Genomic DNA, 56,567 nt, shown 5'->3' with positions numbered 1-56,567 from the left:
ATCTCGAAGAAGGCCTGGCACTGCTGAATCGTCAACTGGTGCAACGGAAACCAACGATCGGGCGCGACGGTGGAGGCTGACATCGTCGTTGACATCCACAACCCCGACGACATCGTCGCCGCCCGCAAGGCGGGCCATCAGCTCGCTGTGGACCTCGGGTTCTCGCTGACCGACGTGACAATGGTCGCCACGGCGATCTCCGAGATCGCCCGCAACATCACGAGCTACGCGGGCCGCGGCGCCGTCCACATCGCCGTCGCCGACCGCGAGGGCCGCAAGGCGTTGGTGGTCCGCGCGGAGGATCAGGGCCCCGGAATCGCCGACATCGACCGCGCGATGGAGGACGGGTACACCACCGGTCGCGGCCTGGGGCTCGGCCTGCCGGGGGCGCGCCGCCTGATGGACCGGCTGCTGGTGGAATCGGCGCTCGGCCGGGGCACGGTGGTCGAGATGTGGAAATGGGTGCCTTCCGGTGCGTGAGAACGGCCGCATCGGACCGATCGAGTGGGCACGGGCGGGGCGGCCCCTGCCCAGCGAGTTCACCTCCGGCGACCGGGGCCTGGCGGTCGACATCGACGGCCGGGCCGCGCTGTTCGGTGTCGTGGACGGTCTCGGCCACGGACCCGAGGCCGCGGCCGCCGCAATGCGTGCGGTCGACACTGTCGTGCGCGCCGGCAGCGAGCGGCTCGAAGTCCTGATCCAGCTCTGCCATCGGGTGTTGGGCGGCACCAGGGGAGTCGCCATGACGCTGGCGCGGGTCGACTTCGCGGCCGGCACCCTCGCGTGGACCGGGGTCGGGAACGTGACAGCCGACCTGGTGGCCAAGGCCCCGTCCGGGATCCGCGTCCGATCCAGCGCGCGTCTGACCGCCGGCATCGTCGGCTACCGGATCCCGGAAATCATGCCCGCGCAAGTGGTTCCGATCCGCACCGGCGACCTGATCGTGATGAGCACCGACGGCATCACCGAGGAGTGCTTCGAGCACATCGACTTCGCGGCTTCGGCCGTGGCGATCGCCGAGGAGATCCTCGCCAAGACCGCCAAGCAGACCGACGATGCCATGGTGCTGACGGCTCGCCATCGGGGGACGACGACATGAGCGACAACGACCGGTTCAAGACCGCTTACGCCGCGGCGCTGCATGCCTATCTGGCCGCCCGGGACGAAAACAGCCTGTCCGTCGGCCATGAGCTCGGGCGGCGGGCCCTGCAGGAGCGGGTCAGCATGCTCGACATCGTCGAGCATCATTTCAACCTGGTCTACCGCCCGCGGGCGGACCTCCCGGTCGACCGCCCGACGGCACTGGGATTCCTGCTGCAAACCCTCGCGCCGCTCGACGTCGCGACGCGCGGATTCCTCGAGGGAAACGAGCGCTACGCGGAGCAGCGAGCGCGCGCGGAAGGCCTGGCCCACCGCGACAAATTCCGCACCGCACTGGTGAATTCGTTGCAGGAGGGGTTTTTCGTCGCCGATCAGAACGGCGCCGTGATCGAGATGAACAACGCCCTGGTCCAGATCGTCGGCTACCCCGCAGACGGCGTGCCCTACGAGTGGCCGCACCCGTGGCTGGTCGACAAAAGCACGGCGCGCGAACAGGTTGCGGTGGTGCGACGGTTCGGCAGCGCCGGGTACGAGACCCCGATCCGGCACCGCGACGGTCACCTCGCCTGGGTGACCGTGAGCATCAACGCGGTGCGCGAGGACGGCAGCGCCAAAGATGCCTACGTGGGGACGATCCGCGACATCACCGCCGAGCGCGCCTTCGCCGCCCGCGAGAGCGCGGTCCTGCGGCTGGCGACGGCGGTGGCCGTGGCCAAGACCGTGGACGAGTTGCTGGCGATCACGCTCGACGAGTGCCGTTCGGCGCTGGACATCCAGCGCGTGATCGCGGTGTCGTGGCCGAGCGGCGACGGCCGCCCCGAGGTGCAAACGGCGGGCGACCCCGCCGCGCAGACGTGGCACGCGCTTGATCCGTGGTTGCGCCAAACCCTTCGGGATGCTCGCATGCAGTTGCCGCTCACGGCCAAAGTCGTTGAGCGAGAAGACGATCCGGGCAAGGCGCACGGACTGGTCGCGGTCCTCTCCGGTGCGGCCGACCTGACGTTGTGGCTGGAGCTGCGCTGTCCCCGCTGGGTCAACGCCGAGGACCGCCTCCTGGCCACGGTGCTCGTCGGCCACCTCAGCCTGGCCATGCAGCATGTCCGGCAGTTCGAGAGCGCCCGGGAGACCTCGCTGACGTTGCAGCGCACGATGCTGCCACCGCTGCAGCCGCCGCCCGGCTTCGCCGTGCGATACGAGCCGGCGGTCCCGCCGCTGGAGATCGGCGGGGACTGGTACGACGTGCTGCCCCTGGGCGACCATCGCATCGGCATCGTCGTCGGCGACTGCGTGGGACGGGGGCTGCCTGCGGCCGCAGTCATGGGTCAGTTGCGCAGTTCCGCGCGGGCCCTGCTGATCAACGGCGCAGCGCCCGCGCTGCTCCTCGAACAACTCGACTCCGCGGCGTCTTTGATACCGAACGCGTACTGCACCACGGTCTTTCTGGCCATCCTGGACACCGAGTCCGGAGTCCTGGAGTACAGCAACGCCGGGCACATGCCGGCCGTGCTGGCCGGGCCCGGGTCGGCGACGACGACGATGTTGCCCGACGCCGCGTCGGTGCCGCTCGCCGTACGCCGCGACAAGCCGCGGCCGCAGGCCACCCGCGTCCTGCCGCCGGGCTGCACGCTGATGCTGTTCACCGACGGCCTGGTGGAACGCCGGCGGGAGTCGATCGACGACGGAATAGCCCGCGCCGCCGAGGTTTTGGCCCAGACCGACGAATTGCCGCTGTCCTCCGTCGCCGATGCGGTGCTGCGCGAACTCGCCCCCGAGGGCGGGTACGACGACGACGTGGCGATGGTGATCTACCGACACAAGCAGAAGCCGCTTCGGATCGAAAGCCCAGCGGGCGCAGGGCAATTGGCCGGCATTCGGCACCGACTGGCCGACTGGCTGCGGGCCGCCGACGTCCCGGACCCGCTGCTCGGCGACATCGTGCTGGTCGTGAGCGAGGCGTGCACCAACTGCGTGGAGCACGCCTACCGGGGGCGCGTCGGCGGAACGCTGCAACTCGACGTCGATATCAGCGACGGCGCGGTGCAGGCCCGGGTCGCCGACTCCGGTTCGTGGAAGACGCCGGCGGCCCGGCCGGTCAACGGCGGCCGGGGCCTGATCCTGATGAAGGCGATCAGCGACGCCGTGGTGCTGGACAACCGGGCGAACGGCACCACGGTCGACCTCACGTTCCGGCTCCCGACCGGTTGAGCGGACCCCTGCGCCGTTTGCCCCCACCGGTTCGCGGGTAGTCATCGGCGTGACTCGCGCATCGATTCTGACCGAACCGGCGTTGCCGTCGGCGTTCGGACCGCTGTCGACCGCGGTCCGTCGCGCGCTGAACGGGCCGCCGCAGAACGACAACCTGGCCGGCACCGGCGCGTCGTACCGCGACGCCGACCCCTACGGCCTGGACCTGCACCTGGCGCTGGGCATGTGTTACGAGCTGCACTACCGCGGGTTCGCCGGCGTGGACCCGGGCTGGGAGTGGAACCCGGCGCTGCTGCGGCTGCGCGCGGAGCTGGAACGCGTGTTCCTGGCGGGCGTGCGCCGAGACGTGGGGCCCATCGAGCCCGACCGCACCGCCGAAGCCGAGATGGACGCCCTCGCCGCCGACCCGGGCGAAGAGTCGGGTCCGTCCTATTTTCTGCGCGACGAGGGCACCTGGGAGCAGATGCGCGAATATTTCGTGCACCGGTCGCTGTATCACCTCAAGGAGGGCGATCCGCATGCCTGGGCGATCCCGCGCCTGATGGGTCGCGCGAAGGCCGGGTTCGTCGCCGTGGAGTACGACGAGTACGGCGCCGGACAGGGGCCCCGGTTGCACCAGCAGCTGTTCGCCGACCTGCTGGTCGCGGCCGGGCTGGATGCCAGCTACCTGGGTTACATCGACGCCGTGCCCGCCGAGTCCCTGGCCGCGGTGAACCTGATGTCGCTGTTCGGGCTGCACCGCTCGCTGCGCGGCGCCGCCGTCGGGCACTTCGCCTCCACCGAGATCACCTCGCCCCCGGGGTCGCGGCGGATGGTCCATGCGCTGCAGCGCATGGGAGCCCCCTCGCCCTGCGTCGCGTTCTACAGCGAGCACGTCGAGGCCGACGCGGTGCACGAGCACGTGGTGCGCGTCGACGTGGTCGGTGACCTCGTGGCCCGCGAACCGCACCTGGACGGCGACGTCGTGTTCGGGATACGGGCGCACGCCGCGGTCGAAGAGCGGCTGGCCGAGCGGCTTATGGGGTCGTGGCGGCAGGGGCGGTCGTCGCTGCGGGCTCCCCTGGCTTGACGTTTTCGGGAAGGTCTTTGAGGTTGCGGCATCGCCGGTGGCTGGTGTCGCACAGGGGATAGTCGTCGCTGCGCCGGCACGTGCAGATGGCCACCATGAACCGGTCGGACTCGACCACGTCACCGCCGGGCAGCTCGATTTCCACCGGACCGGACACCAGCAGCGGGCCACCCGCCACCACCCGAACCCGGGTGGCCGTCATCGCTTGTCCGCCCGGATCACGACCAGCTCCTCCTCGCGCCGGCCCCGGGGAATCCGGCCGGTGTCCTCCAGCCAGCCGGCGCGTGCCGAGAGCACCGGTCCGAACGGGATCCATTTGGAGGCAACGACTTCGGCGCGCATGCCGGCCATCGTCAGATCTTCCAGCGAACGTCGGACGTCGGCGAGCGCCGAGTGTACGAGCAGCGCGGATCCGCCGTCGCACAACAGCTTCGGCAGGAATTCGCACAGCGGGTCCAAGACCAGCCGGCCGTCGGTTCCGGCGTTCCAGGCCCACGACGGGCCGGCGCTCGAGCCGATCACCTCGGTGTCGCCCTCGGGCGGCGTCGGCACGTACGGCGGATTGGCCACGACGAGGTCGAACGGCGCGCGGTCCAGCGCCCCGAGCCACGATCCCTCCCGCACGTCGACCTGCACCCCGGCAATCGCGGCGTTGCCCCGCGAGCAACGCACGGCATGCGGGCAGATGTCGAACGCGGTGACGCTGGCACAACCCATTTCGGCCGCCGCGATCGCGACGAATCCGCTGCCGGTGCACAGGTCGAGGATCCGCCGCCCCGGAACGAGCCCGCTCTGGTGCATCGCGTCCACGAGCAGTCGGGAGTCGTCCTGCGGCTGGTACACCTGGTAATCAGCGGACACTGCGGGTGCTGGGTAGGTAGTTGTCAAAGTAGGCCTTTCACGAGTCCTCGGAGTCCTCCGCTCCTTGGGGGGCCCTCCGGGATCGCCACGGCGATGGGGGCCTGGCCTGGATAGTGCCCGCAAACCGAGGGGTTCAAACGGAGCAACTTTCCAGCGCGGGGCGGCTAGCCCTGGCCGAACTGCTCGACGATCGTCGCGCAGAACGCCGGGAGGTCCTTGGGCGAGCGACTGGAGATCAGGTTGCCGTCGACGACCACCTCTTCGTCGACCACGTTGGCGCCCGCGTTACGCAGGTCCGTGCGGATGGACGGATACGAGGTGAGCGTGCGGCCCTTCGCGACACCGGCTTCCAGCAGCGTCCAGGGCCCGTGACAGATTGCGGCGACGGGCTTTCCGGAGTCGACGAAGTCGCGCACGAAGGAGACGGCGTCGTCGTCCATGCGCAGCTTGTCCGGGTTCACGGTGCCGCCGGGAAGCACCAGGCCGTCGAAGTCGCCGACCGATGCGTCGGCGACCGCGCGGTCGACGGGGAAGGTGCCGGCGGGCTCGAGATCGTGATTGCGGGCCTGGATTTCGCCGGTCTTTAGCGACAGCAGCTCGACCGTGGCGCCGGCGTCTCTGAGCGCCGCGCGCGGCTGTTCGAGTTCCACCTTTTCCACACCGTCGGCCGCCAGAATCGCAATCGTCTTGCCGTTCAGATCGTTTGACATGTTCGACCTCCTGTTACGGGTTGAGAATCACCTTTGTGCAGTGGTCTTCTTTGTGCTTGAAGATCTCGTAGCCGTGCGCCGCCTCGTCGAGGGACAGGTGGTGGCTGACGATGACGGTCGGGTCGATCTCGCCCTTGCGGATCCGGTCCAGCAGCGGCCGCATGTACCGCTGCACGTGGCATTGACCCGTCTTGATGGTCAGCGACCGGTTCATGATCGCGCCGATCGGGAACTTGTCCATCAGCCCCCCGTACACCCCGACGATCGAGATGGTGCCGCCGTTGCGGCAACTCATCGCGGCCTCCCGAAGTGCGTGCGGCCGTTCGGTCTCCAATCGCATCGCCTGCTTGGTGCGGTCATAGGCGTCCACCAGGGTGGCGCCGTTGCGGGCTTCCATACCCGCGGCGTCGATGCAGTGGTCAGGCCCGCGCCCGGCGGTGATGTCTTGCAGCCGCTCGAGCACCGCGGTCTCCTCGAAGTTCACCGGAGTCGCGCCGAGTTTCTGCGCCAGCTCGAGCCGGTAGGGCACCCTGTCGACAGCAACGACTTTCGCCGCGCCCAGCAAATACGCGCTCATGATCGCGAAGAGGCCGACCGGTCCCGCGCCCCAGACGGCGACGATGTCGCCCGGCGCGATGTCGCACATCTCCGCGGCCATGTAGCCGGTCGGCAGGATGTCCGACAGGAACAGCACCTGCTCGTCGGTCAGGTCGTCCTCAATCTTCAGCGGGCCGACGTCGGCGAACGGCACCCGCGCGTATTCGGCTTGGCCGCCGGCGAACCCGCCCAGCATGTGCGAGTACCCGAACAGCCCGGCCGGGGAGTGGCCCATGAACTTCTCGGCGATGCCGGCGTTCGGGTTGGAGTTCTCGCACAGCGAGAACAGGTCCCGCTCACAGGCCGAGCACGCCCCGCACGCGATCGGGAACGGGACGACCACGCGGTCGCCCACGGCGAGGTCGCGCACCGCCTTGCCGACCTCGACGACCTCGCCCATGAACTCGTGGCCCAGGACGTCGCCGCGCTTCACCGTCGGGATGTAGCCGTCGTAGAGGTGCAGGTCCGAACCGCAGATGGCGGTCGAGGTGATCTTGACGATCGCGTCACGGTCGTTGAGGATCTCGGGGTCCGGAATCGACTGGACCTCAACGCTGTTGCGGCCGGCCCAGATCGTCGCCTTCATGATCGCGCTCCCTGCGTCGGTTGGCCGGGTTGCTGGTGCAGTTGGCGGCCCGAGGAGGTGCCCTCCGGGGACCCGTCGGAACGCAGCACCTGGCCCGTCTCGATGATTTGCTTGAAGCGCCGAAGGTCGTCGTTGACCTCCTGGTCGGGCGATTCACCGAACAGCGTCGCCGCGGCCTTGCCGAGCGCACCGCCGGGCAGGTGGTAGCCGATGGTGACGCGCACCTCGGTGCTGTCGCCGTCCGGCGTGGGCGCGAATTCGACGCTGCCGCCGTTCTCCACCACCGACCCGGGCAGCGATTGCCACGCGATCCGCCGGCCGGGCTGGTCCTCGGTGATCTGGGCGTCCCATTCCACCGACCGCCCGCCCGGGGCGTTGGCCACCCAGTGGGTGCGGCCGTCGCCGTTGGCCGTGACCGACTTCAGGTGATACATGAACGACGGCAGATTCTCGACGTCGCGCCAGAAGTCGTACACCTCCTGCGGCGACCGGCGGATCGTCACCGCCGCGCGCAGCAGGCGATGTCCCCCGCCGCCGGCCCGCATTCGCGCGCGCCGAGCGCCCGGATGATCCGGCTCGACCGGGGCGTCTCGTCGACCCCGGCGATCGCGGCGACCCTGCCGGGTGCCACGAGTTCGCCGATGCCCAAACCGAAGCTCGTCGCCGCGAGGACCTTCACCAGGGTGCCGGTGGCATTTCTCGATGGATCGGTCATCGTCGACTCCCTCGCGCTTCGCGTATTTACCTGTGCGCTCTAATCCGCCGGGCCACAACACCTTTGCGGATCACGCCGGTCATTGCTCGCGCCGTCACATCGCACGCTCGCAATCGGATACCCTGGCCGGCACCGCCCAAACCCACCCTCAGCGCGACGCGTCCCGCAGCGCCTCCAGCAACGGCTCGGCCGCCTCCTTGAGAAACCTTTCCTGCGTTTCGCCGCCGATCTGGACCAGCGCGATGTCGGTGAACCCGGCCTCCCAATAGGGCCGGACCGCCTCGACGATCGCGTCCAGGTCGGGGCCGCACGGGATGGAGTCGGCGACGTCCTCGGGGCGCACGAACTGGGTCGCCCCGGCGAACCCGGCCGGCGTCGGGAGGTCGGCGTTGACCTTCCAGCCGCCGGCGAACCAGCGGAACTGGTCGTGCGCGCGGTGGACGGCGGCGTCGCGGTCGGGATCCCAGGAGATCGGTATCTGACCGACGACCCGCCCGGCCTGGGCGCCGTTGGCGGCCTGCCGGGCGGCGTGCCACGCGTCGACCAACTCCTTGTCGGGCTCGACGGCGACGAAGTGGTCGGCGAGCTTGACGAACTTGTCGATCGCCCGCTTGCCGCCGATGGCCACCGCGATGCCGACCGGCACGTCGGGGACGTCCCACAGCCGCGCCGAGTCCACCTGGAAGTACTCGCCGCGCCAGTCGACCAGGTCGCCGCCGAACAGCTCGCGGATGATCTTGATCGCCTCGCGCAGCATGTCCTGGCGGCGTTCCACGGTCGGCCAGCCCTTGCCGACCACGTGTTCGTTGAGGTTCTCCCCGCTGCCCAGGCCTAGGGTGAACCGGCCATCAGACAGGATCTGCACGGTGGCGGCCTGCTGCGCGACGACGGCCGGGTGGTAGCGCATCGTCGGGCAGGTGACGTAGGTGTAGAGGTCCACGCGCTCGGTGGCGTGCGCCACCGCGCCCAGCACCGCCCAGGCGTTGGGCGCATGGCCCTGCGACATCAGCCACGGGGTGAAGTGGTCGCTGCACACTTCGAAGTCGAAACCGCGATCTTCGGCCGAAATGGCGTAGTGGACAAGGTCTTTGGGTCCACTCTGCTCGGTCATGAGAGTGTAGCCGAAATTGGTCATGCCAGGCGGATTACCCGCTTCACCGCGGGTGTAACGCCACGGCGAGAATTCCGGCATGGGACCGCCGTGGCGTTACGCCCGGCGGCCTCGTGCCTGGGCCACCCGGCGGATGATGTCGGCGGGGCGATCTTCAGCGATGACTCGAACGACGATCCACCCGTGACGCTCGAGCATGTCGAGCCGGCGGATGTCCCGCACGTATTGGGAGCGGCTGGATCGGTGGTGGTCGCCGTCGTACTCGACGGCGACCCGGATGTCCTCCCAGCCCATGTCCAGGTAGGCCTCGACAACGCCCCATTCGTTGCATACCGGGATCTGGGTCTGCGGTCGCGGAAAGCCGGCACTGATCAACAGCAGGCGTAGCCAGGTCTCTCTCGGGGACTGCGCCCCGCTGTCGACCAGTTCGATCGCCGCCTTCGCGGCGTTGATACCGGGGCGGCCGCGGTTGCGGTCGACGGCGAGCTCGAGGTCGGCCATCTTCAACTCGGTCGCCCGCGCCAGCGCGTCGATCGCGGCGACCGCTTCGGACAGCCGGCATCGCCTGCCCAGGTCGAGGGCCGTCCGAGCAGCAGTGGTGACCCGCATGCCGTTGATGACGGTGATCTCGTCGGGCTCGACGCGTTCTTCCCAGACCCGCACTCCGGATGCTTTGCGGCGGTTGGTGTCGATGATTTCTGCCGGCCGCGACGGGTCGATCCATCGCGCGCCGTGCAGGGCGGAAGCGGAGAAGCCGGCGAGAATGCCTCGGCGGCGAGACCGCAGCCAGCATGCCTTTGCGCGCAGCACCGCCGTCATGTGGGCGTCGAGCGGCACGTACACATCCTGGTGAAGGGCCCTGTAGCGGGTTCGCAATTGATGCCGGGTCAGGCGGCGCGCGGCCAGGGCCTCGCTGCCCAGAAAGGGGTCCGTCATGGCCGAAAGTGTGCTGAGCGATACCGACACCCTGCCCGGGCGTAACGCCAGGGCGGGAAACCGAGCCGAAAGTCGCCCTGGCGTTACGGGCCGGGACGACGCGGACAGGCGCGTGGCTAGCCCGCGGTGGTGATCGAATCCCCGGCGGTTCCGGCGGCCCGGCGCGCGGCCAGCCTGCGTTTCTGCGGCTCGATCGTGTAACGCGGATCGCGGGTGGACTCCACCCCGGCCTCGAAGAAGCCGAACCTCAGCATCGCCGACGCCGTCAGCAACGTCAGGCCGGACAGGGCGGCGATCCCGCGGTGCCGCCCGCCGAGCAGCGCGCCCAGCCCGCCGGCGGCGGCGAGCCGCTCGCTCCACGCCAACAGCCGGCCGGGCCTGCCCCGGTGCAGGGGTTCCCTGGTCACCGGGTCCATCCGGTATTCGGTGAACCGCGCCGAGACCAGATCGGCGATCGCACCGATGACCGCCAGCCTGCGGGCCGGCCCGGCCTCGGCGACCGGCGTGGTGATCATCGCCAGGCCCGATGCGGCCAGGCTCGCCGAACTGGCGAACACGAACGGCAGGTCCCTATAGGCCGCGTTCCAGGTCGGGGTCGCGGTGTCGGTGAGCAGCACCGCGGTGTAGACGGCCAGCGGCGGCGCGAAGGCCGCCGCCTCCAATCCGGCCGGCCCCTCGACGGCGCGCAGCACGGACCTCAACGGCCCCAACGGGATTCGCTCGCCCGTCATCCGGTCGACCTCGGCGACCGCGGCGACCCCGATGCCGGCGCTGAAGAGGCTGAGAATCCACGAGCCGATGCTCATCGGCGAGGTCAGCTTGACCGTCCGCAGCATGTTGACGAAACGCTCGGGCCGGCCCAGATCCTTGACCAGCGCGGCCGCGCCCAGCATCACCGCGATCAGCGCGGACAGCCGCGCGTTGCGGCGCAACGTGTTTCGCCCGGTCAGCTGGGCGCCGGCGGCCAGCAGGCCGGACCCGCCGGCGACACCGCCGAGGAACAGGTAGGCCGGCACTTCGTGGCCCCACGGCGCGGGCTTGACCACCGGACGCCCGTAATAGGAGGTGAAGTCGGCTTCGGGCACCATCGGCATCTCGCGTGAACCGTCCGCACCGCCCCGACGGCCCTGCCTCTTGCCTTTGCGGCGCCGGCCGCCCTCGGGTTCGGGCGGGCGCAAGCTGTCGAATTCCGAAGTGCTCAAGGGATATTCACCGACCCTTCCGGAAGGCCAAGACAGCTGCGCCGACCATGCCGGCCGCGGCCATGACCGCGCTGGCGAACATCCGGGGGAGGTCGGCCGTGCACACCCGCGGGTCGGGCGGCAGGCCGTACACCTCGGGTTCGTCGAGCAGCAGGAAGATCGACCCGATGCCGCCCACGCCGTCGCGCTCGTTGGCACCGTACAGCCGGGCCTCGGTGCGCCCCTCGGCGTGCAGCGCCGCGACCCGTTGCCGGGCGGTCGCGACCAGGTCGTCGTGGTCACCGAACTTGATCGAGGTGGTCGGGCAGGTCTGGGCGCACGCCGGGGTCTGGTCCTCGATGAGGCGGTCGTAGCACAGGGTGCACTTCTGGGCGACCCCGGTGACGAATTTCTCGGCGGGACGGTCGGGCCGCCCGGGCCTTTGCGCGGGGGTGGCGTACGTGCCGTCGCTGCGGCGTTCGACCACGCCGAACGGGCACCCCGCGACGCAGGTGCCGCAGCCGTTGCAGACGTCGTCCTGCACGACGACCGTGCCGAACTCGGTGCGGAACAACGCACCCGTCGGGCAGACGTCCAGGCAACCGGCGTGCGTGCAGTGCTTGCACACGTCCGACGACATCAGCCACCGGAACTCCGGGGTGTCGGGGGGTGTCGTGTCAACGGCGGCGGGAAGCGCGGGCATGCCCAAATCGATGAGGGCGCGGCCGGATTCGCGCGCCTCCTCGATGCGGTCGCGGCCCTGCTCGATGAACGCCACGTGCCGCCACGTGCTGGCCCCCAGCGCGCCGGTGTTGTCGTAGGAGGAGCCCAGCAGCTCCAGGTCGCCGTCGCGCGGGTTGCGGTTCCATTCCTTGCAGGCCACCTCGCAGGCCTTGCATCCGATGCAGATCGAGGTGTCGGTGAAGAATCCCTTGCGCGGCTTGGGTTGCGCCCAGCCGGCGTCAGTCGTCGGGTCGGTCGGCCCGCTGAGCTGACCCATCGGCTCCCCCTTCCCATACGCCGTCGCTGATCGCTGCGTTGCCGGTCTCGGTGGTCGCCCCGGAACGGGATTGATACTCGGCGATGAGGCGCAGCAGTTCCTCGCCCTGCGGCCGGCGTCCCGGCCGGATGTCGCACGCCCCGGCCTTCGACTCCTGGATCTGCACGTTGGGATCCAGTGTCACACCGAGCAGGTCGTTGGCGGCGTCGCCGCTGACCACCGCGTCGCTGCCGACGCCCCAGTGGTAGGGCAAGCCGATCTGGTGCACCGTGTGGCCGGCCACCACCAGCGGCGTCATGCGCGCGGTCACCAGCACCCGGGCCTCGATCGCCGCCCGGGGCGAGACGATCGTCGCCCATCCGTAGGGCTGCAGGCCGCGTTCGGCGGCCAGCTCCGGGGACACCTCACAGAACATCTCCGGCTGCAGCTCCGACAGGTAGGGCAGCCACCGGCTCATGCCGCCGGCGGTGTGATGCTCGGTGAGCCGATAGGTCGTGAACACGTAGGGGTAGACGTCGGCCCCCGGTTCCCCGGCGCTGGGTGCGCTCAGATTGTCCTTGCGCGGGAAGGTGATTCGCGCGGGGTTGCGCTGCTGGGGGTACAGCGGGTTGGCGACTGGTGACTCCTGCGGCTCGTAATGCGTGGGCAGCGGCCCGTCGACCACACCCTTGGGGGCGAACAGCCAGCCCTTGCCGTCGGCCTGCATGACGAACGGGTCGTCACCGGCCAGGGCGTCGGGGCCGCCGACGTCGGGATCGGGCCGGCTGCCCGGCGCCCGGTCTTCCACGAAGTCTGGCACGTCGTATCCGACCCATCGGTGCTGACCGGCGTCCCACCAGACGTAGCGCTTGCGCTCGCTCCACGGCCTGCCCTCGGGGTCGGCGGACGCGCGGTTGTAGAGGATCCGCCGGTCGGCGGGCCACGCCCAGCCCCACTCGTGCTGGCTCGGCGAGTCGCCGCCGCGCGGCACCCGACGGGCGGCCTGGTTGACCGCGTTGGCGTACACGCCCGTGTAGATCCAGCAGCCGCCGGCCGTCGAGCCGTCGGCGCGCATCTCGGTGTACGACGACAGCGGCGTGCGGTCGGCGGCGTGGTAGCCGTTGATCTCCGCCAGCACGGCCTCGCCGTCGGGTTCGCCGCTCTCGTCGGTGGGGTAGTCCCAGGTCAGGTCGAGCAGCGGCCGGTCGCGTTCGTCGGTCGATCCGGCCAGCCGCTGCCTGATCCGCTTGCCGAGTTCGAAGAAGAACTCCAGCTCGCTCTGGCACTGCCCCGGCGGGTCGACGGCCTTGTGCCGCCACTGCACCAGCCGCTGGGTCTGGGTGAACGATCCCGCCTTCTCCACGTGCGAGGCCGCCGGCAGGAAGAACACCTCGGTCTCGATGTCCTCGGTGCGCAGTTCGCCCGACGCGATCTCCGGCCCGTCCTTCCACCAGGTGGCCGACTCGATGAGGTTCAGGTCGCGCACCACCAGCCACTTGAGGTGCGACATGCCGAGGCGCTGCATCCGGCCGTGCGCCGATCCGACCGCGGGGTTCTGGCCGAGCAGGAAGTAGCCCTCCACCTCGTCGGCCAGCATCGCCGTCACGGTCTGGTAGGTGCCGTGCGGGCCGGACAGCCGCGGCAGGTAGCCGTAGGCCCAGTCGTTGTCCTCGGTCGCCGCGTCACCCCACCACGCCTTGAGCAGGCTGACCATGTAGGCGTCGGCGTTGGCCCAGAAGCCCTTCTGCTTCTTGGACGCGACGGCGTCCAGATAGTCGGCCAGCGTGTCGTGCATTCCGGCCTTGGGCATCGCCAGGTATCCCGGCAGCAGGTTGAACAGCGTCGGAATGTCGGTGGAACCCTGGATGGTGGCGTGGCCGCGCAGCGCCATGATGCCGCTGCCCGGCCGCCCCACGTTGCCCAGCAGCAGCTGCAAAATCGTTGCGGTGCGGATGAATTGGGCGCCCAGGGTGTGCTGTGTCCATCCGACGGCGTAGGCGAAGCAGGTGGTGCGCTCGCGCCCGGAGTTCTCCACGATCGAGCGGGCGAGGTAGTCGAAGTCCTCGCGGCCGATGCCGCAGACTTCCTTGACCATCTCCGGTGTGTAGCGGGCGTAGTGCCGCTTGAGGATCTGGAAGACGGTCCGCGGATGCTGCAGGGTTTCGTCCCGCTGCACCCGGGCGTGCGCGAGCGGCGGACCGCCGCTGCCGTGCTCGTGCCCCGCGCCGCTGTGCGCGGCGCTGGCGCCGTGGGTGTGGCCGCCGTCGGGAGACTCGACCTGGCCGTTCTCCCGCTCCTCGTAGGCCCACGTCGACGTGTCGTACTGCCCAGTCTCGGGATCGAAGCCGGAGAACAAGCCGTTCAAATCCTCGGTGTCCCTGAACTTTTCGTTGATGAGGGTCGCGGCGTTGGTGTAGGCGACGACGTACTCTTTGAACCACAGCTCATTGCGCAGGACGTGGTTGATCAGCGCCCCGAGCAACACCACGTCCGAGCCGGCCCGGATCGGGATGTGCCTGTCCGCCACCGCCGACGTGCGGGTGAAGCGGGGGTCGACGTGGATGACCCGCGCGCCGCGGGCGCGCGCCTCCTCGACCCACTGGAACCCGACGGGATGGCACTCGGCCATGTTCGAGCCCTGGATGACGATGCAATCGGCGTTCGCCATGTCCTGCAGTGTTTGGGTGGCGCCGCCGCGCCCGAAGGAGGCCCCCAGACCGGGAACCGTGGCGGAGTGTCAAATGCGAGCTTGGTTCTCGATCTGGATGGCGCCCGCGGCCGTGAAGAGCTTCTTGATGAGGTAGTTCTCTTCGTTGTCCAGCGTCGCGCCGCCCAGCGCCGCGATCCCCAGGGTGCGGCGCAGCGGGTGGGCCTTCTTGTCGATGTCCTGCCAGGTGTGGCGGCGGGATTCGACGAAGCGGTCGGCGATCATGTCGATCGCGGTGTCCAGTTCGAGGGGCCGCCATTCGGTCGCCCGTGGGGCGCGGTAGAGCACCTGCACCTGCCGGCCCGGCGAGTTCACCAGCTGTTCGCTCGCGGCGCCCTTGGGGCACAGGCGGCCCCGCGAGATCGGTGAATCCGGGTCACCCTCGATCTGGACCACGCGCTCGTCCTTGACGTACACCTTCTGACCGCAACCGACCGCGCAGTACGGGCAGATGCTCTGCACCACGCGGTCCGCGGTCGTCGTGCGCGGCGTCACCGCGCGGGTCTGCTTCGAGGTCACGGCCGACCCGCGGCCGAGCTTGTCCGGTGAGCGCAGCTGACGCACGACGGGCCATTCCAGGAAAAAGTTCCGCATACCCATGGCCTCTACCCTAGTGCGGGCGACCGAAACCCCGCGCCCTCAGCGCACCACGATGGTGTACTCCCCGCGCGCCACCAGCTCCCCGATCACGGGGGCGCCCGGGATCTCACCGGCGATCAGGAGCCCGCCCGAGGTCTGCGCGTCGGCGAGCAGCAGCGCTTCCTGTTCGTCGATCGCGGCGAGGTCGGCGTGCGGACTCACCCACTCGAGGTTGCGTCGCGTGCCCCCGCTGACGTAGCCGGCCGCCAGCGCCTCGCGCGCCCCCTCCAGATAGGGCACCGCGGCCGCGTCGACGATCGCCGTCACGCCGCTGGCCCGCGCCAGCTTGTACAGGTGGCCGAGCAGGCCGAAACCCGTTACGTCCGTGGCACATTCGGCGCCAACGGCCAGCGCGGCGTCGGCCGCGTCGGCGTTCAACGTGGTCATCGCCTCGATCGCCTGCTCGAAGCGCTCGCCGGTGGCCTTGTGCCTGCTGTTGAGCACGCCGACGCCGAGCGGCTTGCTCAGCGACAGGGGCGTTCCGGGTTTGCCAGAATCGTTGCGCAGCAACCGGTTTGGGTCCGCGATCCCGGTGACGGCCAGCCCGTACTTGGGTTCGGGGTCGTCGATGCTGTGCCCGCCGGCGAGGTGGCAGCCGGCCAGGTCGCAGACGTCCCGCCCGCCGCGCAGCGTCTCGGCGGCCAGCTCGAACGGCAGCACGTCGCGCGGCCAGCCCAGCAGGTTCACCGCCACCACCGGACGCCCGCCCATCGCGTAGACGTCGGACAGCGCGTTGGCGGCCGCGATGCGGCCCCAGTCGTAGGCGTCGTCGACCACCGGGGTGAAGAAGTCCGTCGTCGCGATCAGCGCCGTGCCCCCGTCGATGCGCACCACGGCGGCGTCGTCGCCGCTGTCGAGGCCCACCAGCAACTCGCCCACCGGGTCGCGGGGTGCGCTCGCCCCGAGCCCGCGGACGACGTCCTCGAGCTCCCCGGGCGGGATCTTGCAGGCGCAGCCGCCGCCGTGGGCGTATTGGGTCAGTCGATAGGTCACGCATACATAATGTCGCTATGGTCCGAGGAGGCGTGTCCGGTCTGGTGACCGGCGCGGTCTTCAAAACCGTCGAACGGCAGACGCTGCCGCTGGCGGGTTCGATTCCCGTCCGCCTCCGCCATACTTCCTCCGGCCCGACATGAGCGACCCGCGCCGGAGGGTGCCGAGCACCGACACGCTGCTGGCCGATCCGCGCCTGGCCGAAGCCCAGCGGGTGCTGGGCCGCACGCTGGTGAAGTCCGTGATCGCCGAAGCGCAGCAGCGGGCGCGCGCCGGGGAGATCGAGCCCGAGCGGGTCGCCGAGCACGCCGTGGCCGCGCTTCCCGGCACCGCGTCGAGCCTGCGGCCCGTCATCAACGCCACCACGCGGCGGGTCGCGGTGCCGCTGCTCGAGCAACTGGACGCCCGGCGGGTCACGCGGCGCGCCGGCGACGGCACGCGCACGGTCGTCGTCTCGCCGAGTTAGCTACAGGCGCTCCTTGACCGCCGCGGACAGCCGGGCGCCGTCGGCCTTGCCGGCCGCGATGGCCGTGGCCGCCTTCATCACCATCCCCATCTGCTTCACGCCGGGGCGCTCGCCGATTTCCTCGGCGACCTGGGCGATGGCGGTGTCGGCGACGTCGGCGAGCTCGGCCTCGGTGAGGGGGGTCGGCAGGTACTCGTCGATGACCCGCGCCTCGGCGTGCTCGTTCGCGGCCAGCTCGCCGCGGCCGTTCTGCGTGTAGATCTCGGCCGCCTCGCCGCGCTTGCGTGATTCGCGGGCCAGCACCTTGATGACGTCGTCGTCGGTGAGCTCCCTGGCCTGCTTGCCGGAGACTTCCTCGGTCTGGATCGCGGCCAGCAGCATGCGCAGGGTGGCCGTTCGCAGCTTGTCCTGGGACTTCATCGCCTGGGTCAGATCCGCCCGGAGCCGGGCTTTGAGTTCCGCCATGACCGAGACGCTACCGCGCCGGGGGGACGGCCAAGATTGAGAAATGCCCCGACCGCCGACAGGATGGACCCCATGACCAACCTCGGGGCGGCCCGCACGGCCCGCTCGAAGGGCTCCGGAGCGCGGTGAGCGCGCCTCCGTCGGGGTATCCGGTGGGCCCGCCGCCCGGATACGGCCCGCCACCGGGCTATGGCCCGCCCCCGGGGTACGGCCCGCCCCCGGGCTATGGCCCGCCGCCCCCGGCCTACGGCCCACCCCCGGGGTACGGCCCGCCCCCGGGCTACGGCCCGCCCCCGGCCTACGGCCCCTGGCCCGGGTATGGCGCACCGCCGGGATACGGGCCCCCACCGGGCCCGCCCTACGGTCAGGCGGCCAAACCCGGAATCATCCCGCTGCGCCCGCTGACCCTGAGTGAAATCTTCAATGGCGCGGTGGGTTACGTGCGCGCCAACCCGCGGGCGACGCTGGGGCTGACCGCGATCGTGGTCATCGTCATGCAAATCATCACGCTGGTCGCGACCCTCAGTCCCGTGGCCGCCTACGGCCGGTTCGGCGCGGAGCGCGCCGACGAACTGTCCGCCGGGGTGGCGGGCACGGCTGTGGCCGCGATGGGGGGCGGCCTGCTGGTCACCTGGCTGGGCGGCATGCTGCTGTCCGGCATGCTCACCGTCATCGTCGGCCGCGCGGTGTTCGGGTCGACGATCACGATGGCCGAGACGTGGGCCAAGATCCGCGGCCGGCTGCTGCCGTTGCTCGGCCTGGCGCTGCTGGAGGCCGCGGCCGTGGCGGTGCTCGCGGGGCTTGTCGTGGTGATCGTCGCGGTGCTGGCGGCCGTCGGTAACGGGGCCGCGGCGGTCCTGCTGGGCTTTCCGCTTGGTCTCGCGGTCCTCGCGCTGCTGGTGTACCTCTACACGGTTGTGTTATTCGCGCCCGTGCTCATCGTGCTCGAACGGCTGCCCGTCGTGGAGGCCCTCACGCGGTCGTTCGCCCTGGTCCGCAACGGCTTCTGGCGGGTCCTGGGCATCCGGTTGCTGACCCTGCTGGTCGCGACCGTGGTCGGCGGCGCCGTCGGGGCGCCGTTCAACATCGTCGGCGAGATCATCCTCGCCGGAAACACCTCCGTCGGGATCCTGCTGATCGGCACCGCGGTGACGTCGATCGGCGCGGCGATCGGGCAGATCATCACCGCGCCCTTCACCGCGGGGGTGACCGTGCTGCTCTACACCGACCGCCGAATGCGTGCCGAGGCTTTCGACCTGGTGCTGCAGACCGGCGCGGCCGGCGGACCCTACGCGGTCGAATCCACCGACAACCTCTGGCTCACCCGGCCCGCTTGAGGACCCGCTGACCGTGCCTTCCATCGACATCGATCGAGATGCCGCCCACCAGGCCGCGCAGAACGAGCTCAACAAACCGATCTACGGCAAGGCTTCCGCCGGCGAACAACTGACCGACTGGGTCAACGACATCATCTACCGGCTCCTGCAGAAGGCCGCCGCGGTGCCGGGCGGCTGGTTGACCAGCATGGTGCTCTTCGTCCTGCTGGCGGCCGCCGTGGCCGCCGCCGTCATCGTCGCGCGGCGCACCATGCGCACCCGCCGCGGCGGCGACCACCAGCTGTTCGGCACGGCCCTGCTCACCGCCGAACGGCATCGCGCGACGGCGGAAAGCTATGCCGCGGAGGGAGATTGGGCGGCGGCGATCCGCCATCGGCTGCGTGCGGTCGCCCGGCAGCTCGAGGAGACCGGCGTGCTGGAACCGGCGCCCGGGCGCACCGCCAACGAGCTCGCCCGCGACGCGGGCGCCGCACTGCCGCACCTGAGCGACGAATTGAACCAAGCGGCAACGGCTTTCAATGACGTCACGTACGGTGAGCGGCCCGGGACGCCGGAGGCCTACCGAATGGTCGCCGACCTCGACGACCACCTGCGGTATCGATCCCACGGAGCGCCGGGGACCCCCGGGCCGACCGCGGCCCGCGAGGCCTGGGCGCAGGTCCGCTGATGGACACCCTCGAGAGCGCTGCCGGCATTGCCGCCCCCGGCGAGCGACGCCGCCGGTCATGGCGCTGGCCCGTCGCGCTGCTCATCGTCCTCGCGCTGATCGCCGGGTTCGACGCCTACCTCACCGCGCCGCGCCCGGGCGCCCGGATGGACCCGGCCTCGGGCCGGACGCGCCGGCGCCCGCGGTCGTGGCCACCGTGGCCCAGCGCGGCGGCGCCGACGCGGGATACGTGTCCTACCAGCTGTTCGGGCCGCCCCCGGCCACCGACGACGACCTGCTCCACCTTGCCCGTGCGCTCGACGACATCGAAAGGCAGGTCACACACACGTGACACAACCAACGCAGATCCCTCCTGAGGCCCCCGCTGCGGCCACAGCCCAGACCCCGGCCGCCGAGTCGGCGCGCGATGCGCTGCTGGCGCTGCGCGCCGAGCTCGCCAAGGCCGTTGTCGGCCAGGAGGGGGTGGTCAGCGGCCTGGTGATCGCCCTGCTGTGCCGCGGCCACGTGCTGCTGGAAGGCGTTCCGGGAGTGGCGAAGACGCTGCTGGTCCGGGCGCTGGCCGCGGCGCTGAACCTGGAGTTCAAGCGGGTGCAGTTCACCCCGGACCTGATGCCCGGCGACGTCACCGGTTCGCTGGTGTACGACGCGCGAACCGCCGAGTTCGTCTTCCGGCCAGGACCGGTGTTCACCAACCTGCTGCTGGCCGACGAGATCAACCGCACCCCGCCCAAGACCCAGGCCGCCCTGCTCGAGGCGATGGAGGAGCGTCAGGTCAGCGTGGACGGCGAAGCCAAGCCGCTGCCCGACCCGTTCATCGTGGCCGCGACCCAGAACCCGATCGAATACGAGGGCACCTACCAGCTGCCCGAGGCGCAACTCGACCGCTTTCTGCTCAAGCTGAACGTGACGCTGCCGCCGCGTGACTCCGAAATCGCCATCCTCGCCCGGCATGCGCACGGCTTCGATCCCCGCGACCTGTCCGCCATCGAGCCGGTGGCCGGGCCCGCCGAACTTGCGGCGGGCCGCGAAGCCGTGCGGCGCGTCCTGGTCGCCGACGAGGTGCTGGGATACATCGTCGACATCGTCGGCGCCACCCGCACCTCGCCCGCCCTCCAGCTGGGGGTCTCGCCCCGCGGGGCGACCGCCCTGCTCGCGACGGCGCGTTCGTGGTCGTGGCTGTCGGGCCGCAACTACGTCACGCCCGACGACGTCAAGGCCATGGCCCGCCCGACGCTGCGGCACCGCGTCATGCTGCGGCCGGAGGCCGAACTCGAGGGAGCCACCAGCGACGGCGTGCTCGACGGAATCCTGGCGTCGGTCCCGGTGCCCCGCTAGTGGTCCTGACCGGACGCACCGGGCTGATCGCGCTGCTCTGCGTCCTTCCCATCGCGGTATCACCGGCGCCGGCAACGACTTTCGCCGCGCTGCTGGTGCTACTGCTGGTCGCGGTGGGCATCGACATCGCTTTGGCCGCCAGCCCACGCAGCCTGCGCTGCGTCCGTTCGCCGGACCGCTCGGCCCGGCTCGCCGAACTACTCGACGTCGGGCTGGTGATCCACAACGACGGCCGGCGGCGGTTTCGTGGACAGATCCGCGACGCCTGGCCGCCCAGCACGCGCGCGGAGCCACGCATCCATCGGGTGAACATCGTTGCCGGCCAACGCCAGTACGTCCAGACGCGGCTGCGTCCGGTTCGCCGCGGCGACCAGCGGGCGGCCGTGGTCACCGCCCGATCGGTCGGGCCGCTGGGCCTGGCCGGACGCCAGGGTTCCCAGTCCGTGCCGGGCCAGGTTCGGGTGCTGCCGCCGTTTCTGTCCCGCAAACACCTACCGTCGCGGCTGGCGAAGCTGCGCGAGATCGACGGGCTCCTGCCGACCCTGATCCGTGGCCAGGGAACGGAATTCGACTCGCTGCGCGAGTACGTCGTCGGTGACGACGTGCGCTCCATCGACTGGCGCGCGACCGCGCGGCGCGCCGACGTCGTCGTCCGCACCTGGCGGCCCGAACGCGACCGGCGCGTGGTGATCGTGCTGGACACCGGACGCACGGCGGCCGGCCGTGTGGGCGTCGACCCGATGGCCACCGACCCGGCGGGATGGCCGCGGCTGGACTGGGCGATGGACGCCGCCCTGCTGCTGGCCGCGCTCGCCACGCGGGCCGGCGACCACGTCGACTTCCTGGCCCACGACCGGGTCACCCGGGCGGCCGTCTTCGGCGCCTCACGCACCGAACTGCTGGCGCAGCTGGTGGACGCGATGGCCCCGCTGCAGCCCGCCCTACTCGAATCCAATTGGCGCACAACGGTTGCCACCATCTTGCGGCGCACCCGGCGGCGGTCGCTGGTGGTGTTGCTGACCGACCTCAATGCGACGGCGCTCGACGAGGGATTGCTGCCCGTGCTGCCGCAGTTGGCCGCCCGCCATCACCTGCTCGTCGCCGCGGTCGGCGATCCGCGCGTCGACCAGATGGCGGCCGGGCGTTCGGACGCGGCCGCGGTCTACGACGCGGCGGCCGCGGAGAAGTCGCGCAACGATCGGCGCGCGCTGGCCGCCCGTCTGCGCCACGGGGGCGTGGAGGTCGTCGACGCCGCGCCCGCGGAAATCGCGCCCGCCCTGGCGGACCGGTACCTGGCGATGAAGGCGACCGGGCGGCTCTGACTGGGGGCCCTAACGCCGGCCGAGTGCGAAAATCCCGACGCTGCAACGGCGTGTCGCGTCGTGATATGCACGGTCGTCGAGCAGCGGTCAGGCGGCCGGCACCACGTCGGGCGCGTCCTCGATGTCACCGGTCTCCCCCGCCTTGGCGGCCCGCCGGCCGAAAAACCAGACGTAGAAAAGGAACGCCGCCTCGGCGAGAACCCCGATGCCGACCCGAGCCGCCGTCGGCAGCGGCGAGGGCGTCACCAGCGCTTCGATCAGACCGGACACCAGCAACACCGCGACCAGACCGACGGCGACCGCCACCACGGCCCTGCCCTGCTCGGCCAGCACCTGGCCGCGCGGCCGGTCGCCCGGTGAGATCACCGACCATCCCAGCCGCATACCCGTTGCGCCGGCGAGGAATACGGCGGTCAATTCCAGCAGCCCATGCGGAGCGAGCAGGCCCAGCAGCTGCCCGCCCTTGCCCGCGGGGAACATCAAACCGGCGATCACGCCCACGTTGGCGGCGTTCTGGAACAACACGACCGGGATCGGCAGTCCCAGCACGATCGACAGCGCGATGCACTGGGCCGCCACCCACGAGTTGTTCACCCAGATCTGCAGGGCGAAGGCGCCGGCGGGGTGGTCGCTGTAATACGACGCGACGTCATGGTTCACCAATTGCTCGATGTCGCTTGGTGTTCCGATGGCCGACTGCACCTCCGGATTGCCGGCCACCCAGACGGCGATCACCGCCACCACGGCGAGGAAGGCCGCCGCGGTGGCGGCCCACCAGCGCCACGTGCGGTACGCCACCACCGGGAACGAGACCGTCCAGAACCGGGTGAACGTGCGGCTCAGCGGGGCGTGGGCGCCGGTCACCACCGAGCGGGCCCGGGCGACCAGGCTGGACAGCCGGCCGATCAGCACGGAATCCGGCGTCGCCGTCCCGGCCGATCGCAGTATCGACAGGTGGGTGGACACCCGTTGGTAGAGCTCGACGAGCTCGTCGACCTCGGCCCCGGTCAGCGACCGGCGCCTGCCGACCAACGTCTCGAGCCGATCCCACGTCGGGCGATGGGTCAGCACGAAGGCGTCGACGTCCACGCTGTGCAGGGTACCGTTCGGTGTTATGTCGGAGGTGGTGACGGGCGACGCCGTGGTGCTCGACGTGCAGATCGCCCAGTTGCCGGTGCGGGCCGTCAGCGCGCTGATCGACATCGCCGTGATCGTCGTCTGCTACCTGCTTGGCCTGATGTTGTGGGCGGTCAGCATCACCGCGTTCGACTCCGCGCTCAGCACCGCGGTCCTGCTCATCTTCACGGTGCTGGTGATCGTCGGGTATCCGGTGATCCTCGAAACCGCAACGCGGGGGCGCTCGGTGGGCAAGATGGCCATGGGCCTGCGGGTGGTATCCGACGACGGCGGCCCGGAACGGTTCCGCCAGGCGCTGTTTCGGGCGCTGGCGTCGGTGGTCGAGATCTGGATGCTCTTCGGCAGCCCGGCCGTCATCTGCAGCCTGCTGTCGTCGAAGGCCAAACGGATCGGCGACATCTTCGCCGGCACCGTCGTGGTCAGCGAGCGCGGGCCCCGGTTGGCGGCGGCCGCGGTCGGCGCGGTGACGTCCGCGCGGCCATCCTGGCCCTGCTGGCCGAGCGACCTATGCACGGCTACGAGATGATCCAGCAGATCGCCGAGCGCAGCAACGAACTGTGGCGGCCCAGCCCCGGGTCGGTGTACCCGACGTTGCAGTTGCTCGACGACGAGGGCCTGATCAGCGCGAGCGAATCCGAGGGCAGCAAGAAGCTTTTCGAGCTGACCGAGGAGGGCCGCGCGGAGGCCGGGAAAATCTCGACCCCGCCCTGGGAGGAGATCGCCGAAGGCGCCGACCCGGGCCACATCAACCTGCGGGCGGCCGTGGGCCAGTTGTTCGGAGCGGTCGCCCAGTCGGCGCACACCGCCACCGCGGACCAACAACAGCGCGTCGTCGAGATCCTCAACACCGCGCGGCGCGAGATCTACGGCATCCTCGGCGAGGACTGACCGGCCGGCGGACCCTGGACCGGGCTAGTTCACATCCACCCAGTCCAGGGTCCGCTGCACGGCCTTGTGCCACCCGGCATAGCCCGCGGCGCGCTGGTCGTCGTCCCACATCGGCGTCCAGCGCCTGTCCTCCCGCCAATTGGCCCGCAACTCGCCGGCATCGGCCCAGAAACCCACGGCCAGTCCCGCCGCGTAGGCCGCACCCAGCGCCGTGGTCTCGGCGACCACCGGCCGGACCACATCCACCCCCAGCACGTCGGCCTGGATCTGCATGCACAGGTCGTTACCGGTGACACCGCCGTCGACCTTCAGGACCTCAAGGCGCACACCGGAATCCGCGGCCATCGCGTCCACCACGTCGCGGCTCTGGTAACAGATCGCCTCCAGGGTCGCGCGGGCGAGGTGCGCGTTGGTGTTGAACCGGGACAGGCCCACGATCGCGCCCCGTGCATCGGACCGCCAGTACGGCGCGAACAGCCCGGAGAAGGCCGGCACAAAATCCCCCCCGCCGTTGTCGCTGACCTGACGCGCGAGCGACTCGCTTTGCGCCGCACCGCTGATGATGCCCAGCTGATCGCGCAGCCACTGCACCGCCGCGCCGGTGACGGCGATCGAACCCTCAAGCGCGTAAACGGGTTTGGCGTCCCCGAACTGGTAGCAGACGGTCGTCAGCAGCCCATTGCCCGACCGCACGATCGTCTCGCCGGTGTTGAGCAGCAGGAAGTTGCCGGTGCCGTAGGTGTTCTTGGCCTCCCCGGCGGACAGGCAGACCTGGCCGACCATCGCCGCGTGCTGGTCGCCCAGGACGCCGGCGATCGGCACCTCCCCGCCGACTGGCCCGGTGGCCGACGTCACGCCGTAGGGCTCGCGCGGAGCCGACGACGCGATCGCCGGCAGCATCGCACGGGGGATGGAGAAGAACGACAACAACTCGTCGTCCCAGTCCAGCGCCTGGAGGTCCATGAGCATGGTCCGGCTGGCGTTCGTCACGTCGGTGACGTGCGCGCCGCCCCGCGGGCCGCCGGTCAGGTTCCACAGCACCCAGGTGTCAGCGGTGCCGAACAGGGCGTCGCCGCGCTCGGCGGCCTCCCGAACGCCGTCGACGTTCTCCAGGATCCACTGCAGCTTCCCGCCGGAGAAATAGGTCGCCGGCGGCAGGCCCGCCTTGCGGCGGATGACCTCGCCGCGCCCGTCGCGCTCCAGGGCCGACGCGATCCTGTCGGTGCGGGTGTCCTGCCAGACGATCGCGTTGTAGTAAGGGCGCCCGGTGCGCCGATTCCACACCAGCGTTGTCTCGCGCTGATTCGTGATCCCCAGGGCCGCAACATCTTCCGCGGCCAGATTGGATCGGTTCAACACCGACGTCAGCACCGAGGAGGTGCGCTCCCAGATTTCGACCGGGTCGTGCTCGACCCACCCGGCGCGGGGCATGATCTGTTGGTGCTCGAGCTGGTGGCGCGCCACCTCCGAGCCGTCGTGGTCGAAGATCATGCAGCGGGTGCTGGTGGTGCCCTGGTCGATGGCGGCTACGAATTCGGCCAAGCTTCTCTCCTCCGCCGGCTCGTGAGGTGTCCCAAGAGGCTTCCATGATCGCAGGTCAGCCGTTGCGCCTTGCGTTACCGCCGGTGAACATGTTGCATCGGCGGTGTGGGCGACGAGGTCAAGCGCACCACGTATGACCGCGAAGAACGGCGGGAATACCGGCGCAAGCTGCAGGTGTGTCTCGACGTCTTCGAGACGATGCTCGCCCAATCGCACTTCGATTCCGATCACCCCCTGACCGGGATGGAGATCGAGTGCAACCTCGTCGACGCCGGCTATCAGCCCGCCATGTCCAACCGGCGCGTGCTGGACGCCATCGGCGACCCGGCTTACCAGAGCGAATTGGGCGCCTACAACATCGAATTCAACGTACCGCCCAGACCGCTGCCCGGGCACACCGGGCTGGACCTGGAGGCCGAGGTGCGGGCCAGCCTCAACGACGCGGAAGTCAAGGCCAGCGCCGGCGGGGCGCACATCGTGATGATCGGCATCCTGCCCACCCTGATGCCCGAGCACCTGGACCACGACTGGATGAGCGAATCCAACCGATACGCCGCCCTCAACGATTCGATCTTCAGCGCGCGCGGTGACGACATCCCGATCAACATCTCCGGGCCCGAGCCGCTGAGTTGGCAGGCCGTGTCGATCGCTCCCGAATCCGCCTGCACCAGCACGCAACTGCATCTGCAGGTGGCGCCGGAGGACTTCGCCGCCAACTGGAACGCCGCCCAGGTGCTCGCGGGCCCACAGCTGGCGCTGGCGGCGAACTCGCCGTATTTCTTCGGGCACCAGCTGTGGGCGGAGACCCGCATCGAGCTCTTCGCCCAGTCCACCGACACCCGCCCCGACGAGCTCAAGACTCAGGGGGTGCGCCCGCGCGTGTGGTTCGGCGAACGATGGATCGACTCCGTCGTCGACCTCTACGAGGAGAACATCCGGTACTTCCCGTCGCTGCTGCCCGAGGTGTCCGAGGAGGATCCCGTCGCCGAGCTGGCCGCCGGACGCGCCCCCCAGCTGTCCGAACTGCGTCTGCACAACGGGACCGTGTACCGATGGAACCGGCCGGTCTATGACGTCGTGCACGGCCGCGCGCACCTTCGGCTGGAGAATCGGGTGCTGCCCGCGGGCCCGACGGTCGTCGACATGCTGGCCAATTCCGCCTTCTTCTACGGCATGTTGCGCAGCCTGTCCGAAGACGAGACCCCGCTGTGGACGAGGATGGATTTCGTTGCGGCACAGGACAATTTCTTGACCGCGGCACGCCACGGGATGGCCGCCCGGCTGTACTGGCCGGGCCTGGGTGAGGTGTCGGCGCGCGAACTTGTGCTCACCACGTTGCTGCCGATCGCCCACGACGGGCTGCGCCGGTGGGGTGTCGACCGCGCGGTGCGCGAGCGGTTCCTCGGTGTCATCGAGGGCCGCGCCAAAACCGGCCGAAACGGGGCCGGTTGGCAGGTCTCCACCGTGCGTACGCTGGAGGACGGCGGGATGAGCCGGCCGGCCGCACTCGCCGAGATGCTGCGACGCTATTGCGAGCACATGCACGCCAACGAACCGGTGCACACCTGGGATCAAGAGGAGGGCCATGTCGTCTGACGTGATGGACTGGGACGGCGCGTACCGCGAGCAGGGCGAGTTCCAGGGGCCGCCGCCGTGGAACATCGGTGAGCCGCAACCGGAGCTGGCCGCGCTGGTGGCCGCCGGCAAGTTCCGCAGCGACGTGCTCGACGCCGGGTGCGGGTTCGCCGAGCTGTCGCTGGCCTTGGCCGCCCAGGGCTACACCGTGGTCGGCATCGATCTGACGCCCACCGCCGTGGCGGCGGCCACCAGGGCGGCCGCCGACCGCAACCTGGCCACGGCCAGTTTCTTCCAGGCCGACATCACCGACTTCGCGGGCTATCCGCAGGGATCGGCCGGCCGGTTCAACACGGTGGTCGACTCGACCCTGTTTCACTCGCTGCCCGTCGATGGCCGCGACGGTTACCTGAGTTCGGTGCACCGCGCGGCCGCCCCGGGAGCACGGTATTTCGTGCTGGTCTTCGCCAAGGGCGCCTTCCCCGCCGAGATGGAGACCAAGCCCAACGAGGTCGACGAGGACGAGTTGCGTGCGGCGGTGAGCAAGTACTGGGAGATCGACGAGATCCGGCCCGCCTACATCCACGCGAACATGCCCGACGCCGCCGACGCGCCCTTCCGCATGCCGCCGCACGACCGCGACGAGAAGGGCCGGATGAAGCTGCCGGCCTACCTGCTGACCGCGCACAAGGGCTAGCGCCGCGCGGGCGGGTCAGGACTGCAGGAAGTGGCACCGTGTTCCCGCGGAGCGGCCGCTACCGTTCCCGCTCGGCGGCTAGGTGCCGGTGGCCGCCGTGGCGGCGATCAAGGCTTCGGCGAAGGTCGCCAGGTCGTCGGCCGTGGTGTCGAGGTGCGGCGAGATACGGAGCACCGGCGCGGCGAGTTCGTTCGGCGCCCGCCCCACGCCCGCGTAGGTCGTCAGAATGCACCGCTCGGCGAGCAACCACGCCCGCACCGCCTCGGGGTCGGCGCCGCCGGCCGGCGCCAGGGTCGTGATGGCGCTGGGCTCCTCGGCCTCCTCGACCACCACCCAGCCGTCGACGTCGGCGAGCAGGGCGCGAGCGATCCTCCCGAGCTCGGCCAGCCGGGCACGGATGGTTTCCGGTCCATGCGAGAGATACTCGCCGATGGCGACCGAAAAGCCCACGCGGGCTGCGACATTGGCTTCCCCGAAGCCGAGCTGCTGCGCGACCGACAGTTCCGGTCCCCACGGCGGTGCCGGCAGCCGTGGCGTCAGCCGGTCCAGCAGCGCCGGCCGTAGGGCGAGGACCCCGACCCCGCGTGGGCCGGCGATCCACTTGCGCGACGACGAATACATGGCGTCCGCGCCGGCGGCGCAGTCGATGTGGCCCAACGCCTGTGCGGCATCCACGACCAGCGGCAGGCCGAGCTGGCGGCACAGTTCGGCGACCATGCCCAGCGGCTGCACCACACCGCGGTGGCTCGCCAGCGGCGTGAAATGCACGAAATCCGGCGGGTCGTCGTCGAGTTGCAGCGCCGCGTCGTCCAGCGCGAGCCTTCCGTCCTCCAGGGTCGGCAGGGTGCGCACCTCGAACCCGTACGCCGACATCACGGCAAGGTTGGGGCCGTACTCGCCGGGCAGGCAGGCCAGGGTGCGCCGGTCGGCCGGCCAGCCGCCCAGCAGCACGTCCAGCGCATGCAGCGCGCCGGTGGTGAACACCACCTCGGCGCCGGGCATGCCGCACAGCGCCGCGACAGCGGTGCGTCCGGCGTCGAGCACCGGGGCGGCGGCCTCGGCCGCGACGTAGCACCCGACCTCGGCCTCGTGCAGCGCATGCCGGGCGGCGGCGTCCAGCGCCGCGAAGCTCTGGCGCGAACAGGCCGCGTTGTCCAGGTGCAGCCCGGCCGCCGCCGGGCGCGCGGCCCGCCACCGATCGGCCAGCGGGTCGTCAGTCGTCACTTCACGGCCAGCGAGAGCGCGAAGTCACCGGCGCCGTCGGTCCACCACCGCGTGCGGCGCAGCCCCGCGCCGGCCAGCTCCGCGCTCACCCCGTCCGGGCGAAACTTGCACGACACCTCGGTGAGCATCTCCTCCCCGGCCGCGAAGTCGACGGTCAGGTCCAGCGCGCCGACGCGCACGCGCTGAGCGCCGTTGGCGCGCAGCCACATCTCGATGCGCTCCTCGTCCGCGTTCCAGCGGGCGACGTGGGAGTAGGCGTCGACGTCGAAGTCGGCGTCGAGCTGGCGGTTGATCACCGCGAGCACGTTGCGATTGAACGCCGCCGTCACGCCGGCGGCGTCGTCGTAGGCGCGCACCAGCCGGCCGGTGTCCTTGACCAGGTCGGTGCCCAGCAGCAGGCTGTCCCCCCGCCGCATCTGCCCGGACAGGGTCGCGAGGAATTCCGCGCGCGGCCCGGGGGTGAGGTTGCCGATCGTCGACCCCAGGAACACGAACAGGCGCCGGCCGCCGCCCGGGATCTGCGTCAGATGTTCCTCGAAATCGCCGCAGACGGCCTGGATTTCGATGCCGGGGTACTCCCGCTGGATCGCGGTCGCGGCCGTCGACAGGATGGTGGCGTCGACGTCGAAGGGCACGAACCTGCGCAGCGATCCGCGGTCACGGAGCGCGTCGAGCAGCATCCGGGTCTTTTCCGATGTGCCGCTGCCCAATTCGACCAGGGTGTCGGCCTGACTGACCGACGCGACGTCGACGGCCCGCGAACGCAGGATCTCCGCCTCTGCGCGGGTCGGGTAGTACTCGGGCAGCCGGGTGATCTGGTCGAACAGGTCGCTGCCCACCGAGTCGTAAAACCACTTGGGAGGCAACGATTTCGGTGATTGCCGCAGACCATCGAACACATCGCGACGCAAGGCCTGGTGCGCCGAGTCGGCGCCGAGGTGGTTGGACAACGACAGCGTCATCAAGGTCCTTTCGGGGGATCCAGTGGGGTCATCCGGACACCGGCGGCCGTGACTTCGACCAGGTGGTGGTCCGGCACGTCCTCCCAGTCGGAATCGTCGTCGTAGGGCTCGCTGGCCAGCACCACGCCGTCGTCGCGGCGCAAGACGCACAGCGTGTCGCCCCACGCCGTGCCCAGCAGGCGAACACCATTGGCGGCCAAGACATTCAGCCGGGCATTGGGGTCGGCGTTGGCGATCTCGACGATGGTGTCGCCGAGCTGATCGAGGCCGCGGGCGAAGATGGCGGCGGCGAGTAGCGCGCTGTCGCAGATGGATTCGGCGCCGGGCGCGCGGGGCAGCACGGCGCGGTCGACGACGCCGTTGTGCGACAACAACCATCGGCCGTCGGTGAACGGTGCCGTCGCGCTCGCTTCGATCGGCATGCCGGCCGTGGCCGAGCGCACCGCGGCCACCACGCAGTGGCTGCGCAGCGCCGGGGCCACCGAGTGGAACGACACCTCGCCCCACAGCGGCGCGGGGCTGCGCCAGCGCCGGGGCACGGGCGCCGGGCCGGACGCGTCGAAGAACCCGACGCCCCAGCCGTCGGCGTTCATCAGGCCGTGCTTCTGCCGCCGCGGGGAATACGACTGCACCAGCAGGCCGTTCGGCGGGTCCAGCACCAGCGAGGAGACCGGCACGTCGGCGCCCAGCCAGCCCAGGTGACGGCACATCAGGCGCGGCCCCCGACGTCCTCGACGGACCATGCCAGCCGGACGCCGGAAAAGATCTGGCGACGGTACGGGTGGTCCCAGTTACGGAAGCTGGGCCGCAGAATTCCGGCCGCCACGGCCCACGAACCGCCGCGCAGCACGCGGTAGTCGCCGCCGAAAAACGGCTGCGAGTAGCGCTCGTAGATCATCGGGGCGAACCCGGGCCAGGGACGCAGCGGCGAGGAGGTCCACTCCCAGACGTCGCCCAGCATTTGTTCTGCCTCGTAGGCCGAGGCGCCGGCGGGATAAGCGCCGACGGGCGCGGGGCGCAGCGCCGCGCCGCCCAGGTTCGCCAGGCTTTCCGACGGCGGTTGCTGCCCCCAGGGGTACCGGCGGCGGCTGTCGGTGGACGGATCCCACGCGCAGGCCTTCTCCCACTCCTGTTCGGTGGGCAGCCGGGCGCCCGCCCAGGCGGCGTACGCCTCGGCCTCGAAGTAGGAGACGTGCTGCACCGGCTCGTCGGCGGGAATCGTCTCGACGTGGCCGAACCGGGTCCGCGTCACGCCGTCGGGGTTCCAGAACTGCGGGGCGGTCAGCCCGGCGGCCCGGCGATGCTCCCAGCCGCGCACCGACCACCACCGGTGGTCGTCGTAGCCGCCGTCGTCGACGAAATGCCGCCATTCACCGTTGGTCACCGGAACGCGCCCGATCCGGAACGCGGGCAGGTCGACCACGTGGGCTGGGCGCTCGTTGTCCAGGGAGTGCGGTTCGGTGGCCGCGTCCACGCCTAGCACGAACGGCCCGGCGGGGACCAGCACCGACGTCCCGCCCACCCCGGGACGGCCGGCCGGTAGGGCCGGCCCCTCCGGCAGCAGGGGCGCGCCGATGCGCAGGTTCAGCGCCTGCAGCATGGTTTCGTCGTGCTGGTTTTCGTGGCTGGCCACCATCGCGAACGTGAAACCGGCATCGTCGTCGCGCAGCGAGTCGAGGGCATCCAGGACGGCCGACCGGACCGTCTGGCAATACGACCGCGCCTGCTTCGGGGTCAGCAGCGGGAGGTCGACGCGGCTGGCGCGGGAATGCACGAAGGCGTCGTAGAGCCCCTCGACCGATGGCGGCAGCATTCCCGGCCGGCCGGAATCGCCCCCGCGCAGCAACCACAGCTCTTCCTGCTGACCGATATGGGCGAGGTCCCACACCAGCGGGCTCATCAACGGGTCGTACTGCCGGCAGAGTTCGGCGTCGTCGAAGTCGCACAGCCGCAGCGTCCGCTCCCGCGCCCACGCCAGGTCGTCGGCCAACGCACGCGTTGGCCGCGGCGTAGAGCCGGCGGTCGCGCAGGCCGATCCGGGCCGCGACATCCCAGGCCGTGCTCACGGGTTCGACGGCCGCGGCCGCGATGTCGGCGGCGACCGGGTCGTCGAGCAGGGTGGTCAGCGTGAAGACGACCGCCGGCCATAACTCGTCGGGAACGCTGTCGAGGTAGCGGATTTCCAGCCACTGCCTGGGCCGCACCGGCGGGAACAGCGTGGTCAGGTGGTATTCGAGGTCGTCGACCGTCGGGCGCCGCTCGCCGAGCAGCACCCGGCCGTCGGCCCAGTCGACGAACGGCACCCAGTGGGTGACGGCCAGGGCGTTCGCGGTCTCGGAGGGATCGCGCACCATCATCACGGGCGCCTTGAGGGCGTAGCGCGCCCAGTCGGTGGCCGGGTCGTCGCCGCTGGCACCCAGGACCGGCCCGCACCGCGCGGAGTCCATCCGGCCCCACACCCGCTGCCGGGTCGAGACCCAACCGGTGAACTCGCCCGCCAGCATCGGTGAGTTCGCCGTCATCGCGATCATCGTCGGCCCGAGGGCATGCGCCAGCCGGACCCGCGCCGCCCACCCTTCCCGGGGGCCCGCATCCAGGTTGACCTGTACCGACGCGGTGGACGTCATCATCTCCGCGCCCGCCTCCCCCGAGCGGTCGGCGGTGAAGAACTGCTCCATGGCGACATAACGGGCGCCCGGATTGATCCGCTTGGGCGGCCGCAGAGGGTCCGCGCCGAGCAGGACCAGCCCCAACCCGGCGTCGGCGAAGGCCGTCCGGACCTCGGCCTGGTCGGCCTTCATGGCGTCGACGGCGGCAAGGACACCGTCGAGCGGCGGGCCCGAGAGTTCGATGGCGCCGCCGGGTTCCACCGTGAGCCGGCTGCCGCCCGGCAAGGGGGCCAGTGACCCGATAACCTCGGTGATCTCCTCCCAGCGCGGGCGGCGGGACGGCACGGTCATGTCGTGGCAATGGGCCTCGACCTCCAGCCCGACGCGGCCGAGGGGACCGTCGACCAGGCAGGCGTCGGCGACGTAACGCGCGGCGGCCGCGGAATCGGGCAGTTCGGAATCCAGCCGCGGGCCGGTGACAGCGGCGAACCTCATATCACGATCCCTTCGGGCCCGCGCATGCCCGGGCATGCCCGTGGACCACCTCTTGCGGCCGGTGTTGTGCGGCCTGCGGAACGAAAGACGGGACTACTCCTATTCGTGGTTCATCTTCCGCGGGCCCCCGACATATTCCCGATCTAGATCCTTGTTTTCTCCCGCACTGAATAGGATGCAGGCCCACCGGTCACTGACCCAGCGCGTTCTGCATGGCCCCGGCCAGCACGTTGACCGCCGGGCCGGCGTTGCCAGACTGGCAGACCTTTGCCTGCAGCAACACGTTTTCCCGCAGCCTGGTTTGATTGAAGCAGCGCCGATCCGTGCCCACTTCCTGCTTGGTCCAGTTCTCGTCGGCGGCGCCGGCGGGACCGCCGTCGAACGACCAGTCCTGCGCGATGCCGTTGTCGAGATGCACCGCTGTCGTCTGCCCCGAGCACCCCACCGTCCGGTCCACGACGCGGTGGAAGGCCCGCCCCGCGGCGTCGTTGGTGGCGAACACACCGACCGCCTGTTTGACGAACCCGGCACGCAGGGTCCGCTCGGCATCGCCGGTGCGGTAGTGGACCACGCCGTCGGGATTGATGGCGTATACGCTTGTGCCCGTGGTGGCCGCCGTGGCCGTGGTGCCCGAGCGCCATTCCGGTGAAGAAGATCACCGAGACGATGAACACGATTCCGGCGACGATCGCGACCCATGCCGCGGCGATGAAGACCCGAGGGGTCCGGTAAGGCGCTGTCTCCGCTGGCGCGGGCGCCGGTGCAGTTGCGGTTGAAGTCCGCACAGTGGGGGTTTCAGATGTTTCACTCATGAGACTCATGATGCGGGTGTTAGCAATAGTGGCACCTAAGCATTGGTTATGTAGCAGCTGTGAGCCGAAACCACCGTTCACCTGCGGCGTAACCACGGGGCCGCGCTAGTCGGGCTGGAACGGGTCGACCGCGAACTGGATCACCCGGTACGGGGCGCTCACCCGGGCGCGGGTGTCCCACTGGCTGACGAATATGCGCAGCTCATCGAGGGTCGAGCCGGGCGAGATATAGCCCCCGTAGGGCTGGGCGAGCCGGTTGTCGAACGGCGGCGGCAGGCTGTCCGCCGGATCCGGCCACTCGTCGTGCTGCACCACCGTGGTGACCGGCGCGTCACCCAGTTGTGTCGGGTCGTTGGCCACCCGGACCTCCATGTTGCCGGTGCTGGCGTTGAAGTAGGACAGCACCGCCTTGCCGTCGATCTGCCGAAAGCACATCTCCCCGACCATGTCCGGCCACAGCGGCGTCGGCGGCCGGTTCCAGCCGCCGCCGGGTCCGGACGCCCAGCCCTGCCACCGGGACCGGTCGGTGAAGGCTTGCGGCGTGGCCCGATAGAGGAGCACCGGGTGGCTGCGGGTGAAGCTGTTGGCCACGATGTACACCCACCCGCTCGGGGAGTCGGGGGTCGGCACGGGGTCGTAGTAGCCGCTGATCTGCGTCTGCGAGCCGCCCTGAAAAGACGAGTCCCGCCGCGACCCGGGCACGGTCTTCCAGCCCGCCCGCGCCGGTTCGGCCACCACCAGGCGGGAATTCAGCGGCGCGAGATCCTTGGCCGTCGTCACCATCAGGTAGTTGCGCCGGTTGACCTGCACCACGCCGGCGGGCAGTTGCGAATCCCCCGCCGGCGTCGGATCGGCCAGCAGCGGGTCTCGAACGCCCATCACCCCGGCGTAGCGCACCCCGGCCGGGTCGTCGACCGACGAGGTGTCGACGCGCAGCGCGATCGGGGCGAAGCCACGCCCGAAGCCGACCCCCTGCCCCGGGAAGCTGTCACCGCAGACCTGCAGCACTTGACTGGGGAACTCCATGAACTCGCACAGGTCCGTGGCGCCGACGTCGTAATCCCTCGTGGGCGTGCCGGTGCCCGCCGTCGGCCCGATTCGCAGCACCTGGCCCGGCGCCAGCGGCGGCAGGACGGGTTCGGGGGCCGGCGCCGGCGGGTCGGCGCGGGCGATCCAAACCCCCTGCGCGACAAGCAGAGACGCGGCAAGCATGCACCAGCGCATCGGCGGGGCGGAGTGGGCGGAACTCACCCGCCGGTCAGGACGCGGACGACATTTCGGCGGCCAGCAGCTCGGCGATCTGAATGGTGTTCAGCGCCGCGCCCTTGCGCAGGTTGTCCCCCGAGATGAACAGGGCCAGGCCGCGCCCGTCGGGCACGCCCGGGTCGTGCCGGATGCGTCCCACCAGCGACTCGTCGACGCCGGCGGCCGCCAGCGGGGTCGGCACGTCGACCACCTTGACCCCCGGCGCGCCGTGGAGCAGGTCCCGGGCGCGCTGCGGCGACAACGGCCGGGCGAACTCGGCGTTGATCGACAGCGAGTGCCCCGTGAACACCGGGACCCGCACGCAGGTGCCGCTGACCAGCAGGTCGGGGATGCCGAGGATCTTGCGGCTCTCGAAGCGCAGCTTCTGGTCCTCGTCGGTTTCCCCCGACCCGTCGTCCACGACCGATCCCGCCAGCGGCACCACGTTGAACGCGATCGGCGCGACGTAGGTCTTCGGTGGCGGGAACTGTACCGCGTCGCCGTCGTAGACCAGCTGCTCGGCGTCGGCGACCACGGCCCGAGCCTGCGTGGCCAGCTCCTCGACCCCGGCCAGCCCGCTGCCGGACACCGCCTGATACGTCGAGGCCACCATGCGCACCAGCTGCGCCTCGTCGTGCAACACCTTGAGCACCGGCATCGCCGCCATGGTCGTGCAGTTCGGGTTGGCGATGATGCCCTTGGGTGGGGCGCCGGCGTCCCGAACATCCCTGGCGAAGTTCACCTCCGACACCACCAACGGCACGTCGGGGTCCTTGCGCCAGGCCGACGAGTTGTCGATCACCGTCACGCCGGCCGCCGCGAACCGCGGCGCCTGCACCCGCGACATCCCCGAACCGGCGGAGAACAGCGCGATGTCCAGGCCGGCGGGGTCCGCCGTCTCCGCGTCCTCGACCTCGATCTCCTGGCCCCGGAAGGCCAGCTTGCGGCCCTGCGAGCGGGCCGAGGCGAAGAACCGCACGGTGCTCGCCGGGAAATCACGTTCCTCCAGCAACGTCCGCATCACCTGGCCGACCTGGCCGGTCGCACCGACAACGCCTATCGCAACCATGTCTATCGCCCCGTCCCCGCGTACACCGTCGCCGCCTCCTCGCCGCCGAGCCCGAACGCCTCGTGCAACGCGACGACGGCCTTGTCCAGCTCGGTGTCGCGGCACAGCACCGAGATGCGGATCTCGGAGGTGGAGATCAGCTCGATGTTGACGCCGACCGCGGCCAGCGCCTCACAGAAGGTGGCGGTGACGCCGGGGTGGCTGCGCATGCCGGCGCCCACCAGCGACACCTTGCCGATGTGGTCGTCGTAGAGCAGGTGGGTGAACCCGATCTCGTTCTTGAGCTCGTCGAGCTTGGCCACCGCGGTGGGCCCGCTGTCGCGAGAGCACGTGAAGGTGATGTCGGTCCGCCCGTCCTCCACCTTGGAGACGTTCTGCAGCACCATGTCGATGTTGACCTCGGCGTCGGCGACGGCCCGGAACACCTTGGCCGCGTAGCCCGGGATGTCGGGTATCCCGACAACGGTCACCTTGGCCTCGCTGCGGTCGTGCGCGACTCCGGTCAGGATGGGGTCTTCCATGTGCTTGTCCTTGATCGATCCGACGACGACGGTGCCCGGCTTGTCCGAGTACGACGAGCGGACGTGAACCGGGATGTTGTACCGGCGGGCGTATTCCACGCAGCGCAGCATCAGCACCTTGGCGCCGCAGGCCGCCATCTCGAGCATTTCCTCGAACGTCACCGCGTCGAGCTTGCGGGCGTTGTGCACGATCCGCGGGTCGGCGCTGAAGATGCCGTCGACGTCGGTGTAGATCTCGCAGACGTCGGCGTGCAGCGCGGCGGCCAGGGCCACGGCGGTGGTGTCCGAGCCGCCCCGGCCCAGCGTGGTGACGTCGCGGGTGTCCTGGCTGACGCCCTGGAATCCGGCGACCAACACGATGCGGCCCTCGTCCAGCGCCGCCTGCAGCCGGCCCGGGGTGACCTCGATGATCTTGGCGTTGCCGTGGGTGCCGGTGGTGATCACGCCGGCCTGCGAACCGGTGAACGAGCGCGCCTGCGCTCCGAGGGACTCAATTGCCATGGCCACCAACGCATTCGAGATGCGTTCCCCGGCGGTGAGCAGCATGTCGAGTTCGCGGGGCGGCGGGGCCGGGCACACCTGCTGGGCGAGGTCCAGCAGTTCGTCGGTGGTGTCGCCCATCGCCGACACCACGACCACCACGTCGTTGCCCTGCTTCTTGGTGGCGACGATGCGCTCGGCGACGCGGCGAATCCGGTCGGCGTCGGCGACCGAAGATCCGCCGTACTTCTGCACGACGAGCGCCACTGGTTCTTCCCTGCCTTTTCACCGATTGGTTGCCATCCCTGGCCTCAAGTCCACAACAGAATACGTGCCGGCGCATCTGCATTAACGGCGCTGCCGGGCGCCGAGCCGCGCAGTCGGCGGGTCAGACCGCTGTTTTGGTCCCGAGCCAGATCGCGGTAGAGTGCCAACCGTGCAGCGGGTGCTCCTCCTCGGACGCCGCGACGGGGTCTGATCCAGACCGGCCTCCCGTCGCGGGTGTTCGCGATGCGCCGGTCTGAGGTCCCTTCTGACACCCCGGAGCAAACACCGTGACCATTTCCGATTCACCCGACGCCTATAAGTCGGCACGCACCATCATCCAACCCGCCGGCCCTCCCGGGCCCGGCCAGCCGGCATGGAACCCGCAGCGCGGTTCGTCGATGCCGGTCAACCGTTACCGGCCGTTCGCCGACGAGGTCGAGCCGATTCGGCTGCCCGACCGCACCTGGCCGGACCGCGTCATCACCCGCGCCCCGCTGTGGTGCGCGGTCGACCTGCGCGACGGCAACCAGGCGCTGATCGACCCGATGAGCCCCGCCCGCAAGCGCCGCATGTTCGACCTGCTGGTGCGGATGGGCTACAAGGAGATCGAGGTCGGCTTCCCGTCGGCCAGCCAGACCGACTTCGACTTCGTCCGCGAGATCATCACCGAAGGCGCCATCCCCGACGACGTCACGATCCAGGTGCTGACCCAGTGCCGGCCCGAGCTGATCGAGCGGACCTTCGTCGCGTGCGAGGGGGCGCCGCGGGCGATCGTGCACTTCTACAACTCGACGTCGATCCTGCAGCGGCGGGTGGTGTTCCGGGCCGACCGCGCCGAGGTGCAGGCCATCGCCGTCGACGGCGCCCGCAAGTGCATCGAGGAGGCCGCCAAATACCCGGGCACGCAGTGGCGGTTCGAGTATTCGCCGGAGTCCTACACCGGGACCGAGCTCGAGTACGCCAAGCAGGTGTGCGACGCCGTCGGCGAGGTCATCGCCCCGACGCCGGACAACCCGATCATTTTCAACCTGCCCGCCACCGTGGAGATGGCCACTCCCAACGTCTACGCGGACTCGATCGAGTGGATGAGTCGCAACCTGGCGCGTCGCGACTCGGTGATCCTGAGCCTGCACCCCCACAACGACCGCGGAACCGCCGTCGCCGCAGCCGAATTGGGCTACCAGGCGGGCGCCGACCGGATCGAGGGCTGCCTGTTCGGCAACGGCGAGCGCACCGGCAACGTGTGCCTGGTGACGCTGGGCCTCAACCTGTTCTCCCGCGGCGTCGACCCGCAGATCGACTTCTCCAACATCGACGAGATCCGCCGCACGGTGGAGTACTGCAACCAGCTACCGGTCCACGAGCGTCACCCGTACGGCGGCGACCTGGTCTACACCGCATTCTCCGGCAGCCACCAGGACGCCATCAACAAGGGCCTCGACCAGATGAAGATCGACGCCGACGCCGCCGACACCGACGTCGAGGACATGATCTGGCAGGTGCCCTACCTGCCGATCGACCCCAAGGACGTCGGGCGGACCTACGAGGCGGTCATCCGGGTCAACTCTCAGTCCGGCAAGGGCGGGGTGGCCTACATCATGAAGGCCGATCACGGCCTGGCCCTGCCACGGCGGTTGCAGATCGAGTTCTCCCAGGTGGTCCAGAAGATCACCGAGGGAGAGGGCGGCGAAGTCTCCCCGAAGGAGATGTGGGAGGCGTTCTCCGAGGAGTACCTCGCCCCGGTGTGGCCGCTCGAACGGATCAAGCAGCGCGTCGACGCCGCAGAGGACGACGGTGGCACGACCACCATCACCACCACCGTCAAGGTCAACGGCGTGGAGACCGAGATCGTCGGTGTGGGCAACGGCCCGCTGGCCGCCTTCGTCCACGCGCTGGGTACCGTCGGGTTCGACGTCGCCGTGCTGGATTACTCCGAGCACGCGATGAGCGCCGGCGACGACGCGCAGGCGGCGGCGTACGTCGAAGCTGCCGTTAATGGGCACACTGTGTGGGGCGTCGGCATCGCGCCGTCGATCACGACCGCGTCGCTGCGGGCCGTGGTGTCGGCGGTCAACCGCGCTTCGCGCTAGTGCCGATCGCAAGCGCAGCGCTCGCGCTGGGCGCGGCGGGTCGGCACCATCGGGCTAGCGCCGACCGCAAGCGCGGCGCTGGTGCCGGGCGCAGCGGGTCGGTGCGCGTCAGAACAGCGCGAGCTGAGTGTCGAGGGTGGAGACGTCGGCGAACTCCTCCATGCTGGTGCCGCTCAGGACGGAACCGACGCTGCTCATGAACTGCGCGTCGGGCACCAGCGGCACGCCGAGTTGCCTGGCGAGGTAGCCCTTGCCCTGTTCGGGGGTGGCGTCATTGCAGACCACCAACGAGGTTTCGCGGTCGACCGCGTCCGTATAGGCGAGGCCGGCGTGCAGGATCCGCTCGACGAGTTCCTCGTGGGTGCGTGCGACCTCGGCCGCCAGGCCCACCCGCATGCCCTGGACCAGGGGCCTGCCGCTGACGTAGCGGCCGGGGTTGAGGTACGGGCAGGGCATCCGGGCCGCCAGCGCCTTGAGCGGTCGCACCTCGTCGTGCGTCACGCGCCCGTTCGGCCACCGGCGCCGGGTCACCGGGTGAACCGGCAACCAGACGTCGAGTTCGCGCGCCCGCTCGAGCGCGGGCGCCAGGACGCCGGTCAGCACCCGGGCGTCGTCGAACGCGTCGTGCGGGCGCTCCTGGGCCACGCCCCAGTGGGCGGCGAGCGTCTCCAGCCGCAGGTTGGCCAGGCCGAGCTCCAATCGCCGGGCCAACTCGACCGTGCACATGACCGAGTCCACCGGAAGCTCCGCCTCGGCCAGCTCGGCCTCGGCGGCCAGGAACGCGTGGTCGAACGCGACGTTGTGCGCGACCAGCGTCCGGCCGCGCAGCACCTCCACCACGTCGCCGACGACGTCGGCGAACTGCGGCTGATCTTCGAGCATCGCGGCGGTCAGGCCGTGCACGTGGGTGGGGCCCGGGTCCACGCCGGGGTTGAGCAGGCTCACGAAGGACTGCTCGACGCGACCCTCCCGGTCGAGGCCGAGCACGGCGAGGCTGAGGATCCGGGCGACGCCCGGACGGAAGCCCGAGGTCTCGACGTCGACGACGGCCCAACCGCCCTCCGGCGGGCCGTACGGACGTCCCCAGGACACCTGGTTCATGAACTTCAGAATCGCACGACGGACCGACATCGCCCGTCGCTTCGGCATCGTGTCGTCACCTCTAAAATCACCGGGTGGTCACCACCCGTGCACGCCTTGCCCTCGCCGCGGGGGCGAGCGCGCGCTGGGCGTCGCGGGTGACCGGGCGAGGGGCCGGGGCGATGATCGGCGGCCTGGTCGCGATGACCCTGGACCGGTCGGTGTTGCACCAGCTCGGGGCCGGGCGGCGCTGCGTGATCGTCACCGGCACCAACGGCAAGTCGACGACGACCCGGATGACGGCCGCCGCCCTGGGCACGCTGGGCCCGGTGGCCACCAACGCCGAGGGCGCCAACATGGACGCCGGGCTGGTCGCGGCGCTCGCCGCCCGGCGCACCGCACCGCTGGCGGCCCTGGAAGTCGACGAGATGCACGTGCCGCACGTCTCCGATGCCGTCGAACCCAGCGTCATCGTGCTGCTCAACCTGTCCCGCGACCAGCTGGACCGCGTCGGCGAAATCAACGTCATCGAACGCACGCTGCGGGCGGGCCTGGCCCGGCACCGGCAGGCCGTCGTCGTGGCCAACTGCGACGACGTGCTGATGACGTCTGCGGCCTACGACAGCCCGAACGTCGTGTGGGTGGCCGCGGGCGGCTCGTGGGCGAACGACTCGGTGAGCTGCCCGCGCAGCGGCGAGGTCATCGTCCGCGAGCAGGGCCACTGGTACTCCACCGGCGCGGACTTCAAGCGGCCCAGCCCGCAGTGGTGGTTCGACGACGAGACGCTGTACGGGCCCGACGGCCTGGCCCTGCCGATGCGGCTGGCGCTGCCGGGCGCGGTGAACCCCGCGGCGGCGGTGGCGGCCGTCTCCGCCGTCGACGAGGTCGCCGGCCGCTACCGGACCATTCACGTCGACGGGCACGAGGCGCGGGTCCTGCTGGCCAAGAACCCGGCCGGCTGGCAGGAGGCGCTGTCGATGGTCGACAAGCACGCGGCCGGAGTGGTCATCTCGGTCAACGGCCAGGTGCCCGACGGCGAGGATCTGTCGTGGCTGTGGGACGTGCGCTTCGAGCAGATCGGGGACACCTTCAACGGGGAAGTGGTGGCCGCGGGAGAACGCGGCACCGACCTGGCGGTGCGCCTCGGCTACGCGGGCGTCGAGCACACCCTGGTGCACGACACCGTGGCGGGGATCAAGTCCTGCCCGCCCGGGCGGGTGGAGGTCGTCGCCAACTACACGGCTTTCCTTGCGCTGCAGCGAGCGTTGGCGCGCCATGGGTGAGTCTGTCGTGCGGATCGGGCTGGTGCTGCCCGACGTGATGGGCACCTACGGCGACGGCGGCAACGCCTTGGTGCTGCGTCAACGGCTGCGGCTGCGCGGCATCGAGGCCGAGATCGTCGAGATCACGCTGGCCGACCCGGTGCCCGACTCGCTGGAGATGTACACGCTGGGCGGGGCGGAAGACTACGCGCAGCGGCTGGCGACCCGGCATCTGCTCCGCTATCCCGGGTTGCAGCGCGCGGCGGCGCGGGGCGCGCCGGTGCTGGCGATCTGCGCGGCCGTTCAGGTGCTCGGGCGGTGGTATGAGACGTCGGCCGGAGAACGTGTCGAGGGCGTCGCGCTGCTCGACGCGACCACGTCACCGCAACCGGCCCGCACGATCGGCGAGTTGGTGAGCAAGCCGCTGCTGACCGGGTTGACGCAGCCGTTGACCGGCTTCGAAAACCACCGGGGCGGCACCGATTTGGGGCCGGCGGCCGCTCCGCTGGGCGCCGTGGTCAAGGGCGCCGGCAACCGGGCGGGTGATGGCTTCGACGGCGTGGTGCAGGGCTCCGTCGTCGCGACCTACATGCACGGTCCGTGCCTGGCCCGCAACCCGGAGCTGGCCGACCTGCTGCTGAGCAGGGTCGTCGGCGACCTGGCCCCGCTGGAGCTGGCCGAGGTGGAGCTGCTGCGCCGGGAGCGGCTGGCGGCGCGCTGACGCCGCCGGCCTGCGCGACAAGCTTCCTCCAAGAAACCTTTGAGGGCGTTGGTCGAGCGTTGCCGGCATGACCCACAACTTGCCCCGGCTCGCCGCCGGGCTTTGCGTGGCCGCGGCCGCCGCGGTCGCGTTCGCCGGCGCGGCCGGCGCCACCCAGGGCGGCATGCACGGCGACCCGGCCGCCGCCGCACCGTACTGGCGCTACCAACAGCAGGACCTCGACTGCGGCGAGATGGCCGTCGCGGACGTGGTCGGTCAGATCACCGGCCGCGAGCCCACCGAGGAGGAGATCACCGGCACGGCCGCGAACATCCCGAGCCAAAGCCGGCCCGGACCGATCTACCGCCCCTCCGGCAGAACCAAGAACGGAGACCTGGCCGTGCTGGTGCGGCACTACGGAATCCCGGCGTCCGACGTCCACACCAGCATCGACGCGCTGGGGCGGGCCCTCGACGACGGGCGCAAGGTGATCGTCGGGCTCAACGACAAGATCATCTGGAACGAGGGGGGCGACCGCACTCAGGAGAACCACTTCGTGGTGGTCATCGGCATCGACAGCGCGGCCGGCGTCGTGCACCTCAACGACAGCGGCATCAAGGCCGGGCGCGACGAGCAGGTGTCCCTCGGCACCTTCGAGAAGGCGTGGGCGACCAGCGGCAACTTCGCCGTGCTGGCGGGGTGAACGGGCCCGCTCGCCGCTCGCCGCTTGCCGCCCGCTCGCCGCTCGCCGAGACTTGCACCAGGGTCACTTCCTGCGGCGTGTCGTGTGCGTGGTGTCAGTGTCGCGGTATCCGCGACGATGCAGGGCCTCCCGAACCCGCCGCAGCACGTCTTGCGGATCGTCCTCGGCGATCACCCGGATGACGACCCAGCCCAGCCCTTCGAGCCTGCGCAGCCGCGTGTGATCGCGCACGTACTGGCGGCGGTCGGCGCGGTGTTGGTCGCCGTCGTACTCGACGCCCAGCCGGTACCGCTCCCACCCCATGTCCAGCAGGGCAATTAAGCGCCAGTTGTCGTGCACCGGTATCTGCGTGGTGGGAACCGGCAGGCCGGCGTCGATCAGCACCAGCCGCAGCCACGTTTCCTTCGGCGATGCCGCGCCGCCATCGACGAGGGGAAGCGTCGCCCGTAGCCTTCGCAGCCCCCGAACGCCCGGATAGCGCCGGGCCAGCCGCAGCACGTCCCCGCTCGAGAAGGGCTTCGCCCGCGTCAGCGCATCCAGGCGCGCCACCGCCTCACCGGTGGGCAGCTGCCGGGCCAGGTCGAACGCCGTCCGCGCGGGTGTGGTGGCGGGAAGACCGGCGACGCGGGTGACCTCGTCGGCGTCCATTCGCTGGTTGCGGGTGAGCACTCCGGCCGGCGGGCGGGTGTTGGACCAGACCAACTCGACGGGTTCGTCGTCGTCGACCCATGCCGCGCCGTGCAGCGCCGCCGCGGCGAGGCCGGCCAGCACACCCCGCCGTCCCGACCACAGCCACGCCGCGACCGACCGCGCTCGCAGCGACGTCGACGCAGGGTTGGCCAGGTAGACGTCCGGGTAAATCGCTTGGAATCCGGCGCGCAGTTGGTATCGGCTCACCTCCCCCCGCCGCAGGGCTTCGCTGCCTCGAAAGACTTCGTCCACGCAGGAAAGACGCCGCGACGCCCGCTTGCGCTCCGCGAGACTTGCACCAGGGTCACTTCCTGCGGCGTGTCGTGTGCGTGGTGTCAGTGTCGCGGAGCCAAGGCGGGCGGGGCGGGCCAAGGGGCCGAGGCAAGGCGGGGCGAGCCAAAGGCGGGGCAGAAAGCCGCTAGACCATCGCGCGGCGGCCCGTCAAGGCGCGGCCCAGCGTGAGCTCGTCGGCGAACTCCAGGTCGCCGCCCATCGGCAGCCCCGACGCGATCCGCGTCACGGTCAGCCCGGGGATGTCGCGCAACATGCGCACCAGGTAGGTGGCGGTCGCCTCGCCCTCGGTGTTGGGATCGGTGGCGATGATGACCTCGGTGATGTCGACGTCGTCGACCCGCGCCCCGATGCGGCTCAGCAACTCGCGGATCCGCAGCTGGTCGGGCCCGACCCCGGCCAGCGGATCGAGCGCACCGCCCAGCACGTGGTAGCGGCCGCGAAATTCCCGGGTGCGCTCGACGGCCTGGACGTCCTTGGGCTCCTCCACCACGCACACCAACGAGCCGTCACGGCGCGGGTCCGCGCAGATGCGGCACCGCTCGTCGTCGGAGACGTTGCCGCACACCGCGCAGAACCGCACCCCGTCCCGGACCCGGGACAGCACGGCGGTCAGCCGGTCGATCTCCGGCGGCTCCACTGACAGCAGGTGAAAGGCGATGCGCTGGGCGCTCTTTGGCCCGATACCCGGAAGCTTGCCCAGCTCGTCGATCAGGTCCTGGACGGGTCCTTCGAACATTTCGGTGCGGCGTCTACAGCCCCGGCACCTGGGTCGGGGGTGCCGCAGGCGGGGCCGACGGGCCGCCCATGCCGCCGGCCAACGCACCCAGCCGCTCCTGCGCCATCTTGGTGACCTGTCTCGACGCGTCGGTCATGGCGCCGACGATAAGGTCCTGCAAGGTCTCGACGTCTCCGGGATCGACGACCTTAGGATCGATCGTCACCCCCACCACTTCGCCACTGCCCTTGACGACGACCTCGACCAAGCCCCCGCCGGCGCGACCGTGCACCTCGGCGTTGGCGAGCTGTTGCTGGGCTTCCAGTAGCCGCTGCTGCATCTGCTGCGCCTGGGCGAGCAGCGCCGACATATCGCCTCCGGGTTGCATGACAGTCCCCTTGCGTCTCGGTCTCGACTTGGTTTCGCCTGTGCGTATTGGGCGATTCGGAACACCCAGCGTAGTCCGCGCGCCTTTACCGTGGCGCCGTGGACCTACGAGTGAGCAGGCGTGTCGGGATCAAGGCGGTGGTCGGCGCGCTCGTTGCTGCGTCGACCGCGATCAGCCAGGCCGTGGCCCCGATCGCCGGGGGGGTCCCGTCCAACATCGCGGGAATGGTCGTCTTCATCGATCCCGGCCATAACGGTTCCAACGACGCATCCATCAACCGGCAGGTGACCACCGGCCGCGGCGGCACCAAAGACTGCCAGACCAGCGGAACGGCGACCAACACCGGCTATCCGGAACACACCTTCACCTGGGACACCGCGCTGCGGGTTCGCGCGGAACTGAACGCCCTGGGCGTTCGCACCGCCATGTCGCGCGGCGACGACACCGGGCTCGGCCCCTGCGTCGACGCGCGCGCCAACGCGGCCAACGCCCTGCATCCCAACGCGATCCTGAGCATCCACGCCGACGGCGGCCCGCCGTCGGGCCGCGGGTTCCACGTCAACTACTCGGCCCCGCCCCTCAACCAGGTGCAGGCAGGCCCGTCGGTGCAGTACGCCCGGATCATGCGGGACCAGATGCAGGCCTCGGGCATCCCGCCGGCGACCTACATCGGTCAGGACGGGCTGTACGGTCGCTCGGACCTGACCGGACTGAACCTGGCGCAATATCCGTCGGTGCTGGTCGAGTGCGGCAACATGAAGAACCCGGTCGATTCGGCGCTGATGGAGTCCGCGGAGGGACGGCAAAAGTACGCCGACGCCCTGGTCCGCGGTGTCGCCGGCTTCCTGGCCACCCAGGGCCAGGCGCGCTAGCCGTTCTCCAGTTCCTTCTTCAGGTTGGCCAGAACCTCGCCCTGAATCCGCTTCAATCCCAAAGGCGCGAAGGTCTTTTCGAAGAAACCCTTCACACCGCCCGCGCCGTTCCACGACGTCTTCACCGTGACGCTGGAACCGGGCCCGGCCGGAGCCACGGTCCAGTTGGTGACCATCGAGGAGTTCGCGTCCTTCTCGATGACCGTGTGACCGGCGACGTCGACGTCGACCTGGACGTCGCGCACGCGCGACTTGGTGGCCTGCAGTTTCCACTTGGCGACGGTTCCCGCTCCCTGTCCGCCCTTGACCACCTGGTATTCGCTGTATTGCGGGGACAGGATCTTCGGGCGCACAGTCTGGTAGTCGGCGACCGCGGCGAGGGTGGCCGCGGGGTCGGCGGTGATCAGGATCGTGCTGGCGGCGCTTACCTGGCCCAAGGTGACTCCTCTGGCGGTCTTTTCGCGGGCCCGTGCGGGTGCACGGGCTGTTGTCGAAGACTAGGGTATATGTGGTGCCTGTCCCTGGATCTGCACTCTCGGCTTACACAGCGGGCGTCGACCGGTTAATGGCGAGTTATCGATCCATTCCGGCAACGTCCGCCGTGCGGCTCGCCAAACCCACCTCAAACCTGTTCCGCGCCCGCACCAAAAGCGATGCGGGAGGACTTGATACGTCGGGGCTGACGCGGGTGTTGAGCGTGGACCCCGAGAGCCGCACAGCGGACGTGGCCGGCATGTGCACCTACGAAGATTTGGTGGCCGCGACGCTGCCATACGGACTTTCGCCACTGGTGGTCCCGCAATTGAAGACGATCACACTTGGCGGGGCGGTCAGCGGTCTGGGCATCGAGTCGGCGTCGTTCCGCAACGGGCTGCCGCACGAATCGGTGCTGGAGATGGACATCCTCACCGGCGCCGGCGAATTGCTCACCGCGTCGCGCAGCCAGCACCCCGAACTTTTTCGGGCCTTCCCGAATTCCTATGGAACGCTTGGATATTCGACTCGGCTGCGGATCGAGCTGGAGCCGGTCGCGCCGTTCGTGGCGTTGCGGCACGTGCGCTTCCGCTCGCTGCCCGAGCTGGTCGCGGCCATGGAGCGCATCATCGACACCGGCGGGCAGGGCGGCACACCCGTGGATTATCTCGACGGCGTGGTGTTCAGCCCCGACGAAAGCTACCTGTGTGTCGGCAGGCGGACCGCGACCCCGGGCCCGGTCAGCGACTACACCGGGAAAGACGTTTACTACCAGTCGATCCGGCACGACTCACCCGGCTCGGAAGTCGCGCGGGAGGCCACCAAGGACGACCGACTGACGATCCACGACTATTTCTGGCGCTGGGACACCGACTGGTTTTGGTGCTCGCGCGCGTTCGGCGCGCAGAACCCGGCGGTGCGGCGGTGGTGGCCGCGCCGCTACCGACGCAGCAGCGTGTATTGGAAGCTCGTCGCCCTCGACCGGCGCTTCGGCATCGCCGACCGCATCGAGAAGCGCAACGGGCGTCCGCCGCGCGAGCGCGTGGTGCAGGACGTCGAAGTCCCGGTCGAACGGGCCTGCGAATTCCTGGAGTGGTTCGCCGGGCACGTGCCCATCACGCCGATTTGGTTGTGCCCGCTGCGGCTGCGTGACCAGGACGGTTGGTCGCTGTATCCGATGCGGATCGACCACACCTACGTCAACCTCGGGTTCTGGTCATCGGTGCCGGCCGGACCGGTTGACGGCGCGACCAACCGGATGATCGAAGCCAAAGTGAGCGAGCTCGACGGGCACAAGTCGCTGTATTCCGACTCCTTCTACACCCGCGAGGAGTTTGACGAGCTCTACGGCGGGGAGGCGTACAAAACGGTGAAGAAAACCTACGACCCCGATTCCCGTTTACTCGACCTCTACGCGAAGGCGGTACAACGACGATGACCACGACAAGAGATTCCAGCCACACCGCCGCACCCGGCGGCAAGCTCAGCATGGCGGAGGTGCTGGAGATCTTCGCCGCCACCGGGCGCGAGCCGCTGAAGTTCACCGCCTACGACGGCAGCGTCGCCGGGAGCGTGGACGCCGACCTGGGCCTGGACCTCCGGTCCCCCCGCGGGGCCACCTACCTGGCCACGGCCCCCGGCGAGCTCGGGCTGGCCCGCGCGTACGTGTCGGGCGACCTGGAGGCGTACGGCGTCCACCCCGGCGATCCGTACCAGCTGCTCAAGACGCTGACCGACCGGGTGCAATTCCGGCGGCCGCCGGCGCGGGTGCTCGCCAACGTCGTCCGTTCGATCGGCGTCGAGCGGCTGTTGCCGGTCGCCCCGCCGCCGGAGGAGGCGCCGCCGCGCTGGCGCCGGGTCGCCGCCGGCGTGATGCACAGCAAGACCCGCGACGCCGAGGCCATCCACCACCACTACGACGTCTCGAACACCTTCTACGAATGGGTGCTCGGTCCGTCGATGACCTACACCTGCGCGGTCTACCCGCACGCCGACGCGACGCTGGAGGAGGCGCAGGAGAACAAGTACCGGCTGGTCTTCGAGAAGCTGCGGCTGCAGCCGGGCGATCGGCTGCTCGACGTCGGCTGCGGCTGGGGCGGCATGGTGCGTTACGCGGCGCGGCGCGGCGTGCGGGTCATCGGTGCGACCCTGTCGGCCGAGCAGGCGGCGTGGGCCCGCGCAGCCATCGCCGACGAGGGCCTCGGGGAGCTGGCCGAGGTGCGGCACTCCGACTACCGCGACGTTGCCGAGACGAACTTCGACGCCGTTTCGTCGATCGGGCTGACCGAGCACATCGGCGTGCGCAATTACCCCGCCTATTTCGGGTTCCTCAAGTCGAAGCTGCGGACCGGCGGTCTGCTGCTCAACCACTGCATCACCCGGCACGACAACAAATCCACCTCGTTCGCCGGCGGGTTCACCGACCGCTACGTCTTCCCGGACGGCGAACTGACAGGCTCCGGGCGAATCACCACCGAGGTCCAGGACGTCGGGTTGGAGGTGCTGCACGCGGAGAACTTCCGGCGCCACTACGCGATGACGCTGCGCGACTGGAACCGCAACCTGGTCGAGCGCTGGGACGACGCCGTCGCCGAGGTGGGCCTGGCAACGGCCAAGGTGTGGGGCCTGTACATGGCGGCCTCGCGGGTGGCGTTCGAGCAGAACAACCTGCAGTTGCATCACGTGCTGGCGGCAAACGTCGACCCCCGCGGGGACGACGACCTGCCGCTGCGCCCCTGGTGGACCCCCTGATCAGCTAGCCGTTTTCGATCCGCCGGGCGCCGAGTTCGTTCTGCAGCAGTTCCAGCGCGGCCTCTTCGGGGTCGCGGCGAGGGACCGTCGGGTCACTGCGGCCCGCCTCGGCCAGCATGTGTTCTTCTTCGTCGCGCCGAACGGCGTCAGCGCCGGGTGGTGCGGGTTCGTGCACGTCGGGGATCACCGGGTCGGGCTCGGCCGGAGCCGGGGCCCCCGCCTCGCACCGCACCCGCCAGTTCACGCCGAGCGCGTCTTTGAGGGCTTCGGCGATGACGTCGGCGTTGCGCTGTTCGCACAGGCGCTTGGCCAGCGGCGCCGACGCATGGGTGAGCACGAGGGTTCCGTCCTCGACGGCGCGGACGGTGGCGCCGGCCAGCATGACCTCGGTGGTGCGGCTGCGTTGGCGCACCTTGTCGCGCACCGTCGGCCACATCGTCCGCACCGAGGCGGCGGTCAGCTCGCCGGGGGCCGGGGGCGGTTCGGGCGTCCGCCCGCCGTGGCGGCGCGGGCGGCGGGGCAACGGGCGCGGAGTGCGCATCCTGCGGGATCGACATATCCAGCCGGGTCTCGATCCGCTCGACACGCTGCAGCAGCGCCGATTCGGCGTCGCTGGCCGAGGGCAGCAGCAGCCGCGCGCAGACCACTTCCAGCAGGAGCCGGGGCGCCGTCGCGCCGCGCATCTCCCCCAGCCCGGCCTGCACCACCTCGGCACAGCGGGTCAGCGTCGCCGGCCCGATGCGCGCCGCCTGGTCGCGCATCCGGTCCAGCACGTCCTCGGGCGCGTCCACCACGCCGCGGCTGGCCGCGTCCGGGACGGCCTGCATCAGGATCAGATCGCGGAACCGCTCCAACAGGTCGGTCGCGAAGCGCCGCGGGTCGTGGCCGGCGTCGATCACCGCCTCGACCGCGCCGAACAACGCCGCGGCGTCGGATGCGGCGAGGGCGTCGACGGCGTCGTCGATCAGGCCGACGTCGGTGGCACCCAGCAGGCCCAGGGCGCGCTGGTAGGTCACGTGGGCACCTTCCGCGCCGGCCAGCAGCTGGTCGAGCACCGACAGCGTGTCGCGCGGCGAGCCGCCGCCGGCGCGGATCACCAGCGGGTACACCGCGTCGTCGACGGCGACGTTCTCCTGCTCACAGATGCGCCCGATCAGCGCGCGCATGGTCTTGGGCGGCAGCAGCCGGAATGGGTAGTGGTGGGTGCGCGACCGGATCGTCGGCAGCACCTTCTCCGGTTCGGTGGTGGCGAAGATGAAGATGAGGTGTTCGGGGGGCTCCTCGACGATCTTGAGCAGCGCATTGAAGCCCGCCGTGGTCACCATGTGGGCCTCGTCGATGATGAACACCCGGTAGCGGGACTGCGCCGGCGCGTAGAAGGCGCGGTCGCGTAGCTCGCGGGTGTCGTCCACGCCGCCGTGGCTGGCGGCGTCGAGCTCCACGACGTCGATGCTGCCCGGCGCGTTCGGTGCCAGCGCCGTGCAGGAATCGCACACCCCACAGGGATTGGCGGTCGGCCCCTGCACGCAGTTCAGCGACCGGGCCAGGATGCGCGCCGACGACGTCTTTCCGCACCCGCGCGGCCCCGAGAACAGGTACGCGTGGTTGATGCGGCCGGCCTCCAGCGCGATGGACAGCGGCTCGGTGACGTGCTCCTGCCCCACCACCTCGGCGAAGGTCGCCGGCCGGTACTTGCGGTAAAGGGCCACGGTCAGCAGGCTACCGATGCCGACCGACGATCGTCGGCCTGGGCATCGAGCCTGCGACTACGGCGTCGAGACTGAACACACGGCGCGATCCGGCCAACTGTCTCGGCCTCAGCGCAGGCTCGAAGCCGGGGAGTCGAGCATCCGCTCGGTGGCCGCCAGCAGGGCGCAGGTTGCCAGCCCGTCGACCGCGTCGCGCAGGTCCGGCAGCGACGGGAACGTGGGCGCGATCCGGATGTTCGTGTCGTCGGGGTCTTTGCGGTACGGGAAGGACGCGCCCGCCTCGGTCACCGCGATGCCGGCGTCCTTGGCCAGGGCGACGGTTCGTCGCGCCGTGCCGGGCAGGACGTCGAGGCTGATGAAGTAGCCGCCCTTGGGTTCCGTCCAGGTGGCGATCTTCGCCTCGCTCAGCCGCCGGTCCAGGATTTCCAGCGCCAGCGCGAATTTCGGCGCCAGCAGCTGCTGGTGGCGCAGCATGTGCAGGCGGACCCCGTCGGCGTCTCGGAAGAACTGCAGGTGCCGCAGCTGGTTGACCTTGTCCGGTCCGATGGACTTCTTCCCCGCGTACTGCAGGTACCAGGCGATGTTGCCCAGCGATCCGCCCAGGAAGCTGACGCCGGCGCCGGCGAAGGTGATCTTCGAGGTCGACGCGAAGACGTAGGGCCGGTTGGGGTTGCCGGCCTTCGCCGCCAGGCCCAGCACGTCGACCTGGCGGATGAAGTCGTTCGTCAGGGTGTGCACGGCGTACGCGTTGTCCCAGAACAGCCGGAAGTCGGGGGCCGCGGTCCGCATCTGGACGAGGCGTCGGACGGTCTCCCAGGAATACGTGACGCCCGTTGGGTTGGCGAACACCGGGACCGCCCACATTCCCTTGATCGCCGGATCCACGGCGACCAGCTCTTCGATCAGGTCGACGTCCGGCCCGTCGGGTCCCATCGGGATGGGGATCATCTCGATGCCCATCGTCTCGGTGATCGCGAAGTGCCGGTCGTAACCGGGAACGGGGCACAGGAACTTGACCGCCGGCTCGTCCTTCCAGGGACGCTGGGAGTCGACGCCGCCGTAGAGCATCGAGAAGGCGACGTGGTCGTGCATCAGCTCCAGGCTGGAGTTGTTGCCCGCGATCAGGTTGGGCACCGCGATGCCGAGCAGCTCACCGAAGATCGCCCGCAGCTCGGGCAGGCCGTGCAGGCCCCCGTAGTTGCGGGTGTCGGTGCCCTCGCCGTCGCGATAGGTCTCTCCCGGCAGGCTGAGCAGCTGGTTGGACAGGTCGAGCTGCTCGGGTGAGGGCTTGCCGCGGGTCAGGTCCAGCGCCAGCTTCTTGGCCTGCAACTCCGCGTAGTCCTGCTGGTTGCGCGCGTGTGCGGCAGTCAGATCTTGCACGCTGAGGGAATCCAGCGACACCATTGGCCTTTCGCTGTCGAACGCCGTGGGATTCGGGATCGAAGACGGCCCCGGGCCCGGCGGCGTCGCCGCGCGCAGCGGGTCGACACTCATGAACCCGAGGGGACCCCGCGCACCCGACAGAGCCCATTGACCCTTGCTGCCTTCCGGCCCTGGGGGAGTTCACAGGATAGACGCCGCGCGGGGTCCTCTGGGGAGTCTAGTACCTGACGCAACGCGGCTACTGCGGGCGGGCGGGGCGCCCTCGGCTACCATGGCCACGGAGGATTCGCCTAGTGGCCTATGGCGCTCGCCTGGAACGCGGGTTGGGTTAACAGCCCTCGCGGGTTCAAATCCCGCATCCTCCGCCAGGGTCCGCGATGCGGACATGCACAACATCGGCGTGCAATCGGGTTGGTCGCCTTTAGGCTCGCTTGAACCGACCGGCATGAGGAGGCGTATGGGGCGCAAGGTCGCCATTCTGTGGCACGCGTCGTTCTCGATCGCTGCCGGCGTCCTCTATTTCTTCTTCGTGCTGCCCCGATGGCCCGAGTTGATGGGCGACACCACGCACGGGCTGGGGACGACCCTTCGGATCGTGGCGGGCGCGCTGATCGCGCTGGCCGCACTCCCCGTGGTGTTCACGCTGCTGCGCACCCGTAAGCCGGAGCTGGGGACGCCGCAACTCGCCCTGACGATCCGGGTGTGGTCGATCGTGGCCCACGTGCTGTCCGGCGTGCTGATCATCGGCACCGCGATCAGCGAGATCTGGCTCAGCCTCGACAAGGCCGGGCAGTATCTGTTCGCGGTCTACGGCGCCGCCGCGGCCATCGGCGTGCTCGGCTTCGTCGCGTTCTACCTGTCGTTCGTCGCCGAATTGCCGCCGCCCCCGCCGAAACCGATCAAGCCGAAGAAGGCCAAGAAGCCCCGCACGCGCGGCCTCCTCGGCAAGAAGGCGGACGAGACCGACACGGACGAGACGGACGAGGCCGAAGAGTCGGGGGAAGCCGAAGAGTCCGAAGCAGCGGAAGAAACCGAAGATTCGGACGAGCCGGCTGCCGCCGAGCCCGACGAGACCGAGGAAGCCACGGTCACCGCCGAAAGCGCAGAACCCGAGCAGGCAGCGGAAACCACCGAAGACGCCGAAGCCCCGCGTAGCGGACTGCGTAACCGACGCCCGATGGGCAAGGGGACGCATCGGGTACGGCGCCGACGCGCGCCAACCGGTATTGCCGTCGACGAAGCCCAAGACCAAGCCCAAGACCAAGCCCAAGACGAAGCCGCCGACTGAAAACCGCGCCGCCGGGTCAGCCCTTGTTCTTCAGGCGTTGCACGTACTCGGTGAGGCGCTGCCGGGTCTCGTCGGATCCCCACATCTGGCGGACCTCGGCGTCGACCCCGACGGCCTCACGAATGCGCGCCATCACCGGCGCCCGGAGCTGGTCCTTGGTGTGGCGATAGGCGTCAGCCGGGATGTCGGCGAGGTCGGACGCCTCGGCCACCGCGGCCTCGACGACGTCGTCGGCGACGACGCGGTGCGCGAGTCCGGTCTCGACGGCCTCGGTTCCCCGGTAGGTGCGGCCGCCGAGCAGCACCTCCTCGGCCCGGTCCCCGCACGCGTACCGCATCACCTCGAGCGCCGCGACGGGAAACGGCACGCCGACGCGGACCTCCGACGCCCCGATCTGCGCATTCGGGCTGATCAGACGCCGGTCGCAGGCGCAGGCGAGCACGCACCCGCCCGCGATGGCCGCGCCGTTGATCGCGGCGACGGTGGGTCCGGGGTAGCAGAACATCGCCTCGAACGCGTCCGAGAGCGCCGGTATCAGCCGGTCGGTGTAGTCGGCGCCGCCCTGCACGACTCGGTTGAGGTCCACCCCGGCGCTGAAGGCGCGGCCCGCACCGGTGATGACCAGCGCCCCGGCGCCCGAACGCGTCAGGTCCTCGAGCGCGAGCGCCACCTCTTCCAGCAGCTCGACGTCCTGCGCGTTGACGGACCCCGACGACAGGGTCAGCACCTGCACGGCTCCCGTTGCCCGAATCTCGATCATCAGCGACCCGCTGCCGCGATGACGACGGGGATGTCGGTGTTCTCGTCGGTGTGGTAGCTGGCGCACACCCGGTGGTAGCCGTCGGCGATCTGCAGCGGGACCCCGGTGGCGAAGTCGCCGCGAACCAGCAGGATGGGCGAGAGGGGTTGGCCCTTCTTGATCTTGGCCAGATCCGCCGCGACGTGCGGGTTGTCGACGGGCAGCAGACTCAGCTGCGCCGCCCGCAGGATGTCCTTGGCCTTCTTGTGCACGATGTCGCCGGCCCGCAATCGCTGCGTCAGCCCGTCGACGGTGCCCGACTCCGCGAGCAGCGCCAGGTACTCCGCCGCCGCCGGAAAGTCGTGGGCCTCAGGCCTTTCCAGCCACTTGACGCTGGGCATCGAGGGTGTCCTTTCGTAGCGCCGACATCGCAGCGTACCGCCTCCGCGCCGATATTTGGGATCGGTAGCAGCCCGGCCGTTCTGTACTTGGGCCATGTCGGCGCCAATGGGGCGGCGAATGACGGAAGGAATCATCGGTGAAACGTGTTCTCGCGGCTGCGATTGGAACCCTTGGATGCGCTGCGGCTTCAGCGGCGCTGGTGGGCTGCTCGAGTGGCGGCCACACCGCCGCCCCGGGTTCGAGCACGGCGCCCAGCGTGGCCAGCGGCACCGGCGCGCAGGTCAAGGTGGGTGGCACCGACCTGGCCGGCCTGGACCCGGCGTCGGTGACGTGCGTCAAGACCGGCGGCAAGATCGACATCGGCAGTGGCTCCAGCGGCGGCCGGCAGGCGCTGGCCGTCGTGATGACCGACGAGTCCACCCCGAAGGTCGAGTCGCTGGCGCTGGTGGTCGACGGCAACGCCCTGTCGGTGGCCAACAACATGGGCGCGAAGGTGGGCTCGGCCAACGTGGCGGTCGACGGCAAGACCTACACCATCACCGGCCAGGCGCAGGGCGCCGACCTGAAGAATCCGATGGCGGGAATGATCACCAAGGACTTCGACATCAAGGTGTCCTGCGGTTGATCGGAGGCCTCTTGAGCGGCGGACGTGGCTTGTTCCCACGCCCGCCGCTCGCCGGACTTATGATGCAGCCGTGTCGATCAGCGGTGAGCTGGAGCGCGCCCGCCGGCTGGCGTTCGCCGCCGACGAAACCGGCGCCCGGGACCTGCTGCTGTCCCTGATGCCGCGGATCGCGCAGGAAGACCGGGACGACCTGATGCTGGAACTCTTTGCGCAGCTTGGCGAGATCTACCTGGCGCGCGGAGCCGACGCAGGAGTCGAAGAGTACGTCCGCCGCATCGGCGACTGCCTGATGATCTACACGGCCGTCGCCGCGGGCACCATGCCGGAGGCCGCCGAACAGGTTCGGATGTCCGACGCCGAAGTGGCGCACATGATCCGCCGCTACTCGCGGCGAATGCACTTCCTGCAGACGGGCCTCGCCGCAGCCCGCGGTGACCACGAGCGGGCGGCGGCGGCGCTGGCCGAACTCGACGACACCGGTGACGAATTCCCCGATCTCGCTGACGAACACGCCTACCTCCGCATCCACGCGGACGTGCTGTGCGCGGCCGCCCTCTGCGAAGACGACCTGCACGCCCAGTCGGTTCCGTTGTGGGAGCGGGTGCTGCGCGGCATCGACGCCGTCGGCGGTGAATTCGGGGAACAGCTCCGGGTTGCCGTGGGCACCGCCTATGGCAGATTCTGCGTCGAAACCGGGCGATTACCGGAGGCCGAACCCTGGCTGCGGCGCGCCGAGGCCCGCGCGCGCGCGAACGGATGGGAATTAGCAACGGCCACTGCACAATTGGAGCTCGCGGCGCGATGTTGGTCGGCGGGCGACCACGTGGGCACCGAGCGACTGGTGTCGGAGGCCCACCCGGTCATCGCGCGCTACCACCGGGCCCACGACGTGGCCCG

54 protein-coding genes, 2 tRNA genes, 1 other RNA gene and 6 pseudogenes (2 of these 63 cut by a window edge) are annotated in these 56,567 nt (G+C 70.2%); 28 read left to right on the top strand and 35 right to left on the bottom strand.

The genetic code is table 11. From position 1 onward, the window contains the following. The 5 genes in view from BN971_RS11460 to BN971_RS11440 are tightly spaced (at most 49 nt apart) and all read left to right on the top strand, a layout consistent with a single transcriptional unit that may run on beyond the window. Positions 1–80, top strand: partial view of an STAS domain-containing protein gene (locus BN971_RS11460; RefSeq protein ID WP_085182314.1) — the 3' portion only. It extends 310 nt beyond the left edge of the window; the window shows 80 of its 390 coding nt (coding positions 311–390); its start codon lies beyond the left edge, outside the window; its stop codon occupies positions 78–80. Further along, positions 70–480: an ATP-binding protein gene (locus BN971_RS11455; protein ID WP_085182313.1), complete on the top strand. Its 411-nt coding sequence runs from the start codon at positions 70–72 to the stop codon at positions 478–480. Before BN971_RS11460 ends, BN971_RS11455 begins: the two co-directional genes overlap by 11 nt. After that, the gene (locus BN971_RS11450; protein WP_085182312.1) at positions 473–1,099 is read left to right on the top strand and encodes a SpoIIE family protein phosphatase; all 627 of its coding nucleotides are present in this window, start codon (positions 473–475) and stop codon (positions 1,097–1,099) included. The genes BN971_RS11455 and BN971_RS11450 overlap by 8 nt, the downstream gene beginning before the upstream one ends. Further along, positions 1,096–3,306, top strand: a complete 2,211-nt coding sequence (locus BN971_RS11445; RefSeq protein ID WP_085182311.1) for a SpoIIE family protein phosphatase — start codon at positions 1,096–1,098, stop codon at positions 3,304–3,306. The genes BN971_RS11450 and BN971_RS11445 overlap by 4 nt, the downstream gene beginning before the upstream one ends. A 49-nt stretch (positions 3,307–3,355) precedes the next feature. Then, positions 3,356–4,375: an iron-containing redox enzyme family protein gene (locus tag BN971_RS11440; protein WP_085182310.1), complete on the top strand. Its 1,020-nt coding sequence runs from the start codon at positions 3,356–3,358 to the stop codon at positions 4,373–4,375. Here the strand turns inward: BN971_RS11440 and BN971_RS11435 are convergent. The 12 genes from BN971_RS11435 to selD form a co-directional block, all read right to left on the bottom strand. Next, positions 4,323–4,577, bottom strand: a complete 255-nt coding sequence (locus BN971_RS11435; RefSeq protein ID WP_085182309.1) for a CDGSH iron-sulfur domain-containing protein — start codon at positions 4,575–4,577, stop codon at positions 4,323–4,325. The genes BN971_RS11440 and BN971_RS11435 overlap by 53 nt on opposite strands. After that, complete coding sequence (locus BN971_RS11430) at positions 4,574–5,263, bottom strand: HemK2/MTQ2 family protein methyltransferase (RefSeq protein ID WP_085182308.1); 690 nt, start codon at positions 5,261–5,263, stop codon at positions 4,574–4,576. The genes BN971_RS11435 and BN971_RS11430 overlap by 4 nt, the downstream gene beginning before the upstream one ends. A 137-nt stretch (positions 5,264–5,400) precedes the next feature. After that, positions 5,401–5,946 (bottom strand): type 1 glutamine amidotransferase domain-containing protein, encoded by a 546-nt coding sequence (locus BN971_RS11425; RefSeq protein WP_085182307.1) that lies wholly within the window; start codon positions 5,944–5,946, stop codon positions 5,401–5,403. A 13-nt stretch (positions 5,947–5,959) separates the two neighbouring features. Next, positions 5,960–7,129 carry a zinc-dependent alcohol dehydrogenase gene (locus tag BN971_RS11420; protein WP_085182306.1) on the bottom strand — a complete coding sequence of 390 codons (1,170 nt, stop codon included), beginning with the start codon at positions 7,127–7,129 and terminating at the stop codon, positions 5,960–5,962. After that, a complete protein-coding gene (locus BN971_RS11415) occupies positions 7,126–7,632 on the bottom strand; it encodes an SRPBCC family protein (protein ID WP_211704204.1) in 507 nt (168 codons plus the stop codon). The genes BN971_RS11420 and BN971_RS11415 overlap by 4 nt, the downstream gene beginning before the upstream one ends. Beyond that, complete coding sequence (locus BN971_RS11410; RefSeq protein WP_090350106.1) at positions 7,629–7,844, bottom strand: hypothetical protein; 216 nt, start codon at positions 7,842–7,844, stop codon at positions 7,629–7,631. The genes BN971_RS11415 and BN971_RS11410 overlap by 4 nt, the downstream gene beginning before the upstream one ends. Before the next feature lie 148 nt (positions 7,845–7,992). Continuing rightward, positions 7,993–8,979 (bottom strand): LLM class F420-dependent oxidoreductase, encoded by a 987-nt coding sequence (locus tag BN971_RS11405; RefSeq protein WP_085182304.1) that lies wholly within the window; start codon positions 8,977–8,979, stop codon positions 7,993–7,995. 72 nt (positions 8,980–9,051) lie between these two features. Beyond that, on the bottom strand, positions 9,052–9,891 hold the full coding sequence (locus BN971_RS11400) for a hypothetical protein (protein ID WP_085182303.1): 840 nt from the start codon (positions 9,889–9,891) through the stop codon (positions 9,052–9,054). 116 nt (positions 9,892–10,007) lie between these two features. After that, entirely contained in the window at positions 10,008–11,093 is a 1,086-nt protein-coding gene (gene nrfD, locus BN971_RS11395; protein ID WP_085182302.1) for an NrfD/PsrC family molybdoenzyme membrane anchor subunit, read from the bottom strand. Positions 11,094–11,100: 7 nt separating this feature from the next. After that, positions 11,101–12,072 carry a 4Fe-4S dicluster domain-containing protein gene (locus BN971_RS11390; RefSeq protein WP_085182301.1) on the bottom strand — a complete coding sequence of 324 codons (972 nt, stop codon included), beginning with the start codon at positions 12,070–12,072 and terminating at the stop codon, positions 11,101–11,103. After that, entirely contained in the window at positions 12,035–15,358 is a 3,324-nt protein-coding gene (gene fdh, locus BN971_RS11385; RefSeq protein ID WP_249262726.1) for a formate dehydrogenase, read from the bottom strand. Before fdh ends, BN971_RS11390 begins: the two co-directional genes overlap by 38 nt. Before the next feature lie 39 nt (positions 15,359–15,397). Beyond that, positions 15,398–16,390: a selenide, water dikinase SelD gene (selD, locus tag BN971_RS11375; protein WP_085182298.1), complete on the bottom strand. Its 993-nt coding sequence runs from the start codon at positions 16,388–16,390 to the stop codon at positions 15,398–15,400. 26 nt (positions 16,391–16,416) lie between these two features. Here selD and BN971_RS11370 point away from each other — a divergent pair. The 3 genes and pseudogenes from BN971_RS11370 to BN971_RS26450 all read left to right on the top strand — a co-directional run bounded on the left by BN971_RS11370 (position 16,417) and on the right by BN971_RS26450 (position 16,856). Beyond that, positions 16,417–16,511: transfer RNA gene (locus BN971_RS11370), tRNA-Sec, on the top strand. A gap of 18 nt (positions 16,512–16,529) precedes the next feature. Then, a pseudogene (locus BN971_RS11365) lies at positions 16,530–16,754 on the top strand (L-seryl-tRNA(Sec) selenium transferase); the annotation flags it as partial. Positions 16,755–16,769: 15 nt separating this feature from the next. Continuing rightward, positions 16,770–16,856 carry a SelB domain-containing protein gene (locus BN971_RS26450; RefSeq protein ID WP_249262731.1) on the top strand — a complete coding sequence of 29 codons (87 nt, stop codon included), beginning with the start codon at positions 16,770–16,772 and terminating at the stop codon, positions 16,854–16,856. On the opposite strand, the gene BN971_RS11360 is transcribed toward BN971_RS26450, so the two are convergent. Next, complete coding sequence (locus tag BN971_RS11360; protein WP_085182295.1) at positions 16,857–17,321, bottom strand: GatB/YqeY domain-containing protein; 465 nt, start codon at positions 17,319–17,321, stop codon at positions 16,857–16,859. A gap of 35 nt (positions 17,322–17,356) precedes the next feature. Here BN971_RS11360 and BN971_RS11355 point away from each other — a divergent pair, with 35 nt between their 5' ends. From BN971_RS11355 to BN971_RS11335, 5 genes and pseudogenes are all read left to right on the top strand, one after another. Then, positions 17,357–18,658: a DUF7847 domain-containing protein gene (locus BN971_RS11355; protein ID WP_170322158.1), complete on the top strand. Its 1,302-nt coding sequence runs from the start codon at positions 17,357–17,359 to the stop codon at positions 18,656–18,658. Positions 18,659–18,671: 13 nt separating this feature from the next. Continuing rightward, complete coding sequence (locus BN971_RS11350; RefSeq protein WP_085180034.1) at positions 18,672–19,325, top strand: DUF4129 domain-containing protein; 654 nt, start codon at positions 18,672–18,674, stop codon at positions 19,323–19,325. Between the two features lie 154 nt (positions 19,326–19,479). Then, positions 19,480–19,656: pseudogene (locus tag BN971_RS25050) on the top strand (DUF4350 domain-containing protein); the annotation flags it as partial. Then, positions 19,653–20,660, top strand: coding sequence for an AAA family ATPase (locus BN971_RS11340; RefSeq protein WP_085180032.1), 1,008 nt, complete (start codon positions 19,653–19,655; stop codon positions 20,658–20,660). The pseudogene BN971_RS25050 and the gene BN971_RS11340, both read left to right, overlap by 4 nt. Continuing rightward, entirely contained in the window at positions 20,660–21,982 is a 1,323-nt protein-coding gene (locus BN971_RS11335; RefSeq protein ID WP_085180031.1) for a DUF58 domain-containing protein, read from the top strand. Before BN971_RS11340 ends, BN971_RS11335 begins: the two co-directional genes overlap by 1 nt. A gap of 87 nt (positions 21,983–22,069) precedes the next feature. Here BN971_RS11335 and BN971_RS11330 read toward each other — a convergent pair whose 3' ends face one another. Further along, positions 22,070–23,071 (bottom strand): stage II sporulation protein M, encoded by a 1,002-nt coding sequence (locus BN971_RS11330; protein WP_085180037.1) that lies wholly within the window; start codon positions 23,069–23,071, stop codon positions 22,070–22,072. 25 nt (positions 23,072–23,096) lie between these two features. Here BN971_RS11330 and BN971_RS11325 point away from each other — a divergent pair. Together BN971_RS11325 and BN971_RS11320 are read left to right on the top strand one after the other, a co-directional pair. Beyond that, positions 23,097–23,627, top strand: a pseudogene (locus tag BN971_RS11325) (RDD family protein); the annotation flags it as partial. Further along, a pseudogene (locus BN971_RS11320) lies at positions 23,531–24,007 on the top strand (PadR family transcriptional regulator); the annotation flags it as partial. The pseudogenes BN971_RS11325 and BN971_RS11320, both read left to right, overlap by 97 nt. Positions 24,008–24,031: 24 nt before the next feature. On the opposite strand, the gene glpK reads toward BN971_RS11320, so the two are convergent. Further along, positions 24,032–25,498, bottom strand: coding sequence for a glycerol kinase GlpK (gene glpK / locus BN971_RS11315; RefSeq protein WP_249262730.1), 1,467 nt, complete (start codon positions 25,496–25,498; stop codon positions 24,032–24,034). Between the two features lie 156 nt (positions 25,499–25,654). Here glpK and BN971_RS11310 point away from each other — a divergent pair, with 156 nt between their 5' ends. Both BN971_RS11310 and BN971_RS11305 read left to right on the top strand, forming a co-directional pair. Next, positions 25,655–27,145 (top strand): glutamate-cysteine ligase family protein, encoded by a 1,491-nt coding sequence (locus tag BN971_RS11310; protein WP_085180027.1) that lies wholly within the window; start codon positions 25,655–25,657, stop codon positions 27,143–27,145. Beyond that, the gene (locus BN971_RS11305) at positions 27,135–27,821 is read left to right on the top strand and encodes a class I SAM-dependent methyltransferase (protein WP_085180026.1); all 687 of its coding nucleotides are present in this window, start codon (positions 27,135–27,137) and stop codon (positions 27,819–27,821) included. Before BN971_RS11310 ends, BN971_RS11305 begins: the two co-directional genes overlap by 11 nt. Before the next feature lie 78 nt (positions 27,822–27,899). Here BN971_RS11305 and egtE read toward each other — a convergent pair whose 3' ends face one another. The 9 genes and pseudogenes from egtE to BN971_RS11255 form a co-directional block, all read right to left on the bottom strand. Then, a complete protein-coding gene (gene egtE / locus BN971_RS11300) occupies positions 27,900–29,045 on the bottom strand; it encodes an ergothioneine biosynthesis PLP-dependent enzyme EgtE (protein ID WP_085180025.1) in 1,146 nt (381 codons plus the stop codon). Continuing rightward, entirely contained in the window at positions 29,042–30,007 is a 966-nt protein-coding gene (gene egtD, locus BN971_RS11295) for an L-histidine N(alpha)-methyltransferase (protein ID WP_085180024.1), read from the bottom strand. Before egtD ends, egtE begins: the two co-directional genes overlap by 4 nt. Continuing rightward, positions 30,007–30,717: an ergothioneine biosynthesis protein EgtC gene (gene egtC, locus BN971_RS11290; protein ID WP_085180023.1), complete on the bottom strand. Its 711-nt coding sequence runs from the start codon at positions 30,715–30,717 to the stop codon at positions 30,007–30,009. The genes egtD and egtC overlap by 1 nt, the downstream gene beginning before the upstream one ends. Beyond that, positions 30,717–32,057 (bottom strand): ergothioneine biosynthesis protein EgtB, encoded by a 1,341-nt coding sequence (gene egtB, locus BN971_RS11285; protein ID WP_090350098.1) that lies wholly within the window; start codon positions 32,055–32,057, stop codon positions 30,717–30,719. The genes egtC and egtB overlap by 1 nt, the downstream gene beginning before the upstream one ends. Then, positions 31,996–33,111, bottom strand: a pseudogene (gene egtA / locus BN971_RS11280) (ergothioneine biosynthesis glutamate--cysteine ligase EgtA); the annotation flags it as partial. The pseudogene egtA and the gene egtB, both read right to left, overlap by 62 nt. Before the next feature lie 190 nt (positions 33,112–33,301). Further along, complete coding sequence (locus tag BN971_RS11275) at positions 33,302–33,682, bottom strand: sensor domain-containing protein (protein ID WP_249262725.1); 381 nt, start codon at positions 33,680–33,682, stop codon at positions 33,302–33,304. Positions 33,683–34,028: 346 nt separating this feature from the next. Then, positions 34,029–35,147 (bottom strand): DUF4185 domain-containing protein, encoded by a 1,119-nt coding sequence (locus BN971_RS11265; RefSeq protein ID WP_085183283.1) that lies wholly within the window; start codon positions 35,145–35,147, stop codon positions 34,029–34,031. A gap of 34 nt (positions 35,148–35,181) precedes the next feature. Continuing rightward, a complete protein-coding gene (locus tag BN971_RS11260; protein WP_085183284.1) occupies positions 35,182–36,237 on the bottom strand; it encodes an aspartate-semialdehyde dehydrogenase in 1,056 nt (351 codons plus the stop codon). Positions 36,238–36,239: 2 nt separating this feature from the next. After that, entirely contained in the window at positions 36,240–37,505 is a 1,266-nt protein-coding gene (locus tag BN971_RS11255) for an aspartate kinase (RefSeq protein ID WP_085183285.1), read from the bottom strand. A 287-nt stretch (positions 37,506–37,792) separates the two neighbouring features. On the opposite strand from BN971_RS11255, the gene leuA reads away from it, so the two are divergent. Next, positions 37,793–39,595, top strand: coding sequence for a 2-isopropylmalate synthase (gene leuA, locus BN971_RS11250; RefSeq protein ID WP_169718677.1), 1,803 nt, complete (start codon positions 37,793–37,795; stop codon positions 39,593–39,595). Positions 39,596–39,703: 108 nt separating this feature from the next. Here the strand turns inward: leuA and BN971_RS11245 are convergent, their stop codons facing one another. Continuing rightward, positions 39,704–40,696, bottom strand: a complete 993-nt coding sequence (locus tag BN971_RS11245; protein WP_085183433.1) for a DEDDh family exonuclease — start codon at positions 40,694–40,696, stop codon at positions 39,704–39,706. A 74-nt stretch (positions 40,697–40,770) separates the two neighbouring features. Here BN971_RS11245 and BN971_RS11240 point away from each other — a divergent pair, with 74 nt between their 5' ends. From BN971_RS11240 to BN971_RS11230, 3 genes are all read left to right on the top strand, one after another. Beyond that, on the top strand, positions 40,771–41,958 hold the full coding sequence (locus BN971_RS11240) for a Mur ligase family protein (protein WP_090350096.1): 1,188 nt from the start codon (positions 40,771–40,773) through the stop codon (positions 41,956–41,958). Further along, positions 41,951–42,658: a type 1 glutamine amidotransferase gene (locus BN971_RS11235; protein WP_085183287.1), complete on the top strand. Its 708-nt coding sequence runs from the start codon at positions 41,951–41,953 to the stop codon at positions 42,656–42,658. The genes BN971_RS11240 and BN971_RS11235 overlap by 8 nt, the downstream gene beginning before the upstream one ends. 67 nt (positions 42,659–42,725) lie before the next feature. Then, the gene (locus BN971_RS11230) at positions 42,726–43,340 is read left to right on the top strand and encodes a C39 family peptidase (RefSeq protein WP_085183288.1); all 615 of its coding nucleotides are present in this window, start codon (positions 42,726–42,728) and stop codon (positions 43,338–43,340) included. Positions 43,341–43,403: 63 nt separating this feature from the next. Here the strand turns inward: BN971_RS11230 and BN971_RS11225 are convergent, their stop codons facing one another. From BN971_RS11225 to BN971_RS11215, 3 genes are all read right to left on the bottom strand, one after another. Next, positions 43,404–44,282 (bottom strand): endonuclease domain-containing protein, encoded by an 879-nt coding sequence (locus BN971_RS11225; protein ID WP_090350094.1) that lies wholly within the window; start codon positions 44,280–44,282, stop codon positions 43,404–43,406. A 166-nt stretch (positions 44,283–44,448) separates the two neighbouring features. Then, complete coding sequence (gene recR / locus BN971_RS11220) at positions 44,449–45,060, bottom strand: recombination mediator RecR (protein ID WP_085183290.1); 612 nt, start codon at positions 45,058–45,060, stop codon at positions 44,449–44,451. 13 nt (positions 45,061–45,073) lie between these two features. Beyond that, entirely contained in the window at positions 45,074–45,427 is a 354-nt protein-coding gene (locus tag BN971_RS11215) for a YbaB/EbfC family nucleoid-associated protein (RefSeq protein WP_085183291.1), read from the bottom strand. Between the two features lie 98 nt (positions 45,428–45,525). Between BN971_RS11215 and BN971_RS11210 the strand changes: the two genes are divergently transcribed. After that, positions 45,526–46,299 carry an Rv3717 family N-acetylmuramoyl-L-alanine amidase gene (locus BN971_RS11210; protein ID WP_085183292.1) on the top strand — a complete coding sequence of 258 codons (774 nt, stop codon included), beginning with the start codon at positions 45,526–45,528 and terminating at the stop codon, positions 46,297–46,299. On the opposite strand, the gene BN971_RS11205 is transcribed toward BN971_RS11210, so the two are convergent. After that, positions 46,296–46,736 carry an SRPBCC family protein gene (locus BN971_RS11205; protein ID WP_085183293.1) on the bottom strand — a complete coding sequence of 147 codons (441 nt, stop codon included), beginning with the start codon at positions 46,734–46,736 and terminating at the stop codon, positions 46,296–46,298. The genes BN971_RS11210 and BN971_RS11205 overlap by 4 nt on opposite strands. 71 nt (positions 46,737–46,807) lie before the next feature. Between BN971_RS11205 and BN971_RS11200 the strand changes: the two genes are divergently transcribed. Together BN971_RS11200 and BN971_RS11195 are read left to right on the top strand one after the other, a co-directional pair. Further along, the gene (locus BN971_RS11200) at positions 46,808–48,211 is read left to right on the top strand and encodes an FAD-binding oxidoreductase (protein WP_085183294.1); all 1,404 of its coding nucleotides are present in this window, start codon (positions 46,808–46,810) and stop codon (positions 48,209–48,211) included. Then, positions 48,208–49,524 (top strand): class I SAM-dependent methyltransferase, encoded by a 1,317-nt coding sequence (locus tag BN971_RS11195; RefSeq protein WP_211279846.1) that lies wholly within the window; start codon positions 48,208–48,210, stop codon positions 49,522–49,524. Before BN971_RS11200 ends, BN971_RS11195 begins: the two co-directional genes overlap by 4 nt. Before the next feature lie 4 nt (positions 49,525–49,528). Here the strand turns inward: BN971_RS11195 and BN971_RS26645 are convergent. The 4 genes and pseudogenes from BN971_RS26645 to ffs form a co-directional block, all read right to left on the bottom strand. Further along, positions 49,529–49,666, bottom strand: a pseudogene (locus BN971_RS26645) (hypothetical protein); the annotation flags it as partial. Positions 49,667–49,670: 4 nt separating this feature from the next. Then, positions 49,671–51,188 carry a DNA polymerase III subunits gamma/tau gene (locus BN971_RS11190; protein ID WP_428978060.1) on the bottom strand — a complete coding sequence of 506 codons (1,518 nt, stop codon included), beginning with the start codon at positions 51,186–51,188 and terminating at the stop codon, positions 49,671–49,673. 153 nt (positions 51,189–51,341) lie between these two features. Further along, on the bottom strand, positions 51,342–52,634 hold the full coding sequence (locus BN971_RS11185; RefSeq protein ID WP_090350196.1) for an aspartate aminotransferase type Ic: 1,293 nt from the start codon (positions 52,632–52,634) through the stop codon (positions 51,342–51,344). 97 nt (positions 52,635–52,731) lie between these two features. Further along, an RNA gene (gene ffs / locus BN971_RS11180) (signal recognition particle sRNA small type) lies at positions 52,732–52,826 on the bottom strand. A 69-nt stretch (positions 52,827–52,895) separates the two neighbouring features. Here ffs and BN971_RS11175 point away from each other — a divergent pair. Both BN971_RS11175 and lucA read left to right on the top strand, forming a co-directional pair. Next, positions 52,896–52,984: transfer RNA gene (locus tag BN971_RS11175), tRNA-Ser, on the top strand. 89 nt (positions 52,985–53,073) lie between these two features. Next, complete coding sequence (gene lucA, locus BN971_RS11170; protein WP_085183297.1) at positions 53,074–53,904, top strand: lipid uptake coordinator LucA; 831 nt, start codon at positions 53,074–53,076, stop codon at positions 53,902–53,904. A gap of 16 nt (positions 53,905–53,920) precedes the next feature. Here the strand turns inward: lucA and BN971_RS11165 are convergent, their stop codons facing one another. Further along, complete coding sequence (locus BN971_RS11165) at positions 53,921–54,664, bottom strand: enoyl-CoA hydratase/isomerase family protein (protein WP_085183298.1); 744 nt, start codon at positions 54,662–54,664, stop codon at positions 53,921–53,923. Then, the gene (locus tag BN971_RS11160; RefSeq protein ID WP_085183299.1) at positions 54,664–55,044 is read right to left on the bottom strand and encodes a hypothetical protein; all 381 of its coding nucleotides are present in this window, start codon (positions 55,042–55,044) and stop codon (positions 54,664–54,666) included. The genes BN971_RS11165 and BN971_RS11160 overlap by 1 nt, the downstream gene beginning before the upstream one ends. Positions 55,045–55,181: 137 nt before the next feature. Between BN971_RS11160 and BN971_RS11155 the strand changes: the two genes are divergently transcribed. After that, the gene (locus tag BN971_RS11155; protein ID WP_085183300.1) at positions 55,182–55,670 is read left to right on the top strand and encodes a lipoprotein LpqH; all 489 of its coding nucleotides are present in this window, start codon (positions 55,182–55,184) and stop codon (positions 55,668–55,670) included. Between the two features lie 70 nt (positions 55,671–55,740). Then, a protein-coding gene (locus tag BN971_RS11150) for a hypothetical protein (protein WP_085183301.1) crosses the window boundary here: on the top strand, positions 55,741–56,567 show its start. 889 nt of this gene lie beyond the right edge of the window; the window shows 827 of its 1,716 coding nt (coding positions 1–827); the start codon lies at positions 55,741–55,743; its stop codon lies beyond the right edge, outside the window.

It is taken from the genome of Mycobacterium bohemicum DSM 44277, assembly GCF_001053185.1.
Taxonomy (GTDB): domain Bacteria; phylum Actinomycetota; class Actinomycetes; order Mycobacteriales; family Mycobacteriaceae; genus Mycobacterium; species Mycobacterium bohemicum.
Note: the sequence above shows the minus strand (reverse complement) of the source record. Positions and strands in the feature narration are given on the sequence as shown.

What these genes read in the sequence shown, in the direction of transcription:
- egtC (WP_085180023.1), bottom strand. Translation starts at nt 30,717, where the DNA reads ATGTGCCGTCACCTGGGCTGGCTGGGCGCCGACGTGCCGGTCTCCTCG.
- egtB (WP_090350098.1), bottom strand. Translation starts at nt 32,057, where the DNA reads ATGTCGCGGCCCGGATCGGCCTGCGCGACCGCCGGCTCTACGCCGCGG.
- BN971_RS11230 (WP_085183288.1), top strand. Translation starts at nt 42,726, where the DNA reads ATGACCCACAACTTGCCCCGGCTCGCCGCCGGGCTTTGCGTGGCCGCG.
- BN971_RS11400 (WP_085182303.1), bottom strand. Translation starts at nt 9,891, where the DNA reads ATGACGGACCCCTTTCTGGGCAGCGAGGCCCTGGCCGCGCGCCGCCTG.
- BN971_RS11390 (WP_085182301.1), bottom strand. Translation starts at nt 12,072, where the DNA reads ATGGGTCAGCTCAGCGGGCCGACCGACCCGACGACTGACGCCGGCTGG.
- BN971_RS11425 (WP_085182307.1), bottom strand. Translation starts at nt 5,946, where the DNA reads ATGTCAAACGATCTGAACGGCAAGACGATTGCGATTCTGGCGGCCGAC.
- BN971_RS11305 (WP_085180026.1), top strand. Translation starts at nt 27,135, where the DNA reads ATGTCGTCTGACGTGATGGACTGGGACGGCGCGTACCGCGAGCAGGGC.
- BN971_RS11165 (WP_085183298.1), bottom strand. Translation starts at nt 54,664, where the DNA reads ATGATCGAGATTCGGGCAACGGGAGCCGTGCAGGTGCTGACCCTGTCG.
- BN971_RS11195 (WP_211279846.1), top strand. Translation starts at nt 48,208, where the DNA reads ATGACCACGACAAGAGATTCCAGCCACACCGCCGCACCCGGCGGCAAG.
- BN971_RS11405 (WP_085182304.1), bottom strand. Translation starts at nt 8,979, where the DNA reads ATGACCAATTTCGGCTACACTCTCATGACCGAGCAGAGTGGACCCAAA.
- BN971_RS11445 (WP_085182311.1), top strand. Translation starts at nt 1,096, where the DNA reads ATGAGCGACAACGACCGGTTCAAGACCGCTTACGCCGCGGCGCTGCAT.
- BN971_RS11160 (WP_085183299.1), bottom strand. Translation starts at nt 55,044, where the DNA reads ATGCCCAGCGTCAAGTGGCTGGAAAGGCCTGAGGCCCACGACTTTCCG.
- glpK (WP_249262730.1), bottom strand. Translation starts at nt 25,498, where the DNA reads ATGATCTTCGACCACGACGGCTCGGAGGTGGCGCGCCACCAGCTCGAG.
- BN971_RS11435 (WP_085182309.1), bottom strand. Translation starts at nt 4,577, where the DNA reads ATGACGGCCACCCGGGTTCGGGTGGTGGCGGGTGGCCCGCTGCTGGTG.
- BN971_RS11215 (WP_085183291.1), bottom strand. Translation starts at nt 45,427, where the DNA reads ATGCAACCCGGAGGCGATATGTCGGCGCTGCTCGCCCAGGCGCAGCAG.
- recR (WP_085183290.1), bottom strand. Translation starts at nt 45,060, where the DNA reads ATGTTCGAAGGACCCGTCCAGGACCTGATCGACGAGCTGGGCAAGCTT.
- BN971_RS11235 (WP_085183287.1), top strand. Translation starts at nt 41,951, where the DNA reads ATGGGTGAGTCTGTCGTGCGGATCGGGCTGGTGCTGCCCGACGTGATG.
- lucA (WP_085183297.1), top strand. Translation starts at nt 53,074, where the DNA reads ATGGGGCGCAAGGTCGCCATTCTGTGGCACGCGTCGTTCTCGATCGCT.
- BN971_RS11245 (WP_085183433.1), bottom strand. Translation starts at nt 40,696, where the DNA reads ATGAACCAGGTGTCCTGGGGACGTCCGTACGGCCCGCCGGAGGGCGGT.
- egtD (WP_085180024.1), bottom strand. Translation starts at nt 30,007, where the DNA reads ATGACGCTGTCGTTGTCCAACCACCTCGGCGCCGACTCGGCGCACCAG.
- BN971_RS11265 (WP_085183283.1), bottom strand. Translation starts at nt 35,147, where the DNA reads ATGCGCTGGTGCATGCTTGCCGCGTCTCTGCTTGTCGCGCAGGGGGTT.
- BN971_RS11420 (WP_085182306.1), bottom strand. Translation starts at nt 7,129, where the DNA reads ATGAAGGCGACGATCTGGGCCGGCCGCAACAGCGTTGAGGTCCAGTCG.
- BN971_RS11360 (WP_085182295.1), bottom strand. Translation starts at nt 17,321, where the DNA reads ATGGCGGAACTCAAAGCCCGGCTCCGGGCGGATCTGACCCAGGCGATG.
- BN971_RS11410 (WP_090350106.1), bottom strand. Translation starts at nt 7,844, where the DNA reads ATGACCGATCCATCGAGAAATGCCACCGGCACCCTGGTGAAGGTCCTC.
- BN971_RS11260 (WP_085183284.1), bottom strand. Translation starts at nt 36,237, where the DNA reads ATGGTTGCGATAGGCGTTGTCGGTGCGACCGGCCAGGTCGGCCAGGTG.